This window comes from Streptomyces sp. NPDC058240 (genome assembly GCF_042882135.1).
Taxonomy (GTDB): Bacteria; Actinomycetota; Actinomycetes; order Streptomycetales; family Streptomycetaceae; genus Streptomyces.
In genome coordinates, this window is the sequence record NZ_JBHVWT010000036.1 from 1 (window position 1) to 42,240 (window position 42,240).

The window sequence follows — 42,240 nt, forward strand, 5'->3', positions numbered from 1 at the left end:
GTCGACGTCGGCGTGGTGCCCGCGGTCCGTGGGCCGCCCGCCGCGTCGACACCCCGGCCGGGCTCGGATCGTCTGCGTCGCCGCCCCTGGCCGATCCGCAGCCGGGCGAAGAACCCGGCCGACACCGAGGGTCGTTGAGCGACATCCGTCAGAAACACGCCACTGCCGGACCACACATTTCAAGCCATGGTCATCTGCGGTACCCCGACGGGCCATCCTGAGCGGAGACACTGCCCGCGTCCCATACGCACGGGGTGCACAGACGAAGGAAGTACCGATGGATCGCAGATCGTTCATGGCCACCACAGGCAGCGCGTCGCTGGTGGGCGGTGCGCTCGCCGCCGGCGCGGGACTGGCGGCGCCGACGGCCGAGGCCGCTCCGCACCGGCCCGACAAGGGCCGGACGGTTCGGTTCAACATCATCAGTGACATCCAGGGCGACCTCGCCGACTTCGGCAAGGCCCTCGATGATCTGCACCGCATCAACCCCGGCAGTGCCGGCCTCGGCATAGCCGGCGACATCACGCCACGCGGCTACGACTTCGAATACGCGGCGGTCCGCCAGACCCTCGCTCGGCACCCGCACCCCAAGAACGTCGCGTGGGCCATCGGCAACCACGAGTTCTACGTACCGAAGTACAGCGACCCGAACACCCTCGCCCAGGACACCTGGCCCAACGGCACCACCGAGGACTCCCTCTTCCGCAGCTTCTACAACTTCGCGGAACGCAACAAGGTCTACTCGGAGACCTCGTTCGGCGGCGTTCCCGTGCTCAGCCTGGGCACCGAGCGCTACTCCCACTACCACGACGCGAAGCTGTGGGACGAGGTGTGGATCAGCGACGAGCAGTTCGCCTGGCTGGAGGACCGCCTCGCGTACTGGGCGCGCCGCCGTCGGCCCGTCATGGTGCTGACCCACCACCCGCTGCCCAACACGGTGTCGGGCACGCACAACAAGCTCTACCTCAACGACTACCTCCAGCCCGACCGGCTCCTGTCGATCCTGGGCCGCCACAAGGACGTGTTCCTCTTCTCCGGGCACACGCACTGGGACCTCAATCTGTCCGACTGGGTGGTGCGCCGCGTGGTCCCCGGCACCGGCAACCTCGAAGGGTTCACCGTCGTGAACACCTCGGCCGTCCAGGTGGGCTGGATGGACGACGGCAAGGGCGGCGAGGTCTCCCTCGGCGATGCCTTCAACCAGGGGCTCCAGGTCGAGGTCGGCCCCCACTCCGTCGTCATCAAGGCCCGCGACTTCACCACGGGAACCTGGCTCAAGCAGCTGACGGTCCCGCTGCACACCAAGTCCTGACACCCTCCGGTTCCTGACGCGCACCAGGTCCTGACCCGCCGCGGGGCGGATGCCACACCGATGTCCGGTGCGGCATCCGCCAGGGCATCCGTCGGACCAACGGGGCGAGCCCGATGCTCACTTCGCCAGCCACGCCCGCCACGTGGACTCGTTCTTCCGCACCCACCGTGCCGCGGCCTCCTCGGGCGACAGCTTCTGGTCCGCGATCATCAGCGCCACCTCGTTCTGTGCCCGTGTCGTCCAGTGGAACTTCTTCAGGAACGCGGCGGCCCGGCCGCCCCCGTCGGCGAACCGGGCGTTGAGGAACTTCCGCAGCGGGGTGTGCGGATACGCGCACGCCACCTTCTTCGGGTCGGCGTCGCAGCCCTCCTTGTACGCGGGCAGCTTCACCTCCGTCATCGGAACCTGCTCGAACAGCCACTGCGGCTTGTACCAGTAGGTCAGGAACGGCTTCTTCTCCTTGGCGAACTGCTTGATCTGCGTGATCTGCGCCGCCTCGGAGCCGGAGAAGACCACCTGGTAGTCCAGGTCCAGATTCTTCACCAGCGCCCTGTCGTTGGTGACGTACGACGGCGAGCCGTCCAGGAGCTGCCCCTTGCCGCCGCTCTCCGCCGTGCGGAGCCGGCCGGCGTACTTGTTCAGGTTCTTCCAGTCCGTCACGTCCGGGTTCGCGTCGGAGAAATACTTCGGCACGAACCAGCCGATGTGGCCGGTCACGCCGAGCTCCCCGCCCGGCGCGATCGTCTTCTTGTCCGCGACGTAGCGTTCCTCCTGCTCCGGGTGGCCCCAGTCCTCCAGGATCGCGTCGACGCGGCCCTGGCTGAGGGCGTCCCAGGCGGGGACCTCGTCGATCTGGACGGTGTCGACGCGGTATCCCAGCTCGTGTTCGAGCAGGTACTGGGCGACGGCGGCGTTGGCCTGCGCACCCACCCACGACTGGACCGACAGTGTCACCGTCCTGGCGCCGTGCGCGTCGGCGTACGGGGACGCCTGCTTGGTCATGTCCGCCGCGCCGCAGCCCGTCAGGGCCAGCAGCCCGAACGCCGCGGCGGCAGCGGCGATGGTGCGCCTACGCATCCCGAGGCTCCCTTCCGGTCGGCTGTGTGACCCGGTCCAGCATCAGTCCGAGGCATACGATGGCCGCGCCCGCGACCAGCCCGGTCGCCAGGTCGCCCTGGGCCAGCCCGAACACCACGAGGTAGCCGAGCGCACCGCCGCCGACCAGGCCGCCGATGATGACGACGGCGAGGACGAGGACCACACCCTGATTGACGGCCAGCAGCAACGCGGGCCGGGCGAGGGGCAGTTGGACCTGGCGCAGTTGCTGCCAGCCCGTCGCGCCGAGCGAGCGGGACGACTCCATCGCGACCGGGTCCACGGCGCGCATGCCCTGGGTGGTGATGCGGACGACGGCGGGCAGCGCGTACACCACGGCCGCGACGGTGGCGGGTGCCCGGCCGACGCCGAACAGCGCGACCACCGGGATCAGGTACACGAACTGCGGCATCGTCTGGAAGACGTCGAGCACGGGCCGCAACAGCCGCTCCAGGCGGGGGCTGCGGGCCGCGGCGACGCCGGTGGCGACACCGGCGACGAGTGTGACGGCGACCGCGGCCAGCACCTGCGAGAGGGTGTCCAGCGCCGGCTCCCACACCCCGAGCACCCCGATCGCGGCCATCGCGAGCACGGCGGTCAGCGCTGTGCGCCAGGTGCCGATGAGCTGGGCGAGGACCCCCACCAGGAGCAGTACGGCCCACCAGGGCAGCCACTGAAGACCGTCGCGCACCGGGTCGAGGACCCAGGTGGTGAAGCGGGCGGCCCAGTCGGCGGTGCCGCCGATGACGGGAACCCCGGAGTACAGGTGCGCGGTCATCCAGTCGACGGCACGGTTGACGGAACCCGCGATGTCCACGGTCCAGGCGTCGGGCCACGACAGCCGGCCGGCGTAGCGGCCGGCGAGCGCGACGGCGACCGTACCGGCCGCGGCGACCGCCCAGCCGAGGCCGCTCCCCCGGGCGGGCACGGCGCCGATCCGCTCGCCCGCGGCAGCGGTGACACGGTCGAGGACGACGGCGAGCAGGACGACCGGCACACCGGCGGCGAGCGCCGCGCCGACATCGACGGAGGCGAGGGCCTGGTACACGCGGTCGCCGAGACCGCCCGCGCCGATCACGGACGCGATCACGGCCATCGAGAGCGCCGTCATGATCGATTGGTTGACCCCGAGCAGTAGTTCCTTGCGGGCCAGCGGGAGCCGGGCGGTCAGCAGCCGCTGCCGGCCGGTCGCGCCGAGCGAGGCCGCGGCCTCCATCACCCCGGCGTCCGCGCCGCGCAGACCGAGCGCGGTCAACCGGGCCATGGGCGGGGCCGCGTAGACGACGGTGGCGAGGACCGCGGCCGGTACGCCGATGCCGAAGACCAGCACGACCGGGAGCAGATACGCGAATGCGGGCAGCACCTGCATGGTGTCGAGCACCGGGCGCAGTGCCCGGTGCACGCGGTCGGACAGCCCGGCGGCGAGCCCGAGCAGCGCCCCGAGCAGAACGGACGCGGCGACGGCGACCACCATCAGCGCGAGGGTCTGCATGGTGGGCACCCACATGCCGAGCAGCCCGCACAGGGCGAACGCTGCGACGGCGGTGAGCGCCGGGCGGATGCCTGCGAGGCGCCAGGCGACGAGGCCGGCGGCGGCCGTGACCCCGGCCCAGCCGGCGGCGAGGAGCACGAGGTAGACGGCGCGTACGGACAGTACGACGGCGTTGCTGATGTGGCCGAAGAAGTACAGGAAGAGCGGGTGGCTGTCCCGGTTGTCGATGATCCAGTCGCTGGCGTCGCCGAGCGGTCCGGACAGGTCTACGGCGAACCGCGCGGGCCAGCTGCCGCCGCCCAGGAGTACGGCGCCGAGAAGGAATGCGACGAGGGCGACGCCCCCGATGATCGCGGTGCGGTGCCGGGCGCGGGCGTCGCTCAGCGGCACGCGCGCCGGGGGCGCGCCCGTCCCGGCGGCAGTGGTGACGGTGGTGCTCATCGTGTCCGCCTCCCCGTCGTGTCCGCGGAGCAGGCGGGCAGGGGCGCATGCGGGCCGGGCGGTCCCCAGGTGGTGTGCGCGGGCATCAGGCCGCCTCCTTCTGCGGGGCGAGCCCCGCCACCACGCCGAGCAGGTCCGCATGGCCGACCACGCCCACGCAACGGCCGTTCTCGACGACGCGGGCGGTCCGGCCGCTGCGGACGACGGCCTCGATGGCCTCGTGGACCGTCGCGTCGGGGGCCAGCGCCGGGCCGTTGTCCGTCTCGACGGCTCCGGCCGGCCGCATCGCCGAGCGCACCGTCATGACCTGTTCACGCGGCACGTCGCGGACGAAGTCGCGTACGTAGTCGTCCGCGGGGGCGCCCACGATCTCCTCGGGGGTGCCGAGCTGAACGATCCGGCCGTCCCGCATCAGCGCGATCCGGTCGCCGAGCTTCAGCGCCTCGCCGAGGTCGTGCGTGATGAAGACCATCGTGCGGCCCTCCTCGCCGTGCAGCCGTACGACCTCCTCCTGCATGTCGCGCCTGATCAGCGGGTCCAGTGCGCTGAACGGCTCGTCGAACAGCAGCACTTCGGGGCCCACGGCCAGTGCGCGGGCCAGCCCCACCCGCTGTTGCTGCCCGCCGGACAGCTGAGCGGGGCGGCGGTGCTCCATGCCTTCGAGGCCGACCTTGGTGACGAACTCCGCCGCCCGCTGCCGCCGTTCGGCGCGCGCGACCCCCTGGATCTCCAGCCCGTACGCGACGTTGTCCAGCACCGACCGGTGCGGCAGCAGCCCGAAGTGCTGGAAGACCATGGCGGCGCGGTGGCGGCGCAGCTCGCGCAGGCGTGACGCGTCCATCGACAGCACGTCCTCGCCGTCGATGGCGATCGAGCCGGACGTGGGCTCGATCAGCCGGGTCAGGCAGCGCACGAGCGTCGACTTGCCGGAGCCCGACAGGCCCATGACGACGAAGACCTCGCCCTTGCGGACGTCGAAGGTCACGTCGCGCACGGCGGCGGTGCAGCCGGTGTGTTCACGCAGTTCGGCGGGGCCGAGTGCGGCGAGGGCCGGATCCGCCGGCACCCGGTCGGCCTTCGGGCCGAAGACCTTCCACAGTTCACGTACGGAAAAGACAGGCGGCTCGGTGTTCATCAGGCATTGCCTCCCAGAAGGTCCGCGCATTTCTCCCCGACCATCAGCACGCCGATCATCGGGTTGACGGTCGTCATGGTCGGGAAGACGGACGCGTCGGCGATCCGGATGCCGTCCAGGCCACGGATCCTCAGATCGGGTGTCACGACAGCGAGTTCGTCGCCCGCGGCACCCATCCGGCAGGTCCCCGCCGGGTGGTAGACGGTGTGCGCGACCTTGCGCGCGTACTCGCCGAGCTCCTCGTCGGAGGTGACCTCGGGCCCGGGGCAGACCTCGCGCTTGAGCCAGCCGGCGAGCGGTTCCTGCTCCGCGATGCGGCGTGCGATGCGGATGCCGTCGACGAGGGTGCGGCCGTCGTAGTCCTCCTCGTCGGTGAAGTACCGGAAGTCGAGGGCAGGCTTGACCTCGGGGTCGGCGCTGGTCAGGTACAGCCGGCCGCGGCTGCGCGGCTTGGGGATGTTGGGGGTCATCGACACGCCGTGCGGGGGCCGCTGATAGCCCAGCCGTTCGGGGTTGTCGGTGAACGGGATCTGGTAGAAGTGGAACATCAGGTCCGGCCCGTCGGCGTCCGGGTCCCTGCGTACGAAGAGGCCCGCGTCGCTGTCCATCGCGGAGTTCTCCGGTATCGGCCCGTCGGTCTCCCAGACGATGACCGACTCGGGGTGGTCGAGGAGGTTCTCCCCGACGCCCGGCAGGTCGTGCACGACGGGGATGCCGAGCTTCTCCAGGTCGGCGCGGGGTCCGATGCCGGAGTGCAGCAGCAGCCGGGGGGTGTCCACGGCGCCCGCGCACACGAGCACCTCGCGCCGGGCCCGTACGACATGCTCCTCGCCGTCCTTGGTGCGCACGTGCACACCGGTGGCCCGGGTGCCGTCGAGCTCCAGCCCGAACGCCCAGGTCTCCAGGGCGATATGGAGGTTGGGCCGGTCCAGGAACGGGTGCAGATACGCCACGGAGGCCGAGGAGCGCTTGTTGTTCTCCGGGTGGTAGGCGAGGTCGAAGAAGCCGACACCCTCGTGGAACGGCTGTTTGTTGAAGCCCTCGACGCGCGGTACGTCCAGCGCGATCCGTGCGGCGTCGACGAAGTCGCGGGCGATGGCGTTCCGGTCGGCCTCGTCGACGGGGACGATGTTGTTGCGCAGCCTGGCGAAGTACGGGTCCATCGACGCCGCGCCCCAGCCCTCGGCGCCCGCGTCGGCCCACTCGTCCCAGTCGGTCGGCAGGGGCTTGAAGGCGATGAGGGTGTTGTGGGACGAGCAGCCGCCGAGCACGCGGGCGCGGCTGTGGCGGATGTGCGAGTTGCCGCGGGGCTGCTCGGTCGTCGGGTAGTCGTAGTCCAGTTCACCGCCGAGGAGACCCATCCAGCGGCGCAGGGTGAGGACGTCGTCCCGTCCGACGTCGCTGGGGCCGCCCTCGATGACGGCGACGGTGGTGTCCGGGTTCTCGGTGAGCCGGGAGGCGATCACCGATCCGGCGGTGCCGCCGCCGATGACGACGTAGTCGTAGACGTGGTTGTCGGTCATGCGCTCGTTTCCCTCTGCTCCGTCGGGTCCGATGCGGACGTTGCATCCGCCGCGTCCGGTGCGTCCGTCACATCCGGTGCGTACGTTGCGTCCAGTGCCCTTGCGCCTTGCGTCACGTGTGGCATGTGCGTCGCGTCCGTGCTTCAGCGCTGTGCCTCAGCCCGCGAACCAGCGCACGGGGCGCGGAGCGAGGTTCTGGTAGATGTGCTTGGCCTCGCGGTACTCGGCGAGGCCGGTCGGGCCCAGCTCACGGCCGATGCCCGACTTCCCGAAGCCACCCCATTCGGCCTGCGGGAGGTAGGGGTGGAAGTCGTTGATCCAGACGGTGCCGTGGCGCAGGCGCCCGGCGACCCGCCGGGCGCGGCCCGCGTCGGCGGTCCACACGGCGCCCGCGAGCCCGTACTCGGTGTCGTTGGCGAGGGTGACGGCCTCGTCCTCCGTACGGAAGGTCTCGACGGTCAGGACGGGGCCGAAGACCTCCTCGCGCACGACGCGCATCCGGCGGTCGCACCGGTCGAGGACGGTGGGGCGGTAGAAGTAGCCGGGGCCGTCGGGCCGTTCGCCGCCGGCCCGGAGCACGGCGCCTTCCTCGATGGCGGATGCGACGAAGTCCTCGGTCTTCGCGAGCTGTTGCGCGGAGACGAGCGGCCCGCATTCGACGCCGGGGTCGGTGCCGCGGCCGAGGCGGATCCTGTCGGCGCGACGGGCGAGTTCGGCGACGAAGCGCTCGCGCAGCGACTCCTCGACGATGAGCCGGGATCCGGCGGAGCAGACCTGGCCGCTGTGGATGAAGGCGGCGTTGAGCGCCTGATCGACGGCGGTGTCGAAGCCCTCGTCGGTGGCGCAGGCGTCGGCGAAGACGACGTTGGGGTTCTTGCCGCCGAGTTCGAGCGCGACCTTCTTGACGGTGTCGGCGGCGGCGCGGGCCACCTTCGTACCGCTGGCCAGCCCGCCGGTGAACGATACGAGGTCGATGTCCGGGTGCTCGGCGAGACGGGCGCCGACGGTGGCACCGGCGCCGGTGACGATGTTGGCGGCGCCCTGGGGCAGTCCGGCCTCCATCAGGAGCCCGATCAGCGCCACGGTGGTGAGCGGGGTGATCTCGCTGGGCTTGACCACGAAGGTGTTGCCGGCGGCTAGCGCCGGGGCGATCTTCCAACTGGCCTGGAGCAGTGGGTAGTTCCAGGGGGTGATGAGTGCGCACACCCCGACCGGCTCATGGACGACGACGCTGTGGATCTCGTCGTTCCCGGCGTCGACGACTCGTCCGCCGCTCTCGTTCATGACGAGGTCGGCGAAGTAGACGAAGGCGTCGCGCACACAGTCGACGTCGACACGCCCCTCTTCGAGGGTCTTGCCCGCGTCCCGGCTCTCCAGGGCTCCGATCTTCTCCCGGTCCCGCTCCAGCAGTGCCGCGACGCGACGCAGCAGGGCGGCCCGCTCGGCGACGGGCGTGCGCGGCCAGGCACCGTCGTCGAAGGCGGCACGCGCGGCGGCGACGGCGTCATCGGTGTCGGCAACGGCGCCCTCCGCCACAACGGCGAAGACGCCGGCGTCGACGGGGTCGATGATGTCGCGCGTGGCACCGGAGACGGCCGAACGCCACTCCCCGCCCACGTGGATGGTCTGTTGTGCTGCCGACACGTCGTGTTTGGCCTTTCGGTTCCGGATGTGCGTCCTGCGCCGGTCACACCCCGGCAATCTGGCCGCCTGCCCCGGGTCCGAAGAACCATGCCCTGCTTCCGGCGGAAAGTGACCCGCCTCACGCCGCGACGTGGGGCCGCGCCGCTGTACAGCCCAAATCCGCGCAGCCGCAGGTGAATCACGCCGTCACCTGCGTGTCCCGCCCCGTCCGTCGCGTCCGTCCCCGGAAGTCGGCCGGCGCAGCGTCGCAGCCCCGTCGGATTTCCGTGGTTCACACCTCGCACACCGAAACACGGCCTGCTGCGATGATGGACGCGATCACTGCTTCGAACCGACAACTGTTGGGGCCTTCACCATGGATGGATTCGTCCTGGGCGACACGGACTTCGCCGTCGACCGATCGGAATCGTCGGTCCGGACGGCACCGGACGGCCTGGTGACGGTCGACGTCCGGGGAACCACCGAGGCCCTTGACGCGCAGGGGGACACGGGCCCGTTCGGCTGGGCGATCCATCCGCCGCGTCTCTACCTCACGGCGGTTCCCGCCACCTGGACCGGTGGTGTGGCGGCCGTAAGGATCGACGACAGCATGTCCGGCCTTTGCGACATCGGTCTCTACCTCCACGAACACGGCGACGTCACCGGCGAGCTGACGCTCGATCCGGCGCGAACCCTGCGCATCAGCGGGTCGGCGCAGATCGGCGGACGCGCGGAATCGATCGACGTTCAGGTGGACCTCCCCCTGCTACTCCCCGAGTAGGCGCGAGTCCACCGTGGCGAGCCAGGCATCGGCGACGATCCTGTGGCCGAGGGGACTCGGGTGGACCCCGTCCGGAGCCAGCTCCGAGGCCTCCTTCGTCTCCGCGGCGCGGAGCAGGGCAAGGTCCGCGCGGACCACCTGGGCTCGGTTGGCCTGCGCGGCACGGAGAACGGCATCGGTACGGGGCGTCAGGTCCTCGAACCATTCCTTCTGGTCCGGGGTGACCGGGAGCAGGAACGGGGTGATGACGACCAGTCGTGCGGACAGTTTGCGCGCGGTGTCCGCGAGGAGGCGGTCGAGGCATGCCTCGAACTCGTCGACCGGGCTGAGCAGTCCGCGGTCGTAGCGCCGCCAGGTGTCGTTGATGCCGATCTTGACCGTGACCACGGTGGGCCGGTGGTCGATGACGTCGGTGGTCCAGCGGGCTTCGAGGTCGTACACACGGTTGCCGTTGAGACCCTTGTTGATGACGGCGGGGCCGGGTCCGTCGCCCGCCCTGGAGTGCAGGGTCTGTGCGATCTCACGGACGTATCCGCTGCCGAGCGATGCGGAATCCGTACGGTCGCGGCCCGCGTCGGTGATGGAGTCACCGATGAACAGGAGTGTGTCCGTCTCCTTGATGTGCATGTCCGCGATGTGCATGTCTGCCGTCCTTACGTCGGGGTGGTGGGTCGGGCGTCGCTCATCGTCGAGCCGCGACGCGCCGCAGCGTATCGGCCTCGCGCGCCAGCACCGCGGGGTCGTCGCCGGGCACGAACTCCAGGAGCGCCTCCAGGGGGACGCGTCGTTCGTTCAGCAACTCGAAGACCCCGGTCCACAGGTCCTCACGGTCCGCCAGTCGCAGTCGGCGGTTGCCCGGCCACCACGAGAAGACATGCACCGCGCTGACCCGCTCGACGAGCTCGGATAGCCCCGCCAGCGCCTCCTCGTCGGGAGCGTCCTGCGGCGGCTGCCAGTAGGTACGGAGGTTGTCCGCGCCCACCTCGTCCAACAGCCGGACGGTCGAGGCGACGGTGTCGGTGAGGGTCCTGGAGTGGAACTCCAGCGCGAGCTCCAGCCCATGGTCCGCGGCGACCCGGGCCGCCTCCCGCAGACAGGCGGCGGTCCCGCTCCGCTCCTGCGGTGTTGCGGTCAGCGATCCGACTCCGCCCGCCCAGACCCGCACCCGCGGCGCCCCCAGGAGCACCGCGGCGCGGGCGATCCCGGGGAACTCGGCCCGTTCGCCCCGCGTGGCGCGGAAGTAGGAGCCGTACGAGCAGCAGGTGAGCCCGTATCTGTCGGAAGCCTCGCGGGCCGCGCGGACGGTGTCGGGATCCCCCGGAGGCGCGTGCACGTCCGCTCCCCACTCGACCACCTCCAGGCCCGCCTCGGCGGCCCGGCGTGCGACCTCGGCGGCGGGCAGCCGCCGGAAGGTGACCGAGCACAGCCCCGGCCTGGCCACGGTGGTGTCCGAGCCGGTCGGCACGAGGCCCGAGGCGCGGTCCGCCGCACTGCGCCCCTGCTCCTCGCGGTCACGGCTCTCCCTGCCTGTCACGGCGTTCCCTCCCTGCGGTCGCCTCGCGGCGGTTCTTCCCTCGCCCTTCTCCGGGCCGTTCCGAAACGGTCCGCCCGCGGTGGCGGGCGGACCGGATCACGAGTGACACCTCACGATGCGTTCGGACCCACGTCCGCGGTCGTGAGGGGGTGCCGGAGCGCGGGCGCGGTCGAGTACTCGTCGGCACCGATGTCGCGGGTGCTGCCTCGCGAGTCGCCGTCGATGTCGTCGGCCACGGCCGGGCTGCCCAGGGTGGCCGCGCCGATCGCCGGACTTCCCGCCGACAGCCGGGCGATGCCGTCCTGGCCCGTCACCAGCTTCGGGTCGGCCCGGGTGTAACCACCGGACGGGATATTGCCGTTGGACGCCGCACCCCACACCATGTTGCTCTGCCAGGTGAAGTTGGTGGTCGTCCCCATCGCGACGAGGCTCCCGGAGTCACCGACGAGCAGGTTGTCGGCGATGACCACGTCCCGGGGCTCATACGTCCGGGTCTCGCCCGAGAGCGTGCTGGAGTTGCCGATCAGGGTGTTGTGGACGATCACCGCGCGGTCGCAGGCGTCGTTGCCCCGCCTCTCGTCCTGCGTCTCGCCCGAGTTGTGGTCGCGGGTGGTGCCGCTTCCGACGACCAGGGCCCGGCTCGACAGTCCGCCGAGGTAGTTGTTGACGATCAGGTGGTCGTTCCCGTACAGCCGCACCCCCTCGCTGCCGCCGATCAGGTAGTTGCCCTCCACCCTGGAGCGGTTGCCGTGGCGCAGCACGATTCCGCCGCGGCTGTTGCGGATCGTGTTGTAACGGATGGTGTTGTCGGAGGACTTCACCGAGATGGCCTCCGGGTCACCGTTGGCACGCTCGAACAGGTTGTACTCCACGACCGCGTGGGCGCCGGACAGCGCCCGCCCGCTGACGCCGAGGCGGATCGACTCACCGCCGTTGGCCCCGGAGAAACTGTGGTCGGAGAAATAGTTCCTGAAGATCTGGATGTTCTGGGCCATGTCGGTCGAGCCCGGACCGTCGACGACGAGGAAGATGCCGGCGGTGGTCTTGTCGTGGAAGTGGTTCCGGTCGATCTTCGTGTCGTTCGCCCGGACGACGAGCCAGTACGGGTCGCCGCTGTCCGCGTGCTGGAAGTCGTTGCGGGTCAGCCGGATCGACGAGCAGTTCTCCGGGATCTCCATCGTGGTGCTCTGCCGGAACGCGAAGCCGCTGACGGTGATGTTGCTCGAATTCGCGAAGACGAAGCTGCGTTCACCGCGCAGCACCGCGCCGCCGCGGGTCTTCGAGACGATGGTGATCTGCGCGGCGCTGGTGCCGTTCTTGCCGGAGACGTTGATCGCGCCGCCCGACGGAACGGTGTAGGTGCCGTCGGCCACGACGATCCGGTCGCCGGGTGCGGCTCCGTTGATCGCGCTCTGGAGTTCGGCCAGGGAGCTGACCGGTGTGTCGGCCGCCGAAGCGTCGACCGACATCGAGGTGCTGAGGGGCACGGCGGCGAGTGCTGCCACCGCGGTGCCCCTGAGGAACGTGCGTCGTTGCATGATGCCTCCTGTGGCGACAAGGACGTGACGGGCCGGTCCGTACAGCCCCCGCGCTGGACGTGCCGGCTGATCGATGGCGGGGACAGCCGGGGGCGAACCGGACCGGCTGTCCCTCTCGGGCGTGTGCTCAGCGGGCCTGGGGACCGACGTCGGCCGGGGTCAGTGGCCGGTGCCTGGGTGCCCGCTTCGCGTACTGGTCGGCACCCACGTCCCGGGTCCGGCCGCGCGGGTCCCCGTCGATGTCGTGGGTGACCGGTGACCGCCTGAGCGTGCCCGCGCCGATCGCCGGGCTGTCCGCGGCCAGCCGGGCCACGCCGTCCGGGCCCGTCACCAGCTTCGGGTCGAGACGGGTGTAGCCACCGGACGGGATGTTGCCGTCGGCGGCGGCGCCCCACAGGATGTTGCCGGACCAGGTGAACCGTACGGTGTTCGCCATCGCGACCAGCTCGCCCGAGTCCCCGACGAGGAGGTTGTCCGCGACGGTCACATCACGCGGCTCGTGGGGACGCTGGCTCTCGCCGGAGAGTGTGCCCTTGTTGTTCACAAGGGTGTTGTACGCGATGAGGACCCGGTCGGGCGCGTCGTTGCCGCGGCGCTCGTCGGGCGTCTCGCCGGGCAGATGGTCGCGCTCCGAACCGCTGCCGATCACCAGGGCCCGCCCGGACAGACCGGCGAGGTGGTTGTTGACGATCACATGGTCGTTGCCGTAGATCCGCACGCCTTCCGTGCCGGCGACGAGATGATTGGCCTCCACCCGGTTGCGGTTGCCGTGCCGCAGGACGATCCCGCCGAAACTGTCACGGATGGTGTTGTGCCGGATGACGTTGTCCGAGCTCTTGACGGAGATGGCCTCCGGGTCGCCGTTGGCACGCTCGAACAGGTTGTACTCCACGACGGCGTGGGCGCTGGACAGTGCCCGGGGGCTGACGCCGAGCCTGATGGGCTCTCCACCGTTGGACCCGGCGAAGGTGTGGTCGGAGAAGTAGTTCCTGAACACATGGACGCGCTGCGCCATCTCCTCCGTGCCCGCGCCCTCGATTCCGAGGTAGATGCCGAGCGTGGACTTGCCGTGGAAGTGGTTGTGGTCGACCTTGCTGTCGTCCGCACGCACCATCACCCAGTGCAGGCCCTCGATGTCGGCGAGCTGGAAGTCGTTGCGGGTCAGCCTGATGTGCGAGCAGTTCGGGGGGATGTCCAGGGTGCTGCTCTGGCGGAAGGAGAAGCCGCTGACCGTGATGTGGCTGGACGCATCGAGGACGAAGCTCTGTTCACCGTCGAGGACGACGCCGCCGCGCGACCGGGCCACGATGGTGATGGGCGCGCGCTCGGTGCCCTGCTTGTTCCGGATGGTGAGGGGCCGGTCCGACGTGACGGTGTACCTGCCGTCGGCCACGACGATGCGGTCACCCGGTCGTGCCCGGTCGATCGCGGCCTGGAGCTCGTCCAGCGAACCGACGGCGGCCGGGGCCGCCGTCGCGCTCGCGGTCAGGAGACCGCCGGTGGGGGCGACGGCCAGCGCCGCCCCTGCCGCGGTGCCCATGAGGAACGTGCGGCGTTGCATGATGCCTCCGTGAGTGTGGTGGTGGATCGGGGGCCGGACCTGTCTCGGCCGGCGACCGTCTCAGCCGGCGGCCGGGTCGGCCGGAGTGTCCAGGTACAGCTCGATGACGGGAACGGGGGTGTCGGGGCGCTGGACGGGGATCTCCAGCGTGAGCGTTCCGGCGGGCTGCCCGCCCATTTCGGTGTTCTGCGCGGGCCGGTCCGGGTCGATGTGGACCTGGCCGATCTCCGAGGCGTCGTTCAGCAACTGGGCGTAGCGCACCCGGCCGGCGAGTCCCGGCAGGTGCAGATGGCGCAGCGGCCAGGCGAGCAGGTGGACGTACAGCCGGTCGCCGCGCTGGGTGTACCGGCATTCGGCGGGTGCGGTGTACGGGGACGGGCCGCAGCCGCGGACCGAGCGCTCGTGCAGGTCCATCCACCGGCCGATCTCCCCGAGGACGGCGACGGCGCGTGGTTCGAGGTCGCCGCGGCCGGTCGGGCCGACGTTGAGCAGCAGGTTGCCGCCCTTGGACACCCCGTCGACGAGCATGCGGATCAGCAGGTCGGCGCCCTTGTGGTCCAGGTTGTCGCGGTCGTAGCCCCAACTCCCGTTGAGCGTCTGGCACGCCTCCCACAGCACGGGCCGGCCGTCCTTGGTCATGGGTCCCGAGGGCTGGTACTGCTCGGGGGTGATGAAGTCGCCGGGAAGGCCGGTCCTGTCGTTGACGAGCACATGCGGCTGGAGTTCGCGGACCATCTCCAGCAGCTTGGGGGAATCCCAGTCGTCCGGGCCCTTGCCGCCCCACCAGGTACGGCCCGCGTACGAGAAGTCGAAGAACAGGTAGTCGACGCGTCCGAAGGACGTCAGCAGTTCGCGGACCTGGCCGTGCAGATAGCGCTGGTAGTCGCGGATGTCGCGGTCGGCGGCCGCGGCCTTGAACTCCTCGTCGTCGCGCTGCGGATGGGTGCCGTCCACGGGAAAGGACGGGTGGTGCCAGTCGATCAGGGAGTAGTAGAGGCCGACCTTGAGCCCTTCGGCACGGCACGCCTCGACGAACGGCCCGACGAGGTCGCGGCCGTGCGGGGTGTTGGTGACCTTGTACTCGGTGAGGGCGCTGTCCCACAGGCAGAAGCCGTCGTGGTGCTTGGCGGTCAGGACGACGTACCGCATGCCCGCCGCCCTGGCCGCCCTGGCCCACCCGACCGGGTCGTAGCGGTCGGGGTCGAAGTGGTCGAAGTAGACCTGGTACTGCTCGTCGGTCAGCTTCTCCCGGTTCTTGACCCACTCGTGCCGTGCGGCGAGCGAGTACAGGCCCCAGTGGACGAACATGCCGAACCGGTCGGTGGTGAACCAGGTCGTGTCGGGGGCCGGCGCGGGAGCCGGGGTCGCAGCGCTCGGGGTCATGGGGCATCGTTCCTTGTCGTCGGCGTCCGGTGACGTGTCCCGGGCGCTGTCGGCGGGCTGGTCGTACGGGGGTCGCGTGCGGACCGGCTTGCCTGGTCAGCCCTTCAGGGCACCGGAGGACAGGCCGTGCACGAAGGAACGCTGGAAGAACAGGAACACGATCACGGAGGGGAGCAGGGCCAGCAGGGAGGCGGCCATCACCACTCCGGGAGTGACGGCGGGGTCGATCCGCAGGGTTCGCAGCGCCAGCGGGAGCGTGTACGAGGAGGAGTCGGTGGAGACCAGGAGGGGCAGCAGGTACTGGTCCCAGATCATGGTGAAGCCGAAGACTCCGATGACCCCGAGTGCGGGCTTGCACATCGGCAGGATGATCTGGGCGAAGATGCGCAGGTCACCGGCGCCGTCGATACGGGCGGCCTCTTCGAGTTCCCGGGGTACGTCCTTCATGAACTCGGTCATCACGAGGATGGAGAATCCCCAGGCGCCCAGCGGGACGATCATTCCGGCCAGGGTGCCGATGAGGTTGAAGTGGACGACCGGCAGGTCGGAGAGGATCACGGACAGCGGGAGGGCCAGGATCTCCTCGGGCAGCATCAGCGTCGCCAGGATGGCGACGAGCACCAGCGTCATCCCCGGGAAGACCTTCCTGGCCAGGGCGTATCCGGCGAGGACGGAGACGGCCACCTGGAGCAGCAGCCCGAAGCCGACCACGAAGAACGAGTTCAGCAGGTACGCGAGCACGCCCTGGTCGAAGGCGATCCTGAAGTTGTCCAGAGTGGCGCCGGAGGGAATGACGCTCAGCTGTGTCGGGTCCTTGACCTGGCTGAAGGCACTGACCAGCAGGGCCAGCAGAGGCCCGGCAAAGACGATCAGGACCAGCAGATAGGTGACGGCCTTCAGGATCCGCCCGCCCGGACTCCTGCTCTCCGTCAGGCCCAGCGCGGTCTCGGTCGGCGCGTTCATTTGCTCTCTCTCCGTCGCAGCAGGTGGACGACGACTGTCAGGATCAGCGTCGCGATGAACAGCAGGACGGCTCCCGCCGCGCCGACGCCGAGTCTGTTCTGCTCCAGCCCGAGCTTGTAGATCAGGGTCATGACGACCTCGGTGGAGCCGTCGGGCCCACCGTTGGTGAGCAGGAACACCTCGGTGAACACGCGCAGTCCGCGGATCGCGGCGAGGATGAACAGGATCGAGAACACCGACCGCAGTCCGGGCACCGTCACATGCCAGACCCGCTGCAGCCTGGAGGCGCCGTCGACCTTCGCCGCCTCGTACAGACCGCGGTCCACACTGGTGAGGCCGGCGAGGAAGATCATCATGTCGTAGGGGGCGCCCCGCCAGATGCCGGTGAGCATGATGGAGGCCATCGACGAATCGGGGTCGTTGATGAATCCCGAGGGGCCGAACCCCACCAGGCCGAGGATGGAGTTGAGCATGCCGTCCGCGGTCGGGTGATACATGATCCGCCACAGTTCGGCGACGACCGCGATCGGCACCACTACCGGCAGGAACGCCGCGGAGCGCACGAACCCCAGCCGGCGGCCCTGGCCTTCCATCAGCAGCGCGAGAACGAGGCCGAGGGCCATCGAGCCGGCCGTCTGCCCGGCGGCGAGGACGACGGTGTGCCACGCGGCCTCGCGGAAGCCTGCGGACTGGAGCACCGTGGCGTAGTTCTCGGTGCCGACCCACCTGTTGCCGAGGTAGGGCTGGACGTCCTGGAAGGACATGGTCAGCGCACTGACCATGGGGATGAACTTGAAGTACAGGAAGAGGAGCAGTGCCGGTGCCAGGAACAGCCACGGCGTCCACCACCGGCCCGACCGGCGGTCGTGCCCGCGGCGGCCGGTGGCCGCGCGGCCCGTTTTCCGGGTGGCGGGTCCGGCCGCCGGGAGGGCGGCCGGATCCGCCTGGTCAAGACTCATGACGTGGCGATTCCCTGTTCCTCGAGGATGTCGGCGAGCTGCTTGTCGAGCTCCTTCAGCTTGGTCCCGGTGTCCAGGTCGCAGTCGGCCATCAGCGCGTTGACGGTATCCGCGGTCGTCTGCCGCACCGGAGTCCAGTTCGGGATGGACGGCGCGTACCGACCGGAGTTCTGGTAGATCTCGGCGTAGGTCTTCCAGCGGGGGTCGGGACGGACCTCGGAGATGTCCACCGTCTTGTTGACGGGTAGCTGTACGATGTAGCCGGATTCGCCCTCCATCCCGGTCTTCTGGCCCTCGGCGGAGAGCGCGTAGTCGGCGAAGGCGTCCTGGCCCGCCATGTTCTCGGAGCCCGCCATCAGGTAGACGGACCCGCCCTCGGCGAGCACGGTGGCGTCCTTCGGCCCCTTGGGCATCGGCACGACCTCGTACTTGTCCTTGCCGAGGGTCTCGTCGAAGCGAGGCAGCAGATACGGGCCGACAACGAACATGCCGGTCCGGCCGGCCTCGAACGTCTCATTCGTGGGCGGGGTCTCCATGGTCACGGCGCCCGGCTGGATGACCTTGTTCTTGCAGCCGAGGTCGCGGAACCACTGCACGGCCTGAGCCGATTCCTTCGTGGTCATCGCGGGCTTGTACTTGCCGTCCCCGGCCTCGGTGATGAAGTCTCCGCCCGCCGCCCAGAGGAAGTTGGAGAAGTACCAGGAGGCGTATCCGCGCTTGGTGGACAGCGGAGCGGCGAGTCCGTACGTGTTCTTCTTGCCGTCGCCGTCGGGGTCCTTGGTGGTGAAGGCTTCGGCCATCGCGGCGAAGTCGTCCCAGCTCTGCGGGACTTCGAGCTTCAGCTTCTCCCGCCAGTCCTTGCGGATGAGCAGCGCGGACGCCTGTGCCGAGTACGGCAGGCCGAACTGCTTGCCGTCCACGCTCTTGCCGGAGTCCAGCCCCTGGCCGACGACCTGCTTGCCGTTCTTGATCTTGTCCAGGTCGATCTCCCGGAGCAGGCCCTGGCTGTGCATGGCGCCGAGCTGCGTCACATCGTTCATGACGATGTCGGGCAGGTTCTTCTGCGTGGCCCGCTGCTGCAGCTTGGTCTCGAAGTCGTCGAAGATCGCCGTGACCTTGACCTTGAAGCCCGTGGCCTTCTCGAAGGCGGCAGCGAGCTTGAGCGCTCCCTGCTCTCCCGATCCGCCCGGTGTGGTCCGGGTCCACAGTTCGAGCGGAGCCTTTGAGTTCTGCTTGGCATCCACTCCCGCAGGCCCTGATGTACAGCTGGTGAGGACCAGTGCGGAAGCAAGAACACCCGCACCGATCCACCGCGTTCTCTGCATGACAACTCCTGTTTTCGCCGCATCACAGCCGGCCTGGAAAGCGCTTGCTGGGACGCTAACGGGGTCCGAATCCGTGGTCAATAGTCCGATGAATGCAAAAATCTCGCGATGGCTCACGAGAGTCTCGTCAGGACTCGCCCGCACTCGCCCCCTGCTCGCCGACACCTCCACAAGGGGATCGATCACCTCGCGAAAGCACCTGACAGACCGATAATTCGGCTGCCTGAGGCAACGATCGGCCGACCGCACATCGATACCGTCCGAACGCAACAGCCGCCGGGACGGCAAGCGGCGGCCGACTGAGCTTCATCCGAGGCCATTTCAATCATCCGATGTATCGTGCTGCAAGCACACTGACCAAGGCAACGAACAAGCCTCGCCAATCTTCAACATCCGGTCAGACATTTCCCCACGCACCCGATCAGGGTTCACAGGCCGATTCGCTGACGGCCTGTCAGCGGAGAGCTGAGGAGCGTAACGCCATGAACGAGCCGGCCCGCAGACCGACAGCCCTGTTGGTCATGGAGGAAGAACGCAGGGCGGACGTCTACCCCCGTGAGGTCCTAGCCGAAATCGAAGGTCTCGTGCACCTGCAGGGTCCGCCTCTCACGCGACAGCGGCTCGACGAGGATCCCGACGTGCTGCGAGAGGTCGATGTCCTGCTCACGGGCTGGGGCGCGCCCGTCCTCGATGCCGCCTTCCTGTCGCATGCCCCTCGGTTGCGGGCGGTCCTCGTCGCCGCGGGCTCCGTACGGCACCTGACCACACCCGTCTTCTGGGCACGCGGCATTCCGATCGTCTCCGCGGCCGCGGCCAATGCCGTCCCGGTTGCGGAGTTCACTCTCGCCCAGGTCCTCCTCGGGTTGAAGCAGGTACACCGCATCACCCGGGAGGTGGCGAGCAGTCGCCGCTTCCCCCACAACCCCCAGGTGCCCGGCGCCTACCGGTCACGCGTGGGCCTGCTGGGGCTCGGGCACATCGGCCGTCTCGTGGCGTCCCACCTCGGCCGCTTCGACATCGAGATCCTCGCCACGGACCCCATCGCCTCCCCGGACACCGCCCGCCGGGCGGGCGTCCGGCTCGTCGGCATCGAGGAGCTGTTCGCCACCAGTCATGTCGTGAGTCTCCACGCCCCCCTCCTGCCCGAGACCCGCGGCACGATCGGGGCCCGGCTGCTGAACTCCCTGGGGCCGGGTGCGACGCTGATCAACACCGCGCGTGGTGCGCTCGTCGACGAGACCGCCGCGGCTGAGGTCCTGCGCGCCAGACCCGACCTCACCGCTGTACTCGATGTCACGCACCCGGAGCCTCCCGCCCATGACTCGCCACTCTTCACCCTTCCCAACGTGGTCCTGACACCCCACCTCGGCGGTGCCCTCGGGGCCGAACGTCATCGTCTCGGAGAGCTTGTGCTCGACGAACTCCGACGCTTTATACATGACCAACCTCTCCAGTACGCCATCGACCCCGCTCGCGCGGCGTCGCTGGCCTGAGGCCGCGGAAGGCCTCGCCGCAGGTGCGGCCCCGGTACGGCGGGGCCGCACTCACGACGTCAGCGAAACGTCAGCGAAACGTGCGTGGAACGTCAGCACGGGGCAGGAGAGTTCGGGGCCCGTCGGTGTGTTCGCGTGGTCGGTGTTCGCGTGCCCCGGCGAGTCGGCCGTCGTCGCATCGCCGAAGGAGTCCGTCATCAAGCTGCGGAGGACCGGGGCCGCCGTTGTTGCAGCCACTGCCGTGGCGGGAATCGCCGTGGCGGCCACGCCGGCCCAGGCAAGCGCGTGCGAGGTGGGCGGCGGCTCCATCATCTGCGAGTACGGCGTCAGCTTCCATACGTTCGCCAACGGCACACGGCAGGAATTCGCGATCGGCACCGATCGGGCAGTGTGGACGCGCTGGAACGACACCGCCGGCAACCGGACCTCGTGGACGTCCATGGGCGGAGTGGCGACGAGCGGAGTCACCGTGGAACCGCTCCCCCACGACACCTTCTCCATCGTCATCACCGGCACCGACGGCCAACGGTGGGAACGCCTGCGCCACAGCTGTCCCGACGGTGCCTGGTCGGACCGCTGGGAGCCGTACCGCGGCTGACCGGTGGTCCGGGGCGCGGCACCCGGGGCGTGCAGCCGCACCGTGCACGCACCGGCTGACACGCGCAGCGCGGCGCCCCGCCCGCACCTCATCTGCGCGTGCCGTCGTGCCGCACGATCGCTGCGGGGCAACTCTCAGTGCGGCCTCCAGGTGAACTTGCCGCCGCCCACCCACCGCACCACGCCGGGGTCGTCCAGGTCATGGACCCTGATTCCTGCGGCCGAGGCGGCGGCGAGCACATCCATCATCGATGTTGCCGCGCTGACGAGCTCCCCGTCGATCTCCACAAGACGGAAGGGCGGGTCACCGGGCTGTACCCCCAGCACGGTGATCCGAGCCGTCGAGATATAAGGACTGCCACTTTCGGTCATGCGTAGATCGCTTCCACGCCACGGGCGACACTATGCCCGGTGGTAGAACGGGTGACGCCCCTTCGCGGAACAGTGCGTCTACCTGGGGCAACGGCGCGGGGCTCGCGGGACTCACCGCGTACCGCAGCAGCGGGTGCCCGGACGCGGATCCGCGTCCGCGTTGCCACCACATCCGGTATCCGAGCACGATCAGCGAGTGCGCCGGTGCGGCAGGCACGATCCGGTTCACGGACCGAACAGCTCCCCCGTGTGCACGTCGATGCCCCACGTCTGGCCGAGTGCTTCACACAGGTCACTGACCGTGGCACCGGCGTAGGTCGACCACGTCAGCCCTGTCACCGTCACGAACAACAGCCGGACCGCGACCCGGGCGCCGACCGAGCCCCGGCCGGTGTCGCGGCCGGGGCTCGGTCACATGTCGCTGTCCGGTGGTCCGGTCCCGGGCCCGGGAGTCAGTCCTCGCCCTCCAGGTTGCCCTCCGTCTCCAGGTATGCCTGGCGCAGGGCTTCGAGGACGGCCGGGTCGGGCTTGGCCCACATGCCGCGGGATTCCGCCTCCAGGAGGCGCTCCGCGATGCCGTGCAGGGCCCAGGGGTTGGCCTGCTGGAGGAACTCCCGGTTGGTCGGGTCCAGGACGTACGTCTCGGTGAGCTTGTCGTACATCCAGTCGGCGACCACGCCCGTCGTCGCGTCGTAGCCGAAGAGGTAGTCGACGGTGGCGGCCAGTTCGAAGGCTCCCTTGTAGCCGTGCCGCCGCATCGCCTCGATCCACTTGGGGTTCACCACCCGGGCGCGGAAGACCCGCGAGGTCTCCTCCACCAGGGTGCGGGTGCGGACCGTCTCGGGGCGGGTGGAGTCACCGATGTACGCCTCCGGGGCGGTGCCGCGCAGGGCGCGGACGGTGGCCACCATGCCGCCGTGGTACTGGAAGTAGTCATCGGAGTCGGCGATGTCGTGTTCGCGGGTGTCGGTGTTCTTGGCCGCGACCGCGATCCGCTTGTACGCCGTCTCCATCTCCTCACGGGCCGGGCGGCCATCGAGTTCGCGTCCGTAGGCGTAACCTCCCCACACCGTGTAGACCTCGGCGAGGTCCGCGTCGGTGCGCCAGTCGCGGGAGTCGATCAGCTGGAGCAGACCGGCACCGTACGTACCGGGGCGGGAGCCGAAGATACGGGTGGTGGCGCGGCGTTCGTCGCCGTGGGCGGCCAGGTCGGCCTGGGTGTGGGCGCGTACGTGGTTCTGCTCGGCCGGCTCGTCCAGGGAGGCGGCCAGGCGGACCGCGTCGTCGAGGAGGCCGATGGTGTGCGGGAAGGCGTCGCGGAAGAAACCGCTGATGCGGAGGGTGACATCGATGCGCGGGCGGCCGAGTTCGGCCGGCGGGATCGCCTCCAGGCCGGTGACGCGGCGCGAGGCGTCGTCCCAGACCGGGCGGACGCCGAGCAGGGCGAAGGCCTCGGCGACGTCGTCGCCGGCGGTGCGCATCGCGCTCGTACCCCACAGGGACAGACCGACCGAGGTGGGCCAGTCGCCGTTGTCGGTGCGGTAGCGCTCCAGGAGCGAGTCGGCCAGGGCCTGGCCGGTCTCCCAGGCGAGGCGCGAGGGTACGGCCTTGGGGTCGACGGAGTAGAAGTTGCGGCCGGTCGGCAGGACGTTGACCAGACCGCGGAGCGGGGAGCCCGAAGGTCCGGCGGGGACGAATCCGCCGTCCAGCGCGTGGAGGGCGTGGTCGAGTTCGTCGGTCGTGGCGGCCAGCCGCGGCACCACCTCGCGGGCCGCGAAGTCGAGGATGTCGCTGACGGCCCGCGGGTGCCCGGCCGCCACCCCGGCGACGGCTTCCGGGGACCAGTCCGCGTCCTCCATCGCCTGGACCAGGGCGCGGGCCCGCTCCTCGGCCTCGTCGGCGGTGACCCGGGTCGCGGCGGACTCGTCGAGCCCCAACGCCTCGCGCAGGCCCGGCAGAGAGGCCGTGCCGCCCCAGATCTGACGGGCGCGCAGGATCGCGAGGACGAGGTTGACCCGGTCGGCACCGGCCGGGGCGCCGCCCAGGACATGCAGGCCGTCGCGGATCTGCGCGTCCTTGATCTCGCAGAGCCAGCCGTCGAGATGCATGATGAACTCGTCGAAGCCCTCGTCCTCGGGGCGGTCTTCGAGCCCCAGGTCGTGATCGAGCTTGGCCGCCTGGATCAGGGTCCAGATCTGTGCGCGGATCGCCGGCAGCTTCGCCGGGTCCATCGCCGCGATCTGGGCGTGCTCGTCCAGGAGTTGTTCGAGCCGGGCGATGTCCCCGTAGCTGTCGGCGCGCGCCATCGGCGGTACGAGGTGGTCCACGAGGGTGGCATGGACGCGCCGCTTGGCCTGCGTCCCCTCGCCCGGGTCGTTGACCAGGAACGGGTAGATGAGCGGGAGGTCGCCGAGGGCGGCGTCGGGGCCGCAGGCGGCGGAGAGGCCGGCGTTCTTGCCGGGCAGCCATTCCAGGTTGCCGTGCTTGCCGAGGTGGATCATCGCGTCGGCGCCGAAGCCGTTGTCGTCGGCCGGGGCGGCGATCCAGCGGTAGGCGGCCAGGTAGTGGTGCGAGGGCGGCAGATCGGGGTCGTGGTAGATCGCGATCGGGTTCTCGCCGAAGCCGCGCGGCGGCTGGATGAGGATGAGCAGATTGCCGCGGCGCAGGGCCGCAAGGACGATGTCGCCCTCCGGGTTGCTCGACCGGTCCACGAACATCTCGCCCGGGGCGGGGCCCCAGTGCTGCTCGACGGCTTCGCGGAGCTCGGCCGGGAGGGTCGCGTACCAGCGCCGGTAGTCGGCGGCCGGGATGCGGACCGGATTGCGGGCCAACTGCTCCTCGGTGAGCCACTCCTGGTCGTGGCCGCCCGCCTCGATCAGCGCGCGGATCAGCTCGTCGCCGTCGCCCGATGCGAGGCCGGGGACCTCCTCCGTACCGAAGTCGTATCCCTCGGCGCGGAGTCGGCGCAGCAGGGCGACGGCGCTGGCCGGGGTGTCGAGGCCGACCGCGTTGCCGATCCGGGAGTGCTTGGTCGGATACGCGGAGAGGACGAGCGCGATCCGCTTCTCGGCGGCCGGGATGTGGCGCAGCCGGGCATGGCGCACGGCGATCCCGGCGACACGGGCGGCGCGCTCGGTGTCGGCGACGTACGCGGGCAGGCCGTCCTCGTCGATCTCCTTGAACGAGAACGGAACGGTGATCAGGCGGCCGTCGAACTCGGGGACCGCGATCTGGCTGGCGGCGTCGAGCGGGGAGACTCCCTCGTCGTTGCCTTCCCAGTCGGTGCGCGAACCGGTGAGGCAGAGGGCCTGGAGGATGGGTACGTCGAGGCCGCTGAGGACGCCCGCGTCCCAGGACTCGTCGTCACCGCCCGCCGACGCCTCGGCGGGCCGGGTGCCGCCCGCGGCGAGGACGGTCGTCACGATCGCGTCGGCGGCGCGCAGCGCTTCGATCAGTTCGGGCTCGGGGGTACGCAGCGAGGCGACGTACAGCGGCAGCGCGCGGGCGCCCGCGTCCTCGACGGCACGGCACAGGGCCTCGATGAACGCGGTGTTGCCGCTCATGTGGTGGGCGCGGTAGTAGAGCACGGCGACGACCGGGCCGTCGGTGCTACGGGGGGTGCGCTCCAGCGGGCCCCAGGAGGGTGCCGGGGCGGGCGGCGCGAAGCCGTGGCCGGTGAGCAGGACGGTGTCGGAGAGGAAGCGGGCGAGCTGGTCCAGGTTGGCGGGCCCGCCGTGGGCCAGATAGGCATGGGCCTCGGCGGCGATGCCGATGGGAACCGTCGAGGCGGCCATCAGCTGGGCGTCGGGGGCCTGTTCGCCGGTGAGGACGACGACGGGGCGTCCGGTGGCGAGCACCTGGTCGAGGCCGTCCTGCCAGGCGCGTACCCCGCCGAGGAGGCGCACGACGACCAGGTCGACGCCGTCCAGGAGCTGTGGCAGGTCCTGGAGCGGGAGCCGGGAGGGGTTGGCGTAGCGGTAGGAGACCGGGCCCTCCGAGGCACGGGCGCTGAGCAGGTCGGTGTCGGACGTCGACAGGAGCAGGATCATGCGGCGTCGGGCCTTCCTCGGGGTGTCCACGCCCCGGGCGGTGTCGGAATGAAGCTCCCCGCTCGAACGGATCCGAGCGTGTGGGGAAGGGAGTTCCTGACTTGCCCGGCCGTGGCCGGACTCACAGTGGCGGGACCGTGCCGGACTTGCACCGGACTTCCTCCCCTGTCGCCGTCTGTGGCGACGACGTGCCGGATGGCCCGTCACTAGGCATAGTAAGGGCCGGTCAACCGATGGAGGACATACGGATCTGGTCAGATGGTCGGTATGCTCGCCGCCATGCCCCGACCTGCCACTTCGCCTTCACCGCCGGGAGACGCGTCTCCCCGGGACCGCGGTGACGCCTGCCCCGGCACGCTGCGGCTGCACCGGGCGGACGACGGCGCTCTGGCCCGCGTCCGTGTTCCCGGCGGTCTGCTGACCGCGGTGCAGGCGGACGCCCTGGGGGCGTTGGCGGGGAGCCTGGGCGATGGTGAGTTGCATCTCACTTCGCGCGGCAATGTCCAGTTGCGCGGGCTGGGCCCGGACTGCGGAGGCGAACTGGCCGACAGGCTGGGCGAGGCGGGGCTGCTGCCCTCCGCGCGCCACGAGCGGATACGCAACATCGTGGCGTCGCCGCTCTCGGGGCTCGACGGCCGCGGCGCACGGGACGTCGGCCCCTGGCTGTCCGCGCTGGACGCGCTGTTGTGCGCGGGCGACCGGACGGCGGGCCTCTCGGGCAGGTTCCTGTTCGTGCTCGACGACGGCCGTGGCGATGTGGACACGCTGGGCGGCGACGTGACATTGCTGGCGCAGGGCGACGGAACGGCGCTGCTGCGGATCGGCATGGCCAGGACCGCAGTACGGATACCGGGCGCGCAGGCGCCGCAGGCCGCCCTCCTGGCGGCCGGGACCTTCCTGGATCAGGCGTCGGGCACCGGTGCCTGGCGCGTGTCGGACCTGCCCGGCGGTGCCGGATCCCTCTTCGACGAGGTCGTACGACGGTTGCGGGCGACGGGTACCGGCACCACTTCCACCGAGGACCGTGCCTGCCCGCGGAGCTCGGACGGCCCCGCCCCCGGCGTCGTGACCGGCCCGCACGACGGGGCCGCGCTGTCCGTCGGCATCCCCCTGGGGCGCGTCGACCCGACGCAGTGGCGGTCGTTGACGGACACGGCGCGGCACCGGGGCCGCGGTGAGTTGCGGCTGACACCGTGGCGCGGGGTCGTCGTACCGGGGGTGGAGCGGCGGCGGGCCGCGGGGCTGCTGGACGATCTGGGGGCCACCGGCCTCGTCGTCGGACCCGGCTCCCCCTGGGCCGGGGTGGGTGCCTGTATCGGCCGGCCCGGCTGCGCGAAGTCGCTGGCCGATGTGCGGGCCCAGGCGGCGGACGCGGTGGGGGCCGTGGGCCCGCTTCCGGTGTACTGGTCCGGGTGCGAACGCCGGTGCGGCCACCCCCGCGGCGAGTGGGTGGACGTCGTCGCCACCCCCGGCGGACACCGGATCTCGCTCGTACGGGGCGAGGTACGGGACGCCCCCGTGAGCGTCCCCGACAGCCCCGGTGGGCTCGCCGCCGCGGTGGCCGCGGCCCGCCGCGCGCGCGGCTGATCCCGTACGCCCCACTCCCCTGTACCCGACCGTCGCACGCCCGAGGAAGAGAGCGAAAGCACTGTGCACCAGTACGAGAAGGACGGACCGGCGATCTATCGCCAGTCCTTCGCCACGATCCGTGCAGAGGCGGATCTCGCAGGCCTGCCCGCCGATGTGAGCCAGGTCGCGGTCCGCATGATCCACGCCTGCGGGATGGTCGACCTCGTCCGTGATCTCGCTTTCACCCCGGACGCGGTCGCCCGCGCCCGCGCCGCTCTGCGGGCCGGCGCACCCATCCTGTGCGATGTGGCCATGGTCGCCAGCGGCGTCACCCGCAAGCGGCTGCCCGCGGACAACGAGGTGGTGTGCACCCTGTCCGACCCGGCGGTGCCCGAACTCGCGAAGCAGCTGGGCACCACCCGCAGCGCCGCAGCGCTGGAGCTGTGGCGCGACCGGCTGGACGGCGCGGTCGTCGCCGTCGGAAACGCACCGACCGCCCTGTTCCGACTGCTGGAGATGATCGAGGAGGGCGCGCCGCGCCCCGCCGCCGTCATCGGCGTACCGGTCGGCTTCATCGGTGCCGCCGAGTCCAAGGACGCCCTGGCCGCGCACCCGTCCGGGCTGGAGCATCTGATCGTTCGGGGCCGTCGCGGCGGCAGCGCCATGGCGGCCGCCGCCCTCAACGCGATCGCCAGCGAGGAAGAGTAGACGTGAGCGAGCAGAAGACGGGCCGGCTGTACGGGGTCGGGCTCGGCCCCGGCGATCCGGCCCTGATGACCGTACGCGCGGTGGAGATCATCGCCGAGGCCGATGTCATCGCCTATCACAGTGCCCGGCACGGGCGGTCCATCGCCCGGTCCATCACGGCGAAGCACATCCGTGCCGACCATGTCGAGGAGCCGCTGGTCTACCCCGTCACGACGGAGACCACGGACCACCCGGGCGGTTACCGGGGAGCGATGGAGGAGTTCTACGCCGAGGCGGCGGCCCGCCTGGCGGTGCATCTCGACGCCGGCCGCACGGTCGCCGTGCTGGCCGAGGGCGACCCGCTCTTCTACGGCTCGTACATGCACATGCACAAGCGGCTCGCCGACCGCTACCCGACCGAAGTGATCCCGGGCGTCACCTCGGTCAGCGCGGCCGCCGCGCGGCTCGGCACCCCGCTCGTCGAGGGCGAGGAGGTGCTGACCATCCTGCCCGGCACCCTGCCGGAGGAGGAGCTGACCGCCCGGCTCGCCGCCACCGACGCCGCTGTGGTCATGAAGCTGGGACGTACGTTTCCCGCCGTGCGCCGCGCCTTCGAGACGGCCGGGCGGCTGCCCGAGGCGCGCTACGTCGAGCGCGCCACGATGGCCGGGGAGCGGGTGGGCGACCTGGCCGAGGTCGACGCCGGCTCCGTGCCGTACTTCGCGGTCGCGGTCCTGCCCAGCAGGATCGGAGCGCCGCGTCCCGAACGCGCCCCGGAGGGCGGCGAGGTGACCGTGGTCGGCACCGGCCCGGCCGGCCCGCTGTGGCTGACTCCCGAGACGCGCGGGGCGCTGGCCGCCGCGGACGACCTGGTCGGCTACACCACCTATCTGGACCGGGTGCCGGTACGGCCGGGGCAGGTGCGCCACGGCTCGGACAACAAGGTCGAGTCGGAGCGCGCCGAGTTCGCCCTCGATCTGGCCCGGCGCGGACGTCGGGTGGCCGTGGTGTCGGGCGGCGACCCCGGGGTCTTCGCCATGGCGACGGCCGTCCTGGAGGTGGCGTCGCAGGACGAGTACGCGCAGGTGCCGGTGCGGGTGCTGCCGGGGGTGACCGCGGCCAACGCCGCCGCTGCCCGAGCGGGGGCGCCGCTGGGCCACGACTATGCGGCGATATCGCTCTCCGACCGGCTCAAGCCGTGGGAGGTGATCGCTGAGCGGCTTCGCGCGGCGGCGACGGCGGATCTGGTGCTCGCGCTGTACAACCCCGGTTCGCGCAGCCGGACCTGGCAGGTCGGCAAGGCCCGTGACCTGCTGCTCGAACACCGCTCGCCGGACACCCCCGTGGTTCTCGGCCGGGATGTGGGCGGGCCCGCCGAGAACGTGCGGACCGTACGACTGGGCGATCTCGACCCCGCCGAGGTCGACATGCGCACGATCCTGCTCGTCGGGTCCTCGCAGACCCGCTGGGTACGGCGCGGTGACGGCCGGCAGCTCGTCTGGACACCCCGCCGCTATCCGGAGGACTGAGCCGGGTCGGCCGTGGGCCTAGAGCCGGCGGAGGACGTGTTCGCGGAGCCAGTCGACGGCCGGTTCGGGGCCGTCGACGACCGGCATGCCCTCGGGCACGGGCGGCCGCCGCACCACCACCACCGGGATCCGCGCCTCGCGGGCCGCGGTGAGTTTGGGGGCCGTGGCGGCGCCTCCGCTGTCCTTCGTGACGACGACGTCGACGCGATGACGGCGGATCAGCTCACGTTCTCCGTCCAGGGTGAACGGGCCCCGGTCGAGCAGGACCTCCATCCGGGCGGGGTACGGCGCTTCGGGGGCGTCCACCGAGCGCATCAGGAACCACAGCTCGTCCAGGCCCGCGAAGGCGGCCAGCCCCATCCGTCCGGTCGTGAGGAACACGCGCCGTCCCAGCGCGGGCAGCGCCGCCGCCGCCTCGGCCAGGGAGCCGGCCGAATGCCAGTCGTCGCCTTCGCCGGGCACCCAGCCGGGCCGCCGCAACGCCAGCAGGGGAACATGGGCGGCAGCGGCGGCAGCGGCCGCGTTGAAACTGATCGTCCCGGCGAAAGGATGGGTGGCGTCGATGAGCACGTCCACCTGGTGCGTACGCAGCCATGCGGCGAGCCCGTCGGCTCCCCCGAAGCCGCCGATGCGGACCTCGCCCGGGGGAAGCCTCGGGCCGGACACGCGTCCGGCGAGCGAGCTCGTCAGCCTGGCACCGGCCGGGAGCAGCTCCACCAGCAACCCGGCGAGGCGACGGGCCTCCGTCGTTCCGCCGAGTACGAGTACATGCATCGGATCCATCCATGGGTGAGAGTGAGGGCGGACGCAGCGCCCAGCTGAAGCACACCGGTCTGCGGCCCGGCTGGACCACCGGCGCCTGTGCGACCGCGGCGGCCACCGCCGCGTACACGGCCCTGCTGACGGGCGACTTCCCCGACCCGGTGACGATCACCCTACCCAAGGGGCAGACGCCGGCTTTCGCGCTCGCGGTGGAGGAGCTGGCTGCGGGGCGAGCGACGGCCGGGGTGGTCAAGGACGCGGGCGACGACCCCGATGTGACGCACGGCGCTCTCGTCCGGGTGACCGTACGGCGGCTGCCGCCGGGCTCGGGTGTGGTGTTCCGGGCCGGGCCCGGCGTGGGCACGGTCACCCTTCCCGGGCTGCCGCTCGATGTCGGGGAGCCGGCGGTCAATCCCGTGCCGCGCCAGATGATCCGCGACCACATCGCACGCGTCGCCGCGGAACACCGGGGTTCCGGGGACGTCGAGGTCACCGTCTCCGTGGACGACGGCGAGGAGATCGCCCGCTCCACCTGGAACCCGCGCCTCGGCATCCTGGGCGGTCTGTCGATCCTCGGCACGACCGGTGTCGTGGTGCCGTACTCCTGCTCGGCATGGATCGACTCGATCCGCCGCGGCGTGGACGTGGCCCGTGCCGCCGGGCACACCCACGTGGCCGGGTGCACGGGTTCCACCTCGGAGAAGACCGTGGTGTCCGAGTACGGGCTGCCGGAGATCGCGCTGCTCGACATGGGGGACTTCGCGGGCGCGGTGCTGAAGTACGTACGCCGTCACCCGGTGGACCGGCTCACGGTCTGCGGCGGGTTCGCGAAGCTGTCGAAGCTCGCCGCCGGACACCTCGACCTGCACTCCGCCCGGTCCCAGGTCGACAAGCCGTTCCTGGCCGAGCTGGCCCGGCGGGGTGGTGCGGACGAGGCCCTGGCGGCCGAGGTGGCGGTCGCGAACACGGGTCTCGCGGCACTCCAGTTGTGCCGCGCGCGCGGTGTGCCGCTCGGGGACCTGGTGGCCGTGGCGGCGCGGGACGAGGCGCTGTCGGTGCTGCGGGGTGCACCGGTCGCCGTCGACGTCATCTGCATCGACCGGGCGGGCGCGGTCGTCGGGCGCAGCAGCGTGCGCTGACCGTCCGCCCGGCCGATGCGGTCGTGCCGTCAGCAGACGTGGCGTTCACGTCCGGGCGAGTAGAGGTGGCTGTCGCGGAACTGCTCGGCGCCCAGTGTGCGGCCGACCATGATCACGGCGGTACGGATCACGCCCGCCGCCTTCACCTGCCCGGCGATGTCGTCGAGGGTTCCGCGCAGAACGAGTTCGTCCGGGCGTGAGGCCAGCGCCACGACGGCGGCCGGGCAGTCGGCCCCGTAGTGCGGCAGCAGTTCCTCGACGACGCGGTCCACGTACCTGGCGGCGAGGTGCAGCACGATCAGGGCACCGCTGCGGCCCAGCGTGGCCAGGTCCTCGCCCTCCGGCATCGCGGTCGCGCGGTTGGCCACCCGGGTGAGGATGACGGTCTGGCCCACGGTCGGCACGGTCAGTTCACGCTTGAGCGCCGCCGCGGCTGCCGCGAACGCGGGTACGCCGGGCACCACTTCGTAGGGCACACCGGCCTCGTCGAGCCGACGCATCTGCTCGTTGACCGCGCTGAACACCGAAGGGTCGCCCGAGTGCAGCCGCGCCACGTCGTGGCCGGCCCGGTGCGCGGCCGTCAGCTCGGCGGTGATCTGGTCGATGTCGAGCTGGGCGGTGTCCACCAGGCGGGCGTCCGGGGGGCATTCGGCGAGCAGTTCCCGGGGGACCAGGCTGCCCGCGTACAGGCACACCTGGCAGGAGGCGAGGGTGCGGGCGCCGCGCACGGTGATCAGGTCGGCCGCCCCCGGGCCCGCGCCGATGAAATACACGGTCATCTGTTGTCTCCTGGGTCTTGCGCGGGCTCTTCTGCTGAGCGTTCCGCATCGGTACTGATCGAGGGTTTGCGTACGGACCACTGGGTGACCGGCATGGCCTGCCGCCAGCCGGTGAAGCCGCCGACCGGCACGGCATGCGCGACCGCGAGCCGGACCAGGTCACCGCCGTGCAGGCGGTGCGCCCCGGCGAGCAGCGCCTCGGACTCCAGCGTGACCGTGTTGGCGACCAGCCGTCCGCCGGGCGGCAGCGCGTCCCAGCAGGTGTCGAGAAGGCCGGGCGCGGTCAGCCCGCCACCGATGAACACGGCGTCGGGCGTGGGGAGTCCGGACAGGTTGCCGGGGGCCCGGCCGGTGACCACGCGCAGGGCCGGGACGCCGAGACGGCCGGCGTTGCGCTCGATGCGTCCGGCCCGTGCCGGGTCGCGTTCCACGGTGATCGCGCGGCAGGACGGATGGCTCCGCATCCATTCGATCGCGATGGACCCCGAGCCGCCGCCGATGTCCCAGAGGAGTTCGCCGGGGGCGGGCGCGAGCACCCCGAGGGTCGCGGCCCGGATATGCCGCTTGGTGAGCTGCCCGTCGTGTTCGTAGGCCTCGTCGGGCAAGCCGGGGACGGCGCCGAGGCGCAGGGCTTCGGGGGCTCGCCGGCAGTCGATCGCGATGACGTTCAGCGGGTCGCCCGGTGGGTGCGGCCAGTGGTCCGCGGTGCCCTCCAGGCATGCCTCGTCCGCTCCGCCGAGCTGTTCGAGCACGCGCAGCCGGCTCGGGCCGAAGCCCTGTTCGCGCAGCAGTCCGGCCACCGCGGCCGGGGTACCGGCGTCGGCGCTGAGGACCAGCACCCGTCGGCCGTCGTGCAGCGCGGCGGCCAGCCGGGCGGCGGGGCGGCCGACCAGGGTGACGACCTCGGTGTCCTCCAGCGGCCAGCCGATCCGGGCACAGGCGTAGGAGACGGACGAGGGGTGGGGCAGGATCCTCGGCGCACCGGCGCCGAGCACTTCGGTGAGGGCCCGGCCGATGCCGTAGAACATCGGGTCGCCGCTGGCCAGGACGGCGAGCCTGCACCCGGCGTGCGCGGCGAGCAGGCCGGGGACGGCGGGCCGCAACGGCGAGGGCCATGGCACCCGTTGTCCCCGGCAGGACGGCGGGAGCAGGGCCAGTTGCCGCTCACCGCCGATGAGGACCTGTGCGTCGACGAGCGCCGTGCGCGCCGCGTCGGTCAGTCCCGCCCATCCGTCGGCGCCGATTCCCACGACGGTCACCGCAGGTGGGACGGGTTGTTCGGGTGGAGCGAGAGTCACGGCCGGTACCTCGGTGTTCAGGGGATGACGCAGCCGAACTCTACTGTCCGGCCATGATCGGGCAACGGCCAGGTGGTCACCCCCGTACCCTTATTGCAAGTCCTTCGCAATTAATCATGAAGTGCAGGAGTGTGCTGTGGGGTCTCCGGTGGTGCTCGGAATCGAGTCGTCGTGCGACGAGACCGGGGCGGGTCTGGTCCGCGACGGGCAACTGCTCGGGCACGCGGTGGCGTCGAGCATGGACGAGCACGCACGGTTCGGCGGAGTCGTTCCGGAGATCGCGGCCCGTGCGCATGTCTCGTCGCTGACCCCGGTCGTGTCCCGGGCCCTGGCCGAGGCGGGGCTGCGCATGAAGGACATCGGCGCGGTCGCCGTCACCACGGGTCCCGGTCTGTCGGGGGCGCTGCAGGTCGGCCTGGCCGGCGCGAAGGGGCTCGCGTACGCACTGGGCGTGCCGCTCCACGGGGTGCACCACCTGGCCGGGCACGTGGCCGCCGACACCCTGGAGCACGGCCCGCTGCCCGATCCGTGCGTGGTCCTGATCGTGTCCGGCGGGCACACCTCCCTGCTGCTCGTACGCGACCTGGCCCGCGATCCGATCCTGCATCTCGGGGACACCCTCGACGACGCGGCGGGCGAGTGCTTCGACAAGGTCGCCCGGGTCTTCGGACTGCCGTACCCGGGCGGTCCGGCCATCGACCGGGCGGCGCGCACGGGCGACCCGGACGCGGTGGTCTTCCCGCGTCCGCTCACCGGGCCCCGCGACGCCCCCTACGCGTTCTCCTTCTCCGGCCTGAAGACCGCCGCCGCCCGCTGGGCGGAGCAGCACCGGATCCGCGGGGCGCGGCTCCCGCTGGCCGACGGCGCCGCCGCGCTCCAGGAGGCCGTCGCGGACGTGCTGACCCGCAAGGCCGTGGCCGCCTGCGGCGCGTACGGCGTGGGGACACTGGTCGTGGTGGGCGGCGTGGCCGCCAACTCCCGCGTACGGGCCCTGGCGGAGGCGCGGTGCCGGGCCGCCGGTGTCACCCTGCGTGTGCCGCCGCTGCGGCTGTGCACCGACAACGGCGCGATGATCGCCGCGGTCGGGGACCTGCTGGTCCGCGCGGGCGCACAGCCGGCACCGCTGGATGTGTCCATCGATCCATCGGCGCCGCTGGAGTACGCCGCACTGCATCCGGTCGCCCGCACCGGTGCCGGGGCGGCGTGACGCCCGGACACCGATGCGCGGGGACGGGTCAGAGATCGACGTTCCTCAGATACGCGGCAAGTGAACTGATGGCCGCCGGATTGCGCGGACTCTCCACCAGGTCCGCGTAATCGAGGACGAAGACACGGTCGTTCTTGATGGCCGAGACATTCGCGAGCGGCGGATAGGACTTCAGGAACTTCTCCCTCTGCGCCGCGCCGTTGTCACCGTAGTCGTTGATGACGATCACCTCGGGGTCACGGTCGACCACGGTCTCCCAGCCCACGGTCACCCAGCTGTCCTTGAGGTCCTTCATGACGTGATCGCCACCGGCCTTGGTGATGATGTCGTGCGGCCCCGCGAAGGCACCGGAGGTCAGCGGCTTGTCCCGCCCGTCGTCGTAGAGGAAGACCCGGGGGCGGTCGGTACCCTTCGGCGCCTTCGCCTGCGCTTCCGCCACCTGCTTCCGGAACGTCGCGACGAGGGCCTCCGCACGGTCCTCCACATCGAATATCTTTCCCAGGTTCCGCAAATCGGTGTAGAGCGCGTCGAGCGGTGCCATCACTCCGCGCGCTTTCCCCTTGCCGTTGCGGCACGACTCGCTCAGCAGATACGACCCGATGCCCACTTTCCGGAGTTCGGCAGGAGTGAACCCGTCCCCCTCGCTGAATCCGTAGTTCCATCCGGCGAAGACCAGATCGGCACGGGCGTCGAGGACCAGTTCCTTGTTGATCCTCTCCTTGGAGAGCCACTTGGCCTTCCGGTATCCGTCCTTCCAGGGAACGGACGTGAGGTCGCCCTTGTCCTCGGGCATCACATAACCCGCCATGTGGTCCTCCAGTTCGAGCGCGAACATGATCTCGGTGATGCCGACGTCATTGGTGACCACGCGCTGCGGGGCCTTGTCGTAGGTCTTCTTCTGGCCGCAGTTCTCGATGGTCACCGGATAGTGGCCGGTGCTTTTCCGAGCGCTGTCCTTCTCTCCTTGGTCAGAGGGCATTTCCGCACCGCAGCCGGTGAGGACCAGGGCGGCGGCGATCACGATCGCGGCGGGGCGTACGAGGTTGTGCATGACGGCGGTGACTCCTCAGGAATCGGGTCGAGCGGGGCGAAGACGGTCGAAGAGCAGCTGTACGGCGCCGGTCTCCGGATGCGGGACGCGGTGTGCCCGTACGCCGAAGACCTCGGCCAGCAGGTCGGGGGTGAGCACGTCGTGCGGAGCGCCGGAGGCGACGATCCGTCCGCCGTCGATGACATGGAGCAGATCGCAGTGGAGTGCGGCGAGGTTGAGGTCGTGCAGCGCGGTGAGGACGGTCAGCCCGCTGTCGCGCACCAGCGCCAGCACTTCCAACTGCTGTGCGATGTCGAGATGGTTGGTCGGCTCGTCGAGCACCAGCAGCCGGGGCTGCTGAGCCAGCGCGCGGGCGATCAGCACCCGCTGCTTCTCGCCGCCGGAAAGAGTGAGGAAGCCGCGGTCGGCGAGGTGGTCGGCGCCCACTCCCGCCAGCGCGGCCCCGCACGCCTGCCGGTCCTCGTCGGTGGTCCGTCCCATCGATGACTGGTGCGGCAGCCGCCCCATCTCCACGACCTCGGCAACCGTGAAATCGAATTCGGTGGCCGCCTCCTGGGGAAGTGCGGCCAGCCGGCGCGCGCTTTCGCGCGCGCTCATGGCGTACAGATCCTCGCCGCCGAGCCGCACCGTGCCGCCCGAGGGACGCAGAGCCCGGTAGACACAACGCAACAGGGTGGACTTGCCACTGCCGTTGGGCCCGACCAGACCGACGAGCTGCCCCTCCCCCGCTCCCAGTGTGGCCTCCGCCACCAGCCGTGCGCCGGCGATCTCGACCGTCAGAGCATCGATGTCGATCCGCATCAGGCGCCTCCGAACGTGTAGGAGCGGCGGCGCATCAGGAGTACGAAGCACGGCACGCCGATGACCGCGGTCAGCACGCCCACCGGCAGTTCGGCGGGCGCGAGCACCACGCGGGAGAGGATGTCCACCCAGATCAGCAGGACAGCACCCACCAGTGGTGCGACGGCCAGCAGTCGGCGGTGGTCCGCGCCGACGAGCATCCGTACGGCGTGCGGCACCATCAGTCCGACGAAGCCGATCGCACCGCTCACCGCGACCACCGCCCCCGTGACGGCCGCGGAGACCAGGAACAGTTCCTTGCGCAGCCGCCCCGCGTCCACCCCCAGCGCGGCAGCGGTCTCGTCGCCCATGGCCAGGGCGTTCAGCCGACGCGCCGACCAGGCGAGGTGGGCGAGACCGCCGAGCACGGCCCCCGCGGCAATCGGTACGGAGGCCCAGTCGGCTCCGCCGAGGCTGCCGAGCATCCACATCATCGCGGAGCGGGCGGCCTCACCGCGCTCGGCCGCGAACACCATGAACGTGGTGACGGCCGAGAAGCCGTAGTACATCGCGGTGCCCGTCAGGACGAGCCGCAGCGGGGTCAGACCACGAGCGGTGCGTGCGATGGCGTACACCAGCATCATGGCGAGGAGCGCGGAAAGGAACGACGCCGTGGACAGCGCCCAGATACCCAGCGTGCCGAAGGCTCCGAAGATGAGCACGGCATTGGCACCGACCGCCGCGCCCGAGGAGATGCCGAGGACGAACGGGTCGGCAAGGGCGTTGCGGACCATGGCCTGCACGGCGACACCGATGGCCGAGAGACCGGCCCCGACGACCGCGGCCAGCACGGCTCGCGGAAAGCGCAGTTCCCAGACGATGGTGTACGCGGGCACCTGGTCAGGGGCTATTCGGCCGCCCGTCAGCCCGGCCCACAGACAACGCAGTACTTCGCTCCAGGAGAGCCCCGACGCCCCGATGCCCGCCCCGCAGACGAGGGAGACCAGGAGCACGGCGCACAGGGCGGGAAGGAGCAGCGACAGCGACACGCGCCGGGGCGGCGCGGGCCCGGCTCCGGCACGGGCCGTGCGCGAGGGCACGGCAGGCTTACGGACGAGGGGGGTGGCCACGGGCGGATCGCTTTCGCCTCGGGCCGTGCACCTACGTGATCAAAGGAGCAGCCCGGACGCGGAGCGCCCTGCGCAGCACCACTCGCAGTCCACGGCGAATTGACAGGAGCCTTCACCACCGCGGGTAATCGGGCTTACGGGGCCACATCTCGGGCTCCGCCTACCGTTGCGGGTCAGCGCCGGATTTCGACCGGACTTCCCCCGCGGGGCACTTGCAGCTTAGCGTGAATGGGTTGACGCACCGTCAGGGGGGATGGTCGGTGTGCACCGGTTTGCGCACGTGCGGCCAGGCCCTCGAAGACGAGGGCTCCGGTGACGGCGCCCTTCATCGCGCCGGCCATGCGCTCCCAGGTGATGGGCGTGCCCGCGTACAGAATCGTGGTCGGCGTCATTCCGGGGACGACGTCGAGGGCGCGGCCGAAACCGACCAGCATGGGCCGGGAGCCGGTGATGCGCTCGACGGCCTCGGCGTTGGCCGCTTCGATGCGCGCCGCGGTGGCGGGGGCTTCCAGGCTGTCCAGAACGGCGACGATCTCCGGGTTGCCGCCGCCGGGCGGGGTCCAGTCGAGCGTGGTGACGTTCGCGCCCTGAGCGGCGATGTCCTCCTCGAACATCGCCAGTCCGACGTTGATGACGTCGAGGTCGGCTGCGAAGAGGTTAGTGACGGGGCTGCTCATGCGGTCCGGGCCTTCCTGGCGATCTCACGGGCGAACTCGCCCGTCCCGTTGCTGCTGCGGGTCACGGTCACTCCCGCGGCCTCCAGGGCCGCGACCTGCTCGTCGAGCGCCGGGGTGTCGAAGTCGGTGCCGCGGACGTAGCCGACGATCTCCAGGTGGCGGCCGGCCTCCGCCGCGATCCGCTTGGCCTGTCCGATCGCCGGGAGGGTGACGCCGACCGGGTCCTGGTGGGCGCCGAAGCCGAGGACGAAGTCCATGACGACGACGGCGACTTGGGGGTCCTCGGCCTCCTGGACCGGGCATGCCAGGCGCAGGGAGGGGTCGATCATCGGGTGCGGGTGGCCGTTGGTGAAGTCGTCGTCGCCGAAGTCGAGGAAGGTGTGTCCGGTGCTGGGGCCGTCGGCGTCGAGCCGGCGGCCGGGGTCCTTCTGGATGTTGCTCCACACGTTGTCGCTGATCCCGAGCAGGGAGTACATCGACTCGTCGCACAGGGTGCCGCCGCAGAACAGGCCGCGGACGAACTGCTGGTGCGGTGCGAGGCGGGAGCACACCTCCTCCACCCGGTGGGTGTCGAGCGGCTCGACGTCCGCGTGGGGGTCGGCGCCGAGGCGGACGGCCTGGAGGGCGGCGTCCTGGCTGCTCGCGGCGAAGTGTCCGCCCGCGTCGGCGACGGCGTCCCGGGAGCCGCCGACGAAGTAGACGACGACGGGCTTGCCCGCGGTGGCGGTCTCGGCGAGGACCTTCTTCTGCTCACCACCACCGAGGTCGACGAGAGCGATCCCGCGTTCGAGCACCCCACCAAGCTGATCGGTCCCCAGTACTCGGCGCAGGACGCGGCCGAAGCCGCGGCCGAGTACCGCTGGACCATCGCGCGCGACGGCGCGGCCTTCCGCCGGGTCGTCCCCTCCCCCTCGCCCCTGCGGATCGTCCAGGCGCCCCTCGTGCGCATGCTGCTGGAGAACCGTCACCTCGTCGTCTGCGTCGGTGGTGGCGGCGTGCCCGTCCGGACCGACAGCAAAGGTCGGCAGACGGGCCTGCATGCGGTCGTCGACAAGGACCTCGCCTCCGCGGCCCTGGCGGCAGAACTCGAGGCGGACATGCTCGTGATGCTGACGGACGGTGACTTCGTCAGCGAGAACTGGGGGACATCCGAGCAGCGCGACATTCTCACCGCCTTGCCGGAGGCGATCTCGCGACTGGCCTTCGCCGAAGGGTCGATGAAGCCGAAGGTGGACGCCGCCGTGCGGGTCGCCAGGGCCGGCGAGCGGGCACTCATCGGTCCGCTGGAACGACTCGGCGACCTGCTCGACCGGAACATCAGGACGGAGATCCACCCGGATGTCCCGGACGGGATCGTCCATGTCTGAGCGCTCGCGGGGGCGGCCCGCCGCCGTGTGCGCCGCCCCGGCCGGTGCCTGAAGGGCCTCCGGCGTCTCGGGCCCGTCCGGCCCCGGTCCGGCGGACAGGCCCGGGGGCCGGCGGATCGGCGCGCCGGCCGGGCCGTACCGCTCAGCCCTGGTGCTTGCGGCGCGCGGCGGCCGCGTTGCGACCTGTCACCAGGTGTTCGTCGGCCAGCTTCTCGACCCGCGCGACATCACGCTCCGCAATCGCCTTGTACAGGCCTTCGTGCTCCTGCGCGACGCCCTCCAGGTCGTCGTGCTGCCCCAGCAGCCAGCGCATCCTGCTGCGAAGAGCGCTCTGGAGCTCGTTCAGGAGTTCGTTGTCGGCCAGTTCGGTGACCGTCTCGTGGAAGTCGGCAGCGGCCCGGTGGGCCCGTACGGCATCCCCCTTCTCCGCCGCCTTCAGCTCGGCGTCGAGATCCGAGCGGAGCTTCTCGAGTCCCGCGCGGGTGCGCCTTTGGGCGGCGAGCCGGAAGGTCAGCGTCTCCAGGGCCGCGCGGACCTCGTCGAGGTCCTCGACGTCCGCCGGTGTGAACTCCCGTACGACGGCCCAGGTCCGCGGCCTGGGTGTCACCAGCCCCTCGGTGACCAGCGCCTTCAGGGCCTCTCGGACGGGCAGCCTGCTCACCCCGAGCTCCGCGGCGAGCTCGCGCTCGACGAGCTTGCTGCCCGGCTCACGCACACCGTCGATGATCTCGTCACGCAACTGGCGCGTGACCCGCTCCGACTCCGGCTCGAAGTCTCCAGACCCTGTCATGTCCTCAATTCTCTCATCACTCGACGTACGTATTCGGTATGCCGTCCGCGGCACGGGATTCTCAGGCCGGTGCGTAGCCGCGCGCGCGGACCAGGTCGTGGGCGAGCCGTGAGAAGGCGCGCGCGGCGGCGCTCTCGTAGGCGCTCTCCCGGTGCAGCAAGGTGGCGACGCGGGCGGGCAGCGGAGGGTCGATGGGAATCGGCGTGAGGTGAAGGTGGTCGTCCGCGATCGCGTCGGGCAGCACGGTGGCCAGCGGGCCGGTGCGCCGGACGATTTCGGTGAGGGCCTGGATGGTGTTGGCCTCCACTGCGATCGGCGGGCTGATGCGATGCCGGGCGAAGTAGCCGTCGATATGGCTCCGGGTGGCGAAGTCGCTGCTGAGCAAGGCGAGTTGCTGGTCGGCCAGGTAGCTCACCGGCAGCGGTCGGTCGCCCCGGCCTTCGGTACGGTCCGTGGCGACGACGAGGCTGAGGGTCTCGGTGAACAGGGCGGTCGCGGTGATGCCGGGCAGATGGGATCCCGCGAAGGCGATCCCGAGGTCGAGATCGTCGGCCAGAAGGCTCGCTTCGATGCGGTCCTGGGTCATTTCCCGCAGGTCCAGCGTGATGCCGGGGTGGCGCGTGTGCAGCGCCTGCACGAGCGGGCCGACGAGATACGCGGTGAAGGTCGGCGTCACCGCCAGTCGCAGATGCCCCCGGGAGAGGTCCGCGACGTCGAGGACGGCGCGGTCGGCGGCCGCCAGTTCCCGCAGTGCCCGCTGCGCGTAGTGCACATAGGCCTCGCCCGCGTCGGTGGGGCGGACGCCGCGACCGCTTCGGTCGAGCAGCTGGACACCGACGGCCCGCTCCAGTTGCTTGATCTGCTGCGACAGTGTCGGCTGCGAGATGCGCAGCTCTTCGGCGGCGCGCGTGAAATTGCCGTGTTCGGCCACCGCGATCAGATAGCGGAGGTGACGTAGTTCCGGACCCATACGCGCAGCATAGCTCACACTATTGATGCGATCTATAAGGATCATGGATAGCAAGACTTGGACACTATAGATGGACGTCATGCATGGTGGATTTCGTCAGCCCGTCGGGCCGGCATTCACCGAAAGGAGTGACCGATGCATGACCTCACGGGCGGCCTCGCGCGTTTCCGCCGCGACGTCTTTCCCGCCAAGGCGGGGCTCTTCGCCCACCTGGCCACGACCCACCGGCCGAAGACGCTGTTCGTCGGCTGCTCCGACGCACGCGTGGTCCCCGAACTGATCACGCAGAGCGACCCGGGCGAGCTGTTCGTCATCCGTACCGCGGGCAATCTCGTCCCCGCGTACGCATCCGGCCCGGACGGCATCGCGGCAAGCGTCGAGTACGCCGTCGCCTTGCTGCACGTGACCGACATCGTCATCTGCGGCCACTCCTCCTGCGGCGCGATGACCGCCCTGGCGAAGGAGCACGACCTCAGCGCCGCGCCGGTCATCGCCGGCTGGTTGCGGCACGCCGACGCGGCGCGGGCCCGCGCCGCCGCCGAGCCGACTGTGTCCGGACCGGCCAAGGTCGCCGCGCTGGTGCGGGCGAACGTGGCCGCACAACTGCAGAACCTGACCACCCACCCCTCCGTGGCCCGCGCCCTGGCCGACCGGACACTCACGCTGCACGGCTGGGTGTTCGACATAGCCACCGGAACCGTCGAAACCATCGACACCGCCCAGGCCGCGGCCTGACCACCCACCCCCCTTCACCACGACGACCGCCCGGCCGCGCAACAAGGCCGGCGCCCCGAAAGGAATCCCTGTCATGACGCACGCCCAGTTCGACCCCACCGCCCGTCAGGCCCTCGCCATCGCCGCCGTCGAGGCCAAGACCCGCAAGGACCTCACCTGGCAGCAGATCGCCGACGCCGCCGGGCTGTCGGTCGCCTTCGTCACCGCCGCCGTCCTCGGCCAGCACGCCCTGCCGCAGAACTCCGCCGAGGCCGCGGCCGAGCTCCTCGGCCTCGACGACGACGCGGCGATGCTGCTGCAGACCATCCCGACCCGCGGATCGATCCCCGGCGGCATTCCCACCGACCCGACCATCTACCGCTTCTACGAGATGCTCCAGGTCTACGGCACCACCCTCAAGGCCCTGGTCCACGAGCAGTTCGGCGACGGCATCATCAGCGCCATCAATTTCAAGCTCGACGTGAAGAAGGTCGCCGACCCCGAGGGCGGCGAGCGCGCCGTCATCACCCTCGACGGCAAGTACCTCCCCACCAAGCCGTTCTGACCCTGCACGGAACGCAACGCGGCGGGCCGGGGGCGCGGTTGGTACCGAGG

The 42,240-nt window shown here is 70.9% G+C and carries 38 protein-coding genes and 2 riboswitches; of the genes, 13 read left to right on the forward strand and 25 right to left on the reverse strand.

The window, feature by feature from the left end; genetic code table 11:
* Positions 1–277: 277 nt before the first annotated feature.
* Positions 278–1,312, forward strand: coding sequence for a metallophosphoesterase family protein (locus tag ACFVX4_RS32810; RefSeq protein WP_389984379.1), 1,035 nt, complete (start codon positions 278–280; stop codon positions 1,310–1,312).
* Positions 1,313–1,429: 117 nt separating this feature from the next.
* On the opposite strand, the gene ACFVX4_RS32815 is transcribed toward ACFVX4_RS32810, so the two are convergent.
* The 5 genes from ACFVX4_RS32815 to ACFVX4_RS32835 all read right to left on the reverse strand — a co-directional run bounded on the left by ACFVX4_RS32815 (position 1,430) and on the right by ACFVX4_RS32835 (position 8,642).
* Entirely contained in the window at positions 1,430–2,389 is a 960-nt protein-coding gene (locus tag ACFVX4_RS32815) for an ABC transporter substrate-binding protein (protein ID WP_389984382.1), read from the reverse strand.
* Positions 2,382–4,340 carry an ABC transporter permease gene (locus tag ACFVX4_RS32820; RefSeq protein ID WP_389984385.1) on the reverse strand — a complete coding sequence of 653 codons (1,959 nt, stop codon included), beginning with the start codon at positions 4,338–4,340 and terminating at the stop codon, positions 2,382–2,384. Before ACFVX4_RS32820 ends, ACFVX4_RS32815 begins: the two co-directional genes overlap by 8 nt.
* Positions 4,341–4,425: 85 nt before the next feature.
* Complete coding sequence (locus ACFVX4_RS32825; protein ID WP_389984388.1) at positions 4,426–5,475, reverse strand: glycine betaine/L-proline ABC transporter ATP-binding protein; 1,050 nt, start codon at positions 5,473–5,475, stop codon at positions 4,426–4,428.
* Complete coding sequence (locus ACFVX4_RS32830; RefSeq protein WP_389984391.1) at positions 5,475–6,998, reverse strand: GMC family oxidoreductase; 1,524 nt, start codon at positions 6,996–6,998, stop codon at positions 5,475–5,477. Before ACFVX4_RS32830 ends, ACFVX4_RS32825 begins: the two co-directional genes overlap by 1 nt.
* A 156-nt stretch (positions 6,999–7,154) precedes the next feature.
* Complete coding sequence (locus ACFVX4_RS32835) at positions 7,155–8,642, reverse strand: aldehyde dehydrogenase family protein (protein ID WP_389984394.1); 1,488 nt, start codon at positions 8,640–8,642, stop codon at positions 7,155–7,157.
* Between the two features lie 355 nt (positions 8,643–8,997).
* Here ACFVX4_RS32835 and ACFVX4_RS32840 point away from each other — a divergent pair, with 355 nt between their 5' ends.
* On the forward strand, positions 8,998–9,402 hold the full coding sequence (locus tag ACFVX4_RS32840; protein ID WP_389984397.1) for a hypothetical protein: 405 nt from the start codon (positions 8,998–9,000) through the stop codon (positions 9,400–9,402).
* Here the strand turns inward: ACFVX4_RS32840 and ACFVX4_RS32845 are convergent.
* The 8 genes from ACFVX4_RS32845 to ACFVX4_RS32880 form a co-directional block, all read right to left on the reverse strand.
* A complete protein-coding gene (locus tag ACFVX4_RS32845; protein WP_389984399.1) occupies positions 9,388–10,044 on the reverse strand; it encodes an SGNH/GDSL hydrolase family protein in 657 nt (218 codons plus the stop codon). The two genes, ACFVX4_RS32840 and ACFVX4_RS32845, sit on opposite strands and share 15 nt — an antisense overlap.
* Before the next feature lie 40 nt (positions 10,045–10,084).
* Positions 10,085–10,936, reverse strand: a complete 852-nt coding sequence (locus ACFVX4_RS32850; RefSeq protein WP_389984402.1) for a sugar phosphate isomerase/epimerase family protein — start codon at positions 10,934–10,936, stop codon at positions 10,085–10,087.
* A 110-nt stretch (positions 10,937–11,046) separates the two neighbouring features.
* A complete protein-coding gene (locus ACFVX4_RS32855; RefSeq protein WP_389984405.1) occupies positions 11,047–12,474 on the reverse strand; it encodes a chondroitinase-B domain-containing protein in 1,428 nt (475 codons plus the stop codon).
* 127 nt (positions 12,475–12,601) lie between these two features.
* Positions 12,602–14,035 carry a polysaccharide lyase 6 family protein gene (locus tag ACFVX4_RS32860; RefSeq protein ID WP_389984408.1) on the reverse strand — a complete coding sequence of 478 codons (1,434 nt, stop codon included), beginning with the start codon at positions 14,033–14,035 and terminating at the stop codon, positions 12,602–12,604.
* Between the two features lie 60 nt (positions 14,036–14,095).
* Positions 14,096–15,418: an alpha-L-fucosidase gene (locus ACFVX4_RS32865; protein ID WP_389984411.1), complete on the reverse strand. Its 1,323-nt coding sequence runs from the start codon at positions 15,416–15,418 to the stop codon at positions 14,096–14,098.
* A 96-nt stretch (positions 15,419–15,514) separates the two neighbouring features.
* Positions 15,515–16,381, reverse strand: a complete 867-nt coding sequence (locus tag ACFVX4_RS32870; protein ID WP_072488495.1) for a carbohydrate ABC transporter permease — start codon at positions 16,379–16,381, stop codon at positions 15,515–15,517.
* Positions 16,378–17,340 (reverse strand): carbohydrate ABC transporter permease, encoded by a 963-nt coding sequence (locus ACFVX4_RS32875; RefSeq protein WP_389984414.1) that lies wholly within the window; start codon positions 17,338–17,340, stop codon positions 16,378–16,380. The genes ACFVX4_RS32870 and ACFVX4_RS32875 overlap by 4 nt, the downstream gene beginning before the upstream one ends.
* The gene (locus ACFVX4_RS32880) at positions 17,337–18,665 is read right to left on the reverse strand and encodes an extracellular solute-binding protein (RefSeq protein ID WP_389984417.1); all 1,329 of its coding nucleotides are present in this window, start codon (positions 18,663–18,665) and stop codon (positions 17,337–17,339) included. The genes ACFVX4_RS32875 and ACFVX4_RS32880 overlap by 4 nt, the downstream gene beginning before the upstream one ends.
* 482 nt (positions 18,666–19,147) lie before the next feature.
* Here ACFVX4_RS32880 and ACFVX4_RS32885 point away from each other — a divergent pair, with 482 nt between their 5' ends.
* Complete coding sequence (locus tag ACFVX4_RS32885; RefSeq protein ID WP_389984420.1) at positions 19,148–20,158, forward strand: hydroxyacid dehydrogenase; 1,011 nt, start codon at positions 19,148–19,150, stop codon at positions 20,156–20,158.
* A 51-nt stretch (positions 20,159–20,209) separates the two neighbouring features.
* On the opposite strand, the gene ACFVX4_RS32890 is transcribed toward ACFVX4_RS32885, so the two are convergent.
* Positions 20,210–20,599 carry a hypothetical protein gene (locus ACFVX4_RS32890; protein WP_389984423.1) on the reverse strand — a complete coding sequence of 130 codons (390 nt, stop codon included), beginning with the start codon at positions 20,597–20,599 and terminating at the stop codon, positions 20,210–20,212.
* A gap of 28 nt (positions 20,600–20,627) precedes the next feature.
* Between ACFVX4_RS32890 and ACFVX4_RS32895 the strand changes: the two genes are divergently transcribed.
* Entirely contained in the window at positions 20,628–20,756 is a 129-nt protein-coding gene (locus ACFVX4_RS32895) for a hypothetical protein (RefSeq protein WP_389984426.1), read from the forward strand.
* A 134-nt stretch (positions 20,757–20,890) separates the two neighbouring features.
* Here ACFVX4_RS32895 and ACFVX4_RS32900 read toward each other — a convergent pair whose 3' ends face one another.
* Both ACFVX4_RS32900 and cobN read right to left on the reverse strand, forming a co-directional pair.
* Positions 20,891–21,127 carry a hypothetical protein gene (locus ACFVX4_RS32900; protein WP_389984428.1) on the reverse strand — a complete coding sequence of 79 codons (237 nt, stop codon included), beginning with the start codon at positions 21,125–21,127 and terminating at the stop codon, positions 20,891–20,893.
* 452 nt (positions 21,128–21,579) lie between these two features.
* Positions 21,580–25,176 carry a cobaltochelatase subunit CobN gene (cobN, locus tag ACFVX4_RS32905; protein ID WP_389984498.1) on the reverse strand — a complete coding sequence of 1,199 codons (3,597 nt, stop codon included), beginning with the start codon at positions 25,174–25,176 and terminating at the stop codon, positions 21,580–21,582.
* A gap of 86 nt (positions 25,177–25,262) precedes the next feature.
* Positions 25,263–25,343, reverse strand: a riboswitch (adenosylcobalamin (AdoCbl) riboswitch).
* A 100-nt stretch (positions 25,344–25,443) separates the two neighbouring features.
* Here cobN and cobG point away from each other — a divergent pair.
* The 3 genes from cobG to ACFVX4_RS32920 all read left to right on the forward strand — a co-directional run bounded on the left by cobG (position 25,444) and on the right by ACFVX4_RS32920 (position 28,961).
* Entirely contained in the window at positions 25,444–26,763 is a 1,320-nt protein-coding gene (gene cobG / locus ACFVX4_RS32910; protein ID WP_389984501.1) for a precorrin-3B synthase, read from the forward strand.
* Between the two features lie 63 nt (positions 26,764–26,826).
* On the forward strand, positions 26,827–27,453 hold the full coding sequence (locus ACFVX4_RS32915; protein ID WP_266430381.1) for a precorrin-8X methylmutase: 627 nt from the start codon (positions 26,827–26,829) through the stop codon (positions 27,451–27,453).
* A 2-nt stretch (positions 27,454–27,455) separates the two neighbouring features.
* The gene (locus tag ACFVX4_RS32920; RefSeq protein WP_389984432.1) at positions 27,456–28,961 is read left to right on the forward strand and encodes a precorrin-2 C(20)-methyltransferase; all 1,506 of its coding nucleotides are present in this window, start codon (positions 27,456–27,458) and stop codon (positions 28,959–28,961) included.
* A gap of 18 nt (positions 28,962–28,979) precedes the next feature.
* Here ACFVX4_RS32920 and ACFVX4_RS32925 read toward each other — a convergent pair whose 3' ends face one another.
* Positions 28,980–29,735: a cobalt-precorrin-6A reductase gene (locus ACFVX4_RS32925; protein WP_389984435.1), complete on the reverse strand. Its 756-nt coding sequence runs from the start codon at positions 29,733–29,735 to the stop codon at positions 28,980–28,982.
* Positions 29,736–29,746: 11 nt separating this feature from the next.
* On the opposite strand from ACFVX4_RS32925, the gene ACFVX4_RS32930 reads away from it, so the two are divergent.
* On the forward strand, positions 29,747–30,862 hold the full coding sequence (locus tag ACFVX4_RS32930; RefSeq protein ID WP_389984438.1) for a cobalt-precorrin-5B (C(1))-methyltransferase: 1,116 nt from the start codon (positions 29,747–29,749) through the stop codon (positions 30,860–30,862).
* A gap of 29 nt (positions 30,863–30,891) precedes the next feature.
* On the opposite strand, the gene cobM is transcribed toward ACFVX4_RS32930, so the two are convergent.
* A complete protein-coding gene (gene cobM / locus ACFVX4_RS32935; RefSeq protein ID WP_389984441.1) occupies positions 30,892–31,641 on the reverse strand; it encodes a precorrin-4 C(11)-methyltransferase in 750 nt (249 codons plus the stop codon).
* Positions 31,638–32,939, reverse strand: coding sequence for a precorrin-6y C5,15-methyltransferase (decarboxylating) subunit CbiE (gene cbiE, locus ACFVX4_RS32940; RefSeq protein ID WP_389984444.1), 1,302 nt, complete (start codon positions 32,937–32,939; stop codon positions 31,638–31,640). The genes cobM and cbiE overlap by 4 nt, the downstream gene beginning before the upstream one ends.
* A 136-nt stretch (positions 32,940–33,075) precedes the next feature.
* Here cbiE and tsaD point away from each other — a divergent pair, with 136 nt between their 5' ends.
* Positions 33,076–34,146 carry a tRNA (adenosine(37)-N6)-threonylcarbamoyltransferase complex transferase subunit TsaD gene (tsaD, locus tag ACFVX4_RS32945; RefSeq protein WP_389984447.1) on the forward strand — a complete coding sequence of 357 codons (1,071 nt, stop codon included), beginning with the start codon at positions 33,076–33,078 and terminating at the stop codon, positions 34,144–34,146.
* Positions 34,147–34,174: 28 nt separating this feature from the next.
* Here tsaD and ACFVX4_RS32950 read toward each other — a convergent pair whose 3' ends face one another.
* The 3 genes from ACFVX4_RS32950 to ACFVX4_RS32960 are packed head-to-tail and all read right to left on the reverse strand — an operon-like array spanning position 34,175 to position 37,107.
* Positions 34,175–35,197 (reverse strand): ABC transporter substrate-binding protein, encoded by a 1,023-nt coding sequence (locus tag ACFVX4_RS32950; protein WP_389984450.1) that lies wholly within the window; start codon positions 35,195–35,197, stop codon positions 34,175–34,177.
* 15 nt (positions 35,198–35,212) lie between these two features.
* Positions 35,213–35,998, reverse strand: coding sequence for an ABC transporter ATP-binding protein (locus ACFVX4_RS32955; protein ID WP_389984453.1), 786 nt, complete (start codon positions 35,996–35,998; stop codon positions 35,213–35,215).
* Complete coding sequence (locus ACFVX4_RS32960; RefSeq protein WP_389984456.1) at positions 35,998–37,107, reverse strand: FecCD family ABC transporter permease; 1,110 nt, start codon at positions 37,105–37,107, stop codon at positions 35,998–36,000. Before ACFVX4_RS32960 ends, ACFVX4_RS32955 begins: the two co-directional genes overlap by 1 nt.
* Positions 37,108–37,208: 101 nt before the next feature.
* Positions 37,209–37,368: riboswitch (cobalamin riboswitch) on the reverse strand.
* Positions 37,369–37,419: 51 nt separating this feature from the next.
* Between ACFVX4_RS32960 and ACFVX4_RS32965 the strand changes: the two genes are divergently transcribed.
* Entirely contained in the window at positions 37,420–37,698 is a 279-nt protein-coding gene (locus ACFVX4_RS32965) for a hypothetical protein (RefSeq protein ID WP_389984458.1), read from the forward strand.
* Between the two features lie 82 nt (positions 37,699–37,780).
* Here the strand turns inward: ACFVX4_RS32965 and ACFVX4_RS32970 are convergent, their stop codons facing one another.
* Positions 37,781–38,578, reverse strand: a complete 798-nt coding sequence (locus tag ACFVX4_RS32970; protein ID WP_389984461.1) for a hypothetical protein — start codon at positions 38,576–38,578, stop codon at positions 37,781–37,783.
* A gap of 72 nt (positions 38,579–38,650) precedes the next feature.
* On the opposite strand from ACFVX4_RS32970, the gene ACFVX4_RS32975 reads away from it, so the two are divergent.
* Entirely contained in the window at positions 38,651–39,151 is a 501-nt protein-coding gene (locus tag ACFVX4_RS32975; protein ID WP_389984504.1) for a hypothetical protein, read from the forward strand.
* 142 nt (positions 39,152–39,293) lie between these two features.
* On the opposite strand, the gene ACFVX4_RS32980 is transcribed toward ACFVX4_RS32975, so the two are convergent.
* The gene (locus ACFVX4_RS32980; RefSeq protein WP_385330115.1) at positions 39,294–39,941 is read right to left on the reverse strand and encodes a GntR family transcriptional regulator; all 648 of its coding nucleotides are present in this window, start codon (positions 39,939–39,941) and stop codon (positions 39,294–39,296) included.
* A gap of 61 nt (positions 39,942–40,002) precedes the next feature.
* A complete protein-coding gene (cynR, locus tag ACFVX4_RS32985; protein ID WP_389984464.1) occupies positions 40,003–40,911 on the reverse strand; it encodes a transcriptional regulator CynR in 909 nt (302 codons plus the stop codon).
* Positions 40,912–41,046: 135 nt separating this feature from the next.
* Between cynR and ACFVX4_RS32990 the strand changes: the two genes are divergently transcribed.
* The gene (locus tag ACFVX4_RS32990) at positions 41,047–41,646 is read left to right on the forward strand and encodes a carbonic anhydrase (RefSeq protein WP_389984467.1); all 600 of its coding nucleotides are present in this window, start codon (positions 41,047–41,049) and stop codon (positions 41,644–41,646) included.
* 73 nt (positions 41,647–41,719) lie between these two features.
* Positions 41,720–42,190, forward strand: a complete 471-nt coding sequence (gene cynS / locus ACFVX4_RS32995) for a cyanase (protein WP_389984470.1) — start codon at positions 41,720–41,722, stop codon at positions 42,188–42,190.
* Positions 42,191–42,240 lie beyond the last annotated feature (50 nt).

Excerpts from the sequence above, each read along its gene's own strand:
- ACFVX4_RS32810 (WP_389984379.1), top strand. The coding sequence starts at position 278 with ATGGATCGCAGATCGTTCATGGCCACCACAGGCAGCGCGTCGCTGGTG.
- ACFVX4_RS32815 (WP_389984382.1), bottom strand. The coding sequence starts at position 2,389 with ATGCGTAGGCGCACCATCGCCGCTGCCGCCGCGGCGTTCGGGCTGCTG.
- ACFVX4_RS32820 (WP_389984385.1), bottom strand. The coding sequence starts at position 4,340 with ATGAGCACCACCGTCACCACTGCCGCCGGGACGGGCGCGCCCCCGGCG.
- ACFVX4_RS32825 (WP_389984388.1), bottom strand. The coding sequence starts at position 5,475 with ATGAACACCGAGCCGCCTGTCTTTTCCGTACGTGAACTGTGGAAGGTC.
- ACFVX4_RS32830 (WP_389984391.1), bottom strand. The coding sequence starts at position 6,998 with ATGACCGACAACCACGTCTACGACTACGTCGTCATCGGCGGCGGCACC.
- ACFVX4_RS32840 (WP_389984397.1), top strand. The coding sequence starts at position 8,998 with ATGGATGGATTCGTCCTGGGCGACACGGACTTCGCCGTCGACCGATCG.
- ACFVX4_RS32845 (WP_389984399.1), bottom strand. The coding sequence starts at position 10,044 with ATGCACATCGCGGACATGCACATCAAGGAGACGGACACACTCCTGTTC.
- ACFVX4_RS32855 (WP_389984405.1), bottom strand. The coding sequence starts at position 12,474 with ATGCAACGACGCACGTTCCTCAGGGGCACCGCGGTGGCAGCACTCGCC.
- ACFVX4_RS32860 (WP_389984408.1), bottom strand. The coding sequence starts at position 14,035 with ATGCAACGCCGCACGTTCCTCATGGGCACCGCGGCAGGGGCGGCGCTG.
- ACFVX4_RS32865 (WP_389984411.1), bottom strand. The coding sequence starts at position 15,418 with ATGACCCCGAGCGCTGCGACCCCGGCTCCCGCGCCGGCCCCCGACACG.
- ACFVX4_RS32870 (WP_072488495.1), bottom strand. The coding sequence starts at position 16,381 with ATGAACGCGCCGACCGAGACCGCGCTGGGCCTGACGGAGAGCAGGAGT.
- ACFVX4_RS32875 (WP_389984414.1), bottom strand. The coding sequence starts at position 17,340 with ATGAGTCTTGACCAGGCGGATCCGGCCGCCCTCCCGGCGGCCGGACCC.
- ACFVX4_RS32880 (WP_389984417.1), bottom strand. The coding sequence starts at position 18,665 with ATGCAGAGAACGCGGTGGATCGGTGCGGGTGTTCTTGCTTCCGCACTG.
- ACFVX4_RS32885 (WP_389984420.1), top strand. The coding sequence starts at position 19,148 with ATGAACGAGCCGGCCCGCAGACCGACAGCCCTGTTGGTCATGGAGGAA.
- ACFVX4_RS32890 (WP_389984423.1), bottom strand. The coding sequence starts at position 20,599 with ATGGACGTCCACGAGGTCCGGTTGCCGGCGGTGTCGTTCCAGCGCGTC.
- ACFVX4_RS32900 (WP_389984428.1), bottom strand. The coding sequence starts at position 21,127 with ATGACCGAAAGTGGCAGTCCTTATATCTCGACGGCTCGGATCACCGTG.
- cobN (WP_389984498.1), bottom strand. The coding sequence starts at position 25,176 with ATGATCCTGCTCCTGTCGACGTCCGACACCGACCTGCTCAGCGCCCGT.
- cobG (WP_389984501.1), top strand. The coding sequence starts at position 25,444 with ATGCTCGCCGCCATGCCCCGACCTGCCACTTCGCCTTCACCGCCGGGA.
- ACFVX4_RS32925 (WP_389984435.1), bottom strand. The coding sequence starts at position 29,735 with ATGCATGTACTCGTACTCGGCGGAACGACGGAGGCCCGTCGCCTCGCC.
- ACFVX4_RS32930 (WP_389984438.1), top strand. The coding sequence starts at position 29,747 with ATGGGTGAGAGTGAGGGCGGACGCAGCGCCCAGCTGAAGCACACCGGT.
- cobM (WP_389984441.1), bottom strand. The coding sequence starts at position 31,641 with ATGACCGTGTATTTCATCGGCGCGGGCCCGGGGGCGGCCGACCTGATC.
- ACFVX4_RS32950 (WP_389984450.1), bottom strand. The coding sequence starts at position 35,197 with ATGCACAACCTCGTACGCCCCGCCGCGATCGTGATCGCCGCCGCCCTG.
- ACFVX4_RS32955 (WP_389984453.1), bottom strand. The coding sequence starts at position 35,998 with ATGCGGATCGACATCGATGCTCTGACGGTCGAGATCGCCGGCGCACGG.
- ACFVX4_RS32980 (WP_385330115.1), bottom strand. The coding sequence starts at position 39,941 with ATGACAGGGTCTGGAGACTTCGAGCCGGAGTCGGAGCGGGTCACGCGC.
- cynR (WP_389984464.1), bottom strand. The coding sequence starts at position 40,911 with ATGGGTCCGGAACTACGTCACCTCCGCTATCTGATCGCGGTGGCCGAA.
- ACFVX4_RS32990 (WP_389984467.1), top strand. The coding sequence starts at position 41,047 with ATGCATGACCTCACGGGCGGCCTCGCGCGTTTCCGCCGCGACGTCTTT.
- cynS (WP_389984470.1), top strand. The coding sequence starts at position 41,720 with ATGACGCACGCCCAGTTCGACCCCACCGCCCGTCAGGCCCTCGCCATC.